Origin of the sequence: Lysinibacillus sp. HST-98 (assembly GCF_016757845.1) — a bacterium.
GTDB lineage: Bacteria > Bacillota > Bacilli > Bacillales_A > Planococcaceae > Lysinibacillus > Lysinibacillus capsici.
This window is the reverse complement of sequence record NZ_JAENHX010000009.1, coordinates 1-57,671: the sequence shown is the minus strand read 5'-3', so window position 1 is coordinate 57,671 and position 57,671 is coordinate 1. Positions and strand designations below refer to the sequence as shown.

Genomic DNA, 57,671 nt, shown 5'->3' with positions numbered 1-57,671 from the left:
TTGCATAAAAGGATTCTGAGCACTTTGTACAATAACTGAGGCAGCCATATTCCAAAACGTCGATGTTTGGATCGCGTTCGAGTACTTCATAAGTTGCTTGAGAGCCATTTGCTAAATTACTTATACAAAATTCAACCATTGGATTCATCCATGTCACCTCACCAAAGTAATGCTACTCGGTTTTACGATTTTCGTCAATTATTTATGTTTAAGAGAAAAGAAACGTTTTTTAATAAAAGATAAAGGGAACTTGTTATTAATGGCTTAAAAATCAATAGAAATGAACAGGTTCTCGTTTATTTTGTGAAATCTTTCACAAAATTTCATTCTGATATTGTGAAACTTCTCACAATCGGTTATACTCGTTTGTGGATACTTTGTGAACAATTATTAAAAGAGATATAAAAGGAGACTATTATGGGAAAATTAGTACTTTTAGGTGGCGGCTACGGCAATATGCGTGTCATGCTTCGTCTATTAAACAGCCTACCGTTAGACAGAGAGGTAGTTATAGTAGATAGAGCCCCTTTCCATAGTTTAAAAACAGAGTTTTATGCATTGGCGGCAGGGACAGCAACAGATAAAGAAATTCGTGTAAGCTTCCCAGAGCATGAACGTTTAACAGCCGTATATGGAGAAGTCGTTGAAATTAATCGTGCGGAAAAAGTAGTCATTCTTGAAGACGGACAACGTATAGAATATGATGATTTAGTCATCGGGCTTGGCTGTGAAGATAAATATCATGGTGTACCAGGTGCGGAAGAGTATACGTACAGCATTCAAACAATGGGCAAATCACGTGCAACATTCCAAGCACTTTGTGGGTTACCAGCTGGATCTACAGTTGGAATTATAGGGGCTGGCTTAAGTGGAATCGAGCTTGCAAGTGAGCTACGTGAAAGTCGCTCAGATTTAAAAATCAAGCTATTTGACCGTGGTCAACGTATATTGAAAGATTTTCCAGAAAAACTAAGTAAGTATGTAAAGGATTGGTTTGTTAAGCATAATGTTGATGTTGTTGCCAATTCAAATATTACAAGAGTAGAGCCAGGTAAAATTTTTAACCATGATGATGAAATTTTACTCGATGCAGTGGTTTGGACTGCTGGTGTTCAGCCAGTCAAAATTGTTCGTGATATGGATGTTGAAAAAGATAAACATGACCGTCCACTTGTCACACAGTATTTTAATTTACTGGATGATGAACATGTCTATGTTGTAGGAGATTGTGCTTCATCAGATTTAGCCCCAACAGCACAATTAGCAGAGGAACAAGCGGAGCAAATTGTGAAAGTACTTCGTATGCGTTGGAAAGGTGAACATTTACCAGAGAAGATGCCAGATATTAAATTAAAAGGCTTCATGGGGGCTCTTGGTAAAAAACAAGGCTTTGTATACTTAGCTGATACAACAGTAACTGGGCGTATCGCTCGCTTAATGAAATCAGGATTATTATGGTATTACAAACGTCAAAATGATTAATTAGCTAAAAGGGATTGTTTCAAAAATCATTTTGATACAATCCCTTTATTTTCATTAAACCGTTTCGTCTGGAACAAACCCTAAATTTTCAAGCGCTGTAAATACAGGCTTTAATTGGACATAGCCCTCTCCAACTACCTCATTGTTAATAAGGACAAGAGGATAGAAAAATTCATCATCTTGAATACGTGATGCATACTCTTGATCGCGTTCATTCTCAATTGGCCCTTCAATATCGATATAGCGAATATCATATACTTGATCTGGATATTTCCGATTGATGGCCGCTTGCAGCCATTCATATGTATCCTTGGAAGATGGGGCATTGACACAGCTAGCACAGATGACAGCTGTTCCATAAATTTCAATCATAGGTTTTGTTGATGGCATAGTATTTTCTCTCCTTGTGATTCAATATTGGATTTTTTCTGTTGCTAACATTATAATCATTATAAGGAAAGGAGTCGAGATAAATGGCAGAAGCAACAATTAACGACCAAGTTCAAGAGGTATTAGATAAATTACGTCCATTCTTACTACGTGACGGTGGAGACTGTGAATTAGTAGATGTTGAGGATGGCGTTGTGAAATTACGTTTATTAGGTGCTTGTGGCAGTTGCCCAAGTTCTACGATTACATTAAAAGCTGGTATTGAACGAGCATTATTAGAAGAAGTACCAGGTATTGTAGAAGTAGAGCAAGTATTCTAAGCCTTTCTAAAAAGTTCTAGCTGTTAAGCTAGAACTTTTTTATATCCCTATATATGACGCGCATGTTCTTTTTCTTCACGAATAATGGCCCACTGTTCTTTCGCCATATCTATAATTTTTGCCTCACCACCGACACTTTGTTTTTCAATGACTCTAGAAAAGAAGCGTGTCGCATTTTCAATATCTCCAATACGTCTAGATAATTCAGCAATCATATACATAATTCGGACGGCTGACATTTGTGTGGAGCTGTAGTCCTCGGTTGAATAAGATTCCATATAATAATCACGTGCTAATTTCATAAAGCGCTCTTCTTGTCCACTATTGTTCAAGGAACGATAGAGCCATGCAAGACGTAAAGTTAGTCCAGCAATCGCTACATTTTTTTCTTTTTTAATCGTGCCACAAAGAAACGCTAACTTATAGGCTTGAATGGCTTGAAATACAGTACGTTCACCCTTGAAATCATGATGCACCCATTTTTCTGTAATTTGTGTTCGTATATGATCTTGGATCCCTGGTGCAAAATATTTTGTAAAATCTTCTGTAAAGGAAAAGCCACAATGCTCACATACAAAAACATTGTAATAAAGAGCATTCACTTCATCTGCATAAATAGGTTGAAAATCTGTTTCTGTATGATCTACTTTAATAAATTTTGAACGCACTTTTAATGTTGGAAATTCTTTTTTGCAATTTAAACATTGAATCTTTTTCTCGTAATATGGTGAAATCTCCATATATATTACCCCCTGCCAAGAATTCGTTGTAACTATTATACCAATGATGTTTTTATTAACATGAATAAAAAATACTATTAATGTGAAAAATATGAGAATTATAACATAAAATCGACATGAAGCTGAATGTTTGTCATACAATGGTCAAAATTGTTATGATAATACGTAAGAAGGAAGGTGATTGGGATGACAAGTACAAAGCAAATTATAGAAGTGACACAGGCTGCTGGCTTTCATATTAATGAAATGATGGAGCATAATGAAGAACAAGGTTCTTTTTTACGTGTAGTGGTGAATGGTGGCGGCTGTAGCGGGCTATCCTATGGCATGCATTTTGATAAAGAGAAAAAAGAGGATGATTTTGAAGATGTACAGCATGGTTTAACAATTCTTGTTTCCCGTGAAGATGCGCCGATTTTGATGGGAACAAAAATTGATTATAAACAATCGCTAATGGGCGGTGGCTTCACAATCGACAATCCAAATGCTATCGCATCATGTGGCTGTGGCACGTCTTTCAAAACGGCGAAACGTGAAGGTACACCTGAGGTTTGTGAGTAATTCAACGTAATATAAATGTAGAACAAGGATTGTAAATTGCAGTGAAAACCTGAGTGTCACAATCCCGATTATATGTAAACACAACTCTAAATTAGCGTATTTAGGGTTGTGAATACCAAGCCTTTTTGATTTGTATGTTGCAAAACATTACGAATTAAGGAGGCTTTTTTGATAGTCCAAAGCAAATTAATCTCTATTATCAAGAGAATTTTTACATTCCTTTTCACTATATTTTGTCTCACCCTCAAATATTTCAGTAACACCATCTAATGAAAGTCTGTTTTTTTCACAAAATTGCTGAACTTGTTTTCCTTTTTTAGTTATTCCGTAATAATAGGTTGTATTAGGTTCATCTTTAAAAATAACCATATAATGTCCGTGATAAAAATCTTTATTTATTAAGTGCTTGGGTTCAACAAAATGTGATTCTTCAATTTCTTCGTCTATATATCCCTTCTCTTCTAAATATTCTGGAACATACTTATTAGCAATGTATTTTGTATATGGATTACCGTTGTTTAGAACATAAATAAAACCTATTGGCAGTGCAAAGACAATAACAGCGATTAGGGTACTAGTTATAATTAATATCTTTTTTTTATTCATCTTACATCCCCCTAAAAATTGTTTTTTCCTTCTCTTTAATAACGGAATAATCATGATTTACGCACAAGTCCTTGATTGATATGTGATAGACTTTGTTTCGCTTATTGAAAAATGAAAATACCCCCTATTATTCCGAGTGAAATTGAAGCTACAAACCATTTGCTCAATTTACCAACTAAAGTATCTCTTTTTGTGTAATTTTACACCATTTCAGTGTTTAGTCAATTGGTAATTATAATTCTATGTACATTTAACAGCCTATAGGGGTTGATAGTAGAGTAGAAGAGTGTTAGTTTATTGGTGCTACAATGCCATTTGTGAAGCACTACAGGAGTAAGCCTAGGGGCATAACAAAAGGACTTGCATATATGAAAATCAATCATAAACACAAGTCCTAATCTTATTGAACTAAAGCCCCTCGTTAGCGTAATAAAAAGTCTATTTAAATGTAATAAAAAATGGATGATTATTTTTATCTAAACATATTAAAAGTTCCTCTTTAAAGTCATCATTTCTTATCAGTTTTAGTGCCTCTTCCATGCTAAAAAAACCAACCTCTAAACTTTCTTTGCTTGTTTTTAAACGTCCATTTATAGGTGTTCCTAACCACCACATATTACATATATTTCTTTCTAACTCTTGTGAGGCTCCACAAAATCCAATAATATCAATGTTTATTCCTGTTTCTTCTTTAACCTCTCTAATCACTGCACTCTTTATATTCTCATTTTCTTCTACAATCCCACCTGGTAACTCCCAACCCCGATTAGGATCCTTTTTTAATAAAATCCTCTTATGTTCATCAAGAACTATCGCACCTGATGTAATAATAAATCGATTCATAGAAACACCACCTACCATATCATTATCTATCTTGAACTAAACTGCCACGTTAGCTCAATAAGAAAAAAAGAGCTGCTTATGCAACTCAATAATCTTTAAGTAAAGCCCCCGTTTGAACAAGAAATGCTCCCCAAACAAAGTTTTGTTATCTAACTTTGGTTTGGGAACGTAATTCAATTGTGGTCGTATAGAAAGTACAAGATACTATTTCTTAAAACATTATTTACTATACCATTTGCTATCAAGTTGAAATATTTCTCCATCTTTTGTTACACGATAAGTCACTCCTATTTTTGGTGTAGACTTATTACTTACATCATAATCACCTAATTGAATGGCATCGTCGTAGTTTCTTGAATAAATAATAAACTCTTCATTTGGATATGTGTTCTGTAAATATTCCTCTAATTCATCATATCGTTTTGCATGAAGGTTTGAAAGTATAGTAGGATAGATTGCGACAAAAACAATATAACTACTGACAATTATACTAACGATAATTCGTGCAATCTTTTTTCTTTTTCGAAAAACTATAAATAATAAAGCGACAGGTATTGAAATAATTACTGCAATCAAAATTAAAAAAAGAGAATCTTGTGGTTTCAAAAAAATCACCTCATTAAATTAAATGACACCAAAATTCTTCACCAATTGTAGGTTTACTCTATGCTTTGGTAGAAAATTCTCTCAAGAAAAATATAAAATTTGTTTAAATTCCAGGGTGGTTAGTTTACATTCGAGCTATTTTTTATGGGATAAATAGAAGAAAAAAACGTTTGTATAATACTTGAAAAGAACAACATAACTATCGAGCCTCTTTGTTCATGACGACAGAATATTTAAAATTTATAATACCAAAAAATCGCTATTTCATTAGCTGAAGGGAAGTTTGAATAGAGCATCGTATCAACTGTGCCTATAACAAAATTTTTTTTGCATAAAAATTACAAGCTGATACATTAATATCTTGTGTTTCAAGCATCAGGCCACACATGTTATTCACCTTTGCCCATTCCATCGCTCGATTGATTAATGCTGTTCCAACACCATTTTTCCTATAAGCTGTTCCAACAGCAATGTCTTCAATAAGTCCATATCCATTCCAATTCGAGCGGAGCTTAATTTTTCCAAAACAGTTGTGATCAACGTTATAAAAAATACAGCTTTCCCCTTATCTTCAACATAACTAATGTTATTTCATCATCTTCATATTTTTTTAGTATGGTATAGAAAATATTTCTTCTGTATAGGTCCAAACATTATTTTCATAGGTCGGTATAATTCTTCCTAAGACCTTGAAACCCTCGTTGCATTTATTAAAGTCTTTCATATTTAGATGATTCATTTTAATGATCATTTTTGTCTCCTTCCTATAGAAAGTGAGAATAAGATTTTAAGAACAGAATATTAAATCTATTGTGAATTGTAACAGGTTATAATGAATAAGGGGAGCAATATGGTAATTATTTATCAGAGGAAATGACTTTTTCTAAACAATTGAGAAGATGAGAATCATACAACTGTGTGCAGTATAATAGATCATCAAAATAAAGTACTTTTAAAGAAAGATTCTACTAGAGGTTGGGAGTTGCCAGGGGGGTGTGTAGAAAAGGAAGAAACGTTTAAAGAAGCGGCTATTCGAGAGATGAAAGAGGATAAATGTGTATTAGGTTCTAAGAAAAGGCGTTTTTCCATTAAGCTAAATAGACTTTTCACGCTCAGTAAATTTTGCCCCATTTAGCATTGCTAGCTGATAAATTGCTCTTTTTTCGTCGAGGCCAAATTGTCCGTTTTCCATGATTACAAATTTTTCATTGTTTGTTGTTTGAAAGTAATATGTTCCCACTGTACCTATTTCATATTCATAGATAACCTCATGTATATCTTGCCATTTGTAAATAGTTTGATGGTAATACTGTTGAAAAACGATTTGATCCTTTTGTATCGCGCTATAGCTTGAAAAAGAATAATAACCTAATACGAAGCTGCTTAAGGTGATTGCAGACGAAATGACGTAAATATATGGATTTCTTTTTAATCCGAGGACAATCAAAGCTAATACTATCAATCCGAAGGCTATTAAAAGCATAATAAAGTTGCTAGGAGGAGTAATTAGGACGACATTATCTTTATTAAAATAAAATGTATGGGATATAGTTAAGGGCATAAAAAAGCCTAGAAAAGGAGTTAATATCGCTAACATAAGTGCTGCTATAAAGTACTTTGCTCGTGGTGAGAATGCATTTAACATAAAATTCACCTCCTAAATAAGAATTTATAGTTATTTTAAGTGTAACATATTTACAAAAAAAGGGTTACATACATATTATAAAATTGGTCGTAAAATTCAGAATAAATGCTTCATTCCATAGAAAGTGAGCAGGTATAATAGGTAGATAGAGGTGAAGGTTATGAGAAAAGATAGAGGGAAAATATGGTTGGGTGTATCAGGTGTTACGGTGAATGAGCTTGGGCAATGGTTAGTTGTGAAAAAGGCTTATAGCGGATTGAAAGGACGTTGGTCATTGCCAGCAGGTTTTGTTAATGCAGGAGAAACGGTGGATGAGGCGGTCATTCGTGAAATCAAAGAAGAAACAGGCATCGATTGTAGAGTCTCAGGCTTAATTGGATTTAGAACAGGTGTCATCCGGGATGACATCAGTGATAATATGGCCATTTTTTATTGCCGAATGCTAGATGAGCAGCAGCAGGTATGTATTCAGGAAAATGAAATTTTAGAAGCTAAATGGTTGTACCCTCAGGAGCTAGCCCAAGATGAATCAACATCTGTTATGTTAAAGGAAATGGCTTCCAATCAATTTGAAAGACATCAATTAGAGGCGATAGAAGGGATTAATCCAGGTGATATTTTTGGTTATACCTCTTATCGTTTATTCTTTAAAAAATAATATGACCTTTTGGAGGTGACCTTTGATGGAGCTGTTTTTATTTATGTTAGAGCGAGTTGGGCTGATCATTGTGTTTGCCTTTTTAATGTCAAGATGGCGACTCTTTCGAGAAAAGCTGTTTCAGGAGCAAGGAACGAAAGAGAAAATATGGCTCATTATTATCTTTAGTAGCCTATGTATTATCAGCAGTTATACAGGGATTAAAATTGAAAGTGGGACAATCCATCCTTTAAATCAGATGATACATAGTACGATCAATGCGGAGGAGGCCATTGCTAACACGAGATTAATTGGTGTCGCCATTGCAGGAATTTTTGGTGGACCACTTGTTGGTGTATGTGTAGGAATTATTGCAGGTATTCACCGAATTACACTTGGTGGTTTTACAGCGATAGCCTGCGGTGTTTCAACGATTCTAGCTGGCTTTATTACAGGTGGTTTAAGTAAACGCTTTAAAATACGTCAAACTTTTTCCTATAAGAAAGCAGTCATCATCGGCATCTGTGCGGAAACGATTCAAATGCTGGTGATTTTAGTAGTTGCGAAGCCATTTGAGCAGGCCTTGCAGTTAGTCTCATTAATTGCAATGCCGATGATTTTAATGAATGCCTTTGGGATATTTTTATTTTTCATGATTATTAAAACGTTTATTGATGAAGAGGAGCGAACAAAGGCGTTACAAACCCATCAAGCTTTTTCAATTGCCCAACAAACAATTGAGCATTTTCGTAAGGGCTTGAATGAAGAATCATGTCAAACGGTTGCAGAAATTATTAAAAGAGAAATAAAAGTAGATGCGGTCGCTATTACCGATAAAAATGGGGTGCTTGCACATGTTGGCGTTGGTGAGGATCATCATTTAATTCATCGAGAAATTATGACAGCTTTGACAAAACGAGTATTAGAGGAAGGCAAAATTTTAATGGCTACATCTCAAAAGGAAATTCAATGTCCACACGCTAGCTGCCCATTAAGTGCTGCCATTGTCTTGCCCTTGAAGATACAGCATCGAACAGTTGGAAGCTTAAAGCTTTATTTCACTAAAGCGGATTCTTTGACAGGGGTGAAAAAGGAGCTAGCAGAGGGTTTGAGTAGACTATTTTCCTCTCAGCTTGAATATGCTGAAATTGAGCAACAGCGAAAATTATTAAAGGATGCTGAAATCAAGGCTTTACAAGCCCAAGTTCATCCACATTTCTTCTTTAATAGTCTAAATACTATTTCAAGCTTGATTCGGACAGATGCAGATGAGGCAAGAACGTTATTAATCAAGCTTAGTACATTTTTTAGAAGCAATTTGCAGGGCGCACGGCAAATGCTCATTCCATTGAAAAATGAAATAGATCATGTTGAAGCTTATTTATCTATTGAGCAAACACGGTTTCCAAATCGTTACGAAGTTGAATTTATCATGGATGAAACACTTTTTGATGTGCAAATTCCTCCATTTACCTTACAGCCTCTTGTCGAGAATGCTATTTATCATGCCTTTAAAAATCGTAATGAAGGCAAAATCTATGTCAAAGTACAACGTGTGAATGATAAGCTGGTCCTGTTAACGGAAGATAACGGCTGTGGTATGAGGAAGGAGCAGGTAAAACAACTTGGCAAGCGTATAATGCAATCCGAACAGGGGACAGGAACCGCTCTTTGGAATATTTATCAGAGGATCCATGAAATTTATGGTTCTGAAGCGGATTTTCATATAACAAGTACGTTAGATGTGGGCACAAAAATTATGATTCAACTGCCGTTAAAGGCGACTAGATGGGAGTAGAAGAATTTGAATGTATATATTGTGGATGATGAACCCTTAGCACGCGCGGAACTGCGTTATTTATTAGAGCAAACAGCATTAGTGAATGTTTGTGGTGAATCTGAAAATCTTGAGGAATTGTGCAAAGCGTCTCAGCTTGAAGAAGTCGATTGTATATTTTTAGATATTGAATTAGGCATGAACAATGGACTTGACTTAGCTAAACAATTATTACTGAATGCACAGCGACCTGAAATTATTTTTGCTACAGCCTACGATGACTATGCTTTGCAGGCATTTGAAGTTAATGCATTCGATTATATATTGAAACCCTTTGAGGCACATAGGGTACAAACGGCCGTGGAAAAACTGTTAGCTAAAAAAAGAGCTGCTCAGGCAAAAACAATGGAGGAGTTAAAGGTGTCGCAGCTGGACAAGCTCGATAAATTAACGGTTTATGCAAACGATCGAATTTTGTTACTGAAAATACAGGATATTTTGTATTGTACCTCTGAGGATAGTAAAACGGTTGTTGTGACAGAGCAGGGGCGCTTTATTGCTTCCGAATCATTGGCTGCGTTAGAAAAAAGACTTACCTTAAAAGGCTTTGTACGTGTCCATCGTGCATATATTGTCAATTTAGAGCATATTGTGGAACTTGAGCCTTGGAGTAGTTCGAAATTTAATTTAATCGTGCACAACAGACATGCCATTCCTGTCAGTAGGCTGTATATGAAGGATGTACGGAAAATTTTTGACCTATCGAAGTAGTTGCATTTCAACGGACAAATACTACCTTTCAACTTTAATTTCTGACATTTCAGTTATTTTGAGAATAATAGGGACATTCCTTTGCTATGATGAGGAAAAAGTAAAAGAGGTGTTTGCATGAATGCGATTACAATAGTGATAGGGTCTATTTGTATTTTGATGATCAGCTATCGTTTGTATGGCATTTTCTTTACAAAGAAGGTACTCAAAATAAAAGATGATACGCCCACCCCAGCCCACGCTTTGGAAGATGGTAAAGACTATGTTCCGACGAATAAATGGGTAACCTTTGGGCATCATTTTGCAGCGATTGCAGCAGCAGGACCTTTAGTTGGACCAATCCTAGCAGCACAGTTTGGATATTTACCTGGACTTCTATGGCTATTAATCGGAGCAGTAATTGGTGGGGCAGTTCATGATGCTGTTGTTTTATTTGCTTCCATGCGTCATGGTGGTAAATCCCTATCGGAAGTGATGAAGGAGGAGTTAGGCCCTATCGCAGGTTTCTGTACAGGCCTTGCGATGCTATTCATTATTACGATTACAATGGCAGGTCTTTCGATGGTGGTGTTAGGTGCTTTAGAGCGCAATCCATGGGGAACGTTTGCGGTAGGTATTACGATACCAATCGCCATGCTAGTAGGTATTGCCTATCGTAAAACAGGCAATTTAATTGTTACATCTACTATAGGCTTTATTTTATTAATGATTGGGGTATTTATCGGACCGCTTATTCAAGGCACAGCATTCGGTGATTTTTTAACATTTGATCGGGATACATTAGCTATCATCTTACCGATCTATGCCTTTTTCGCCGCTGCGTTACCTGTGTGGCTATTATTAGCACCTCGTGATTATTTAAGTAGTTTCATGAAGATTGGGGTATTTATTGCACTAATTATTGGCGTTTTCTTTGTTAATCCTGCTATTCAATTCCCTCCATTGACAGAGTTTATTCATGGTGGTGGGCCAGTAATTGCCGGTCCTGTGTGGCCGTTTGTCTCTATTACAATTGCCTGTGGTGCCATTTCTGGCTTCCATGCTTTTGTAGGCTCAGGAACAACACCTAAGATGATTGATCGTTGGGAGGACATCCGTATTGTAGGCTTTGGTGCTATGTTAGTAGAGTCACTAGTAGGTGTGATGGCTTTAATCGCAGCTACTGCTCTTCATCCAGCCGACTATTTTGCGATTAACTCAGCACCAGCTGTGTTTGCTACATTAGGAATGGAGCCCGTTCATCTACAAGCATTGTCTCAAAGTATCGGCATGGACTTGGAAGGACGAACAGGAGGTGCTGTAACGCTAGCAGTGGGCATGACAGATATCTTTACAGGTATTCCTTGGTTCGCAGAGTTATCTTCATACTTCTATCAATTTGTCATTATGTTTGAGGCAGTATTCATTCTTACAGCCATTGATGCTGGAACAAGGGTAGCTCGTTATTTAATACAAGACTTTGGTGGCAATGTTTATAAACCACTGAAGCGTACCAATTGGGTACCAGGTACAATTTTTGCTAGTGCACTTGCCTGCTTTATGTGGGGCTATTTATTGTATTCAGGGGATATTAGCTCTATCTGGGTATTATTCGGTGTATCCAATCAGCTAATGGCAGCCATTGGTCTAGTATGTGGAGTAACGATGGTATTGAAGGTCGCAGATAAACGCATCTATGCATTGACTTGCTTTATCCCATTGGCTTATTTATACATTACTGTCAACGTTGCAGGCTATTGGATGATTAAAAATGTATACTGGAATCCAGCCGCTGCAGGTTTTAATATGTTAAATGGGATTTTATCTGTTATCATGTTAATGCTTGGCTTCTTAATTGTGCTGACAGCATTTAAAAAATGGGCACAGCTTTGGAAATCACCAAAGTTTTTAGTAGCTCAATCAACTTCATAAAATTATAGAAACTATTGAAGATAAGCATTTGTCTTCAATAGTTTTTTGATGAAAAAGCATCTACGACGAAGGAGAAGCAAATACCCGCGGAAGAAGCATATACCCCTAAATTCAAAGATCAACCATAGATGATCGATTAATGATTTTCCCAAATATGACGAACAAGCGAAAACAAGGATATGTTCATTGAAAGCGGTGTCGTAATCATGTAAACTAATGAGAGGAAAACGGAGGTTATACATACATGGATGGTCCAGTTTCATTAGTACAGTTAATCATTTCTATTTTGTTATTTTTCGTCATGTTCTTTGGTATCGGATTCTTGTTAAATATGCTGTTACGGATGACATGGTTAATGGCAATTGTGTATCCAATTGTTGTCATCTTTATTGTAGATGAAGTAAGCTTCTTAGATTATATTTTTAAGCCAGGCTCTGCATTCCCAGCATTAATTGATAAATTACAGGCACTTCAGTTTGTGGATATTGCTATTTTATCAGGTGGCTTTGCGGGTTCTATTGTGGCGGGTATCGTGATGATTTATTTACGTAAAAGTGGCTATCGAATGTTCTAACGTGCTTAGTATTCTTTCTTCAACTGAAGGGGGAATACTTTTTTTATACAAAAAAACACAGCCTCCCTCTAGAGGATGTGTTGATGTCTGTTAGATAAAAAACTCGTAGGTTATGATGGCGATAAAAATACCCGTGAGAGCCCCAAAAAATACTTCACTTCGTTTATGGCCTAATAATGTTTTTAATTCCTCCAATTTTTCTTGTCCGTCCATCTGTGGCCATTTTTTTAAATCAAGAAGTAATGTTTGGAAATCCTTACGCAGTTGGTTTAAAATGGCTGCGTGCTGCCCTGCTTGGTAACGAACACCACTAGCATCATACATCACAATAATGGAAAACATGGCGGCTACCGCAAAAATGGGGGATTCCAAACCGGTCTCATAGGCAATTGAGGTTGCCAATCCAGTGACAGAAGCAGAGTGAGAACTAGGCATTCCACCTGTTGACGTAAAAAGTCCCCATTTTACTTGTCTGGTCATAAAAAAATGAATGGGGATTTTAACAAACTGTGCAAAGAGAACCGCAAAGAGGGCAATTAGTAATGGGGTATTTTGGAGTAAACTCAATTTCATCACAACCTTTGCAAATAATTGCTTTTATTATAACATTCATTATTTTCTAAAAGAAGATATAGGCAAATATTACGCGCTTTTCAGAAACTTCGTTATAATAGTATATGGAATGGAGGAATTTACATGCATATTGTAAAAGAAGCAAAAACATTTGAAACGATTTCTACGGAACTATTAGTGGTAGGAGTCACAAAACATCGTGAACAAATGCAGGACTGGGCAAGCTTTTCATCTTTTTATGGTGAAGCCCTTGATACATGGATTAGTGCAGGGGACGTCTCAACTGAATTAAAGAAACTAACGAAATTACCATTTGTGAAAGACCATGCTAACCTGAAACGTATTGTATTTGTAGGTTTAGATGAGCGTAAAAACCTCACAGAAGGTGATATTCGCACAGCATTTGGTTTAGTGGGAAAAGAATTAAGATCTTTAAAAGTAAAAGAGTATTCCATCTGGCTTGAATCATTTACAACAGATTCAATTTCAACAGCAGATGTAGCATTTTTAGCGGGTGAAGGAATTGGCCTTGGCTATTATGCTGTCCCACATTATAAAACAACTTCAAACGAAGTAGATAAACGTATTGATGCTGTTCACCTTGTGACTACAGCAGAGGATTTAGATGAAGTGGTAGCAAGCTTTGAGGTAGGTGTGATTTATGCAGATGCTGTCAATGAAGCTCGTAGCTTAATTAATTTACCTCCAAATCTACTAACAGCTACGGATTTAGCTAACTATGCACAATCTCTAGCTGTGGAATACGATTTTGAAGTAGAGATATTAGATAAAGCACAATTAGAGGAACTAGGTATGGGTGGTATATTAAGTGTTAACCAAGGCTCTTATGAAGAACCACGATTAATTACCTTAAAATATAAAGCGACTGAAGATTTTGAAGATCCGATTGGTCTTGTTGGTAAGGGTGTAACGTATGATACAGGCGGCTATTCTTTAAAACCAAAGGATTCTATGGTTGGTATGAAAGGAGATATGGGTGGTGCTGCTGCTGTACTTGGTGCGATGAAAATTATCGGCGAATTACGTCCAAATAAAAATGTTGTAGCCGTTATCGGTTCTACAGATAATATGGTGTCGGATACGGCATTTAAACCAGATGATGTGATTACGACGTACAGTGGAAAAACGGTAGAAGTATTAAATACGGATGCAGAAGGGCGTTTAGTTCTGGCAGATGCAACTACATATGCTAAACAGCAAGGGGCTACATCACTGATCGATGTTGCTACTTTAACTGGAGGTGTTATTACTGCACTAGGTATGGATAAAACAGGTGCACTTGCAAATGATGATGCATTTTTTGAAGCATTTATGGAAGCTGCAAAAGAGACAGATGAATTTGTTTGGCGTATGCCATTAACAGAGAATGATAAAAAACGAATTCGAAAATCAGATGTAGCTGATTTAAATAACTCACCTGGTCGTGATGGTCATATGATTTTCGGCGGCGGTTTCGTGGGCGAATTTGTTGGTGATACACCATGGATACACCTGGATATAGCAGGCACATCTGATGCAGTAGCTGTACATGATTTAGGACCTAAGGGTGGTACTGGTGTTATGGTCCGTACACTCGCGAATTTTGTCCAACGTTTAGGGGAAGAAAAATAATAAACTGTGTCAATCAGCGGGAGTTTATTCTCGCTGATTTTTTGTCATTTACACACTAATCCCGATAGTATAGGCATTCTACATATGATAGATGTATCTTCCTTCATACGATAGAGTAAAAAGGGGAGGTAGCATATGCGCAATTTCGGAGGTTATCCAGGCGGAGGATTTGGAGGCTTTATTTGGCCATTTGGCGCACCATTTTTTGGTGGTTTTTTAGGCAGTTTACTTGGCTCTCAATTTAATCAATATCCTTACAATCCATATTATCCAAACTATCGACCATATCCACCAGGTCCATATTTTCGACCAGGTCCGCGATATCGTAGACCATGGTAAGCACATAATTAGATCAGCCAGTTGTCGATCTTGATATCGACAACTGGTTTTTATTGTGCCTAACGAAGTATCAAATTTAGTGTTGACAGAATATACTAAATTATTTATTATTCTTATTATATTACTAAGAATTAAATATGTGGCTGACTAGCAAACTAGAGGCTTTTATTATTCATAGGCATTTTTGTGCCTAAGGATAATATTAGCCTTTTTTCTTTATCTTAATTTAGTAAAGGCTTTTGTACCGAAAGCAAAGTGTCAGGTTTAGAAAATCGAGGACTCTTATTAATAAGTTTAATCAATCTGAAATGCCATGACAACGAGGTGTAATTGACAGAAGGAGTGAGATAAAATGGGGAAAGTTTATATTGTCGGTGCAGGTCCTGGAGATGTTGACCTCCTTACAATAAAAGGATTACGTTGCATTGAATGTGCAGATGTCATTTTATATGACAGACTCATTAATAAAGAGCTATTAGCCTATGCCAAGAAAGAAGCTAAATTAATCTTTTGCGGGAAGTTGCCTCAGCAACATGCCATGATCCAGGAGCAAATTAACCAAACGCTTGTTGATTATGCCCAACAAGGATATGTTGTCACAAGATTAAAAGGAGGAGACCCATTTGTTTTTGGTAGAGGGGCAGAGGAGGCAGGTGTGCTAGCGAAGCATCAAATTCCCTTTGAAATTGTGCCTGGTATTACGTCAGGTATAGCAGCTCCAGCATATGCAGGTATTCCTGTCACACATCGTGATTTAGGCTCAAGCTTTGCTATGGTTACTGGGCATATGCAGGACGGAAAAGAAGATGCTATTCGTTGGGAAAGTCTTGCAAAAGGGATTGATACGATTGCTATTTATATGGGTGTTGGTAATCTGCCGTATATCCGTCAACAATTACTCAAATATGGCCGTGATGAACAAACGCCTGTGGCTGTTATTCACTGGGGAACAGTTTCTACTAAGCAAAGAACTGTTACGGGTACTTTAGCTACAATTGAGGAAATCGTGTGTGTGGAAAAGATTCAAAACCCTAGCATCATATTAGTAGGGAAGGTTGTGACCTTAAGAGAAACCATTCATTGGTTTGAGCAAAACCCAGCACAGCCAATCCAAATAACGGGATAAGGTTGTGGGATTATGCAGGCTATTTTATATATTGCACATGGCAGTCGTGTAAAGGAGGGTGTAGAGCAGGCCGTAAACTTTCTTCAAGGCGTTCAACAAGAAGTGACAGTGCCTATTCAGGAAATATGCTTTTTAGAGCTGGCAACACCAACCATTGCAGAAGGCATTGCTAGCTGTATTCGAAAAGGGGCAACAGCGATTGCCGTAATGCCTATTCTCCTACTAGCTGCTCAACACGCAAAGCATGATATTCCGAAAGAAATGGCAAAAGCTCAAAAACTATATCCATATGTAAAGTTTACGTATGGTGAGCCTCTTGGCATTCATGAACAATTAATTGACACGTTACAAGCTAGGATAATAGAAAAACTGCAACCTAACAGCAATGCGAGTGTTTTACTCATAGGACGCGGGAGTAGTGATCCAGCCGTCAAGAGGGATTTAGCCAAAATTGCCAAAAGGCTACGTACTAAATATCACTATAAAGCCGTTGATACATGCTTCTTATACGGAATGGGTCCAACCTTTGAAGACTGGTTACTGCAAGCTAAAGGGAAGCAACAGCAAGTTTTTATTGTCCCTTATTTATTATTTACAGGCATTTTAAGACAAAGTATTGCCAAGCGATTACAAGACTTAGACAGTCAAAACATTTTGTTATGTGAAAGCTTAGGCTATGACGACAATGTGAAAAAAGTATTAGTGGAACGTATTGATGAATTACTACATTTTAAAGAGGAAGGTGTTTCGTAATGGTAGATAAAAGAACTGAAAATGTAAATCTAGCATTAGATAATGTCCGCCAAATGTTAAATACTGTGAACCACGGATCCATTACATTGATTGTTCAAAATTCCTATGTGGTTCAGATTGAGAAAAAGGAAAAAATAAGGCTTCGATAAATTAAAAAATATGAAATGATGATGATTCGTGAGGTGGCAAAGATTGAAATTACAAGTAATAAACAGTCCATTTAATGAAGAGCAGGTGAAGTTATTAAACGAGCTTCTCCCTAAATTAACAATTGAACAAAAATTTTGGCTAAACGGTTACCTAAGTGCTCCCCAAGCAACTCTTGAAGCAATTGTTGAACAGGCACCACCAGCAGCCCAACCGATTACAAAAACAATAACAATTTTATATGGTTCCCAAACAGGCAATAGTCAAGGATTAGCTGAAAAGTATGCAGCAGCTTTAAAAGAACAGCAGGTAGATGTAACTGTCTCATCATTAGGGAATTTTAAAGCTAGTAATTTAAAAAAGATCACCAATCTATTACTTATTGTGAGTACACATGGAGAGGGAGATCCACCAGATCAAGCAATACAATTCTATGAATTTTTGCATAGCAAACGGGCGCCTAAACTAGGACACCTACAGTATTCGATCCTTGCTTTAGGGGATAGCTCCTATGAATTTTTCTGTAAGACAGGTAAGGACTTCGATGAGCGATTTGCGCAATTAGGTGCAACAAGAATTGTGCCTCGTATAGATTGCGATGTAGATTATGATGACGCAGCTGCACAGTGGTTTTCTGCGATTCAACAGGAATTTCTTCAGCACACAACTTCAGCAACGTCTACTTCAGCACACAACGAAGGGGCACAAATACTTGAAAAATCTACATATTCAAGAAAAAATCCATTTTACGCTGAAGTACTTGAAAATATAAATTTAAATGGTCGTGGCTCCAATAAAGAGACACGTCATCTTGAATTATCGATTGAGGGGGCTAATTTTCATTTTGAACCGGGCGATAGCATTGGCATTCTGCCAGAGAACGATGAACAATTAGTCAATGCATTACTGACAGCACTTCAATTTGATTCGGAGACAGAAGTGACTGTTTTTGATGAAACAATAACAATAAAAGATGCACTACAGAAAAAATTAGAAATTACAGTGTTATCTAAGCCGTTACTCGAAAAAATTGCTGCTTATACAGAGCATAAAGAATTTTCTAAGCTATTTGAAGAACCACAAGCATGGAAGGACTATGCCAAAGGAAGAGACTTGCTTGACCTAGTAGAGGAATTTAGACCATTTACTTGGAATGCCCAGCAGTTTGTAGAGTTACTGCGTAAAATTCCTGCTCGACTTTATTCTATTGCTAGTAGCCAAAAGGCCAATAGCGAAGAGGTTCATTTAACGATTGGCAAGGTAAGCTATGAAACAGCAGGTAGACAACGCCTTGGTGTTTGCTCTGGAAGTGTGGCAGAACGGTTAAAAATAGGTGATACATTACCAATCTATGTTCATAAAAATCCGAATTTCAGATTGCCAGAGAATAATGAAACGCCAATTATTATGATTGGTGCAGGCACAGGTGTTGCACCATATCGAGCTTTTCTAGAGGAGCGAGAAGAGTTAGGGATTGAGGGGAAAGCATGGCTCATCTTTGGTGATCAGCATTTTGTTACCGATTTCCTCTATCAAACGGATTGGCAACGTTGGCTCGTTGCTGGCACATTAAGTCACATGCATGTAGCCTTTTCACGTGATACAGACAAAAAAATCTATGTTCAACATAAATTGCAAGAAAATGCCGCAAGTTTTTATGAGTGGCTGGAGCAGGGGGCTGTCATTTATGTATGTGGTGACGAAAAATCAATGGCATCTGATGTGGATGCAACCATTCATCAGATCATTGAGCAGCAAGGACAGAAAACACCAGAGGAAGCAAAAGCCTATGTGAATGAATTAAAACAGCAAAAACGCTACCAACGTGACGTTTATTAATGCAGTTCAACACAAATTTCTAAAAATCCTTCCCTTATTAATGAGTTGATCTCTTTGTTAGCAAGTAAACCCTCAGGTATGCCCAATACGCTGAGGTGTAATGGATTAAAGGAGCGATAAAGAATGACTGAAAAAATAGTGTTACCTCCACAGCCCGGGAAACCAAGCGATGTAGAGCGTATTAAAACCGAAAGTAATTACCTACGTGGAACACTCGAACGTACCATGAATAATCCATTAAGCTCTGGTATTCCAGAGGACGATAATCGCCTTATGAAATTTCATGGCAGTTACTTACAGGACGATCGAGATCTTCGGAATGAACGTCAGAAACAAAAGCTGGAACCTGCCTATCAATTTATGGTACGTGTACGAACACCAGGTGGAGCAGCTACCCCAGCGCAATGGCTTGTGATGGATGAAATGGCTCGAAAGTATGGCAATGGCTCTTTAAAATTAACAACACGCCAAGCATTTCAAGTACATGGCATTTTAAAATGGAATGTTAAAAAATATATGCAGGAAATCAATGAGGTGTTATTGGATTCTCTTGCGGCATGTGGAGATGTGAACCGTAATGTGATGTGTAATGTCAATCCAAACCAATCTGCATTACATGAAGAGGTTTATAATTGGTCTGCGAAACTAAGTGAGCATTTACTGCCGCGAACACGCGCTTATCATGAATTATGGTTAGATGGAGAAAAGGTAGTAGATAGTCAGGATGTAGAAATTGAACCGATTTACGGAGCTCAATATTTGCCCCGTAAATTTAAAATTGGTATTGCAATTCCACCAAGTAATGATGTAGATGTTTTTTCACAAGATATCGGACTGATTGCCATCGTTGAAGACAATCAGCTTGTTGGTTTTAACGTAGCGGTTGGTGGAGGCATGGGCATGACACATGGTGATCATGAAACCTATCCACAGCTTGCTCGTGAAATTGGCTTTATAACGCCAGATAAATTACTAGAAACAGCAGAAAAAATAATCACGATACAGCGTGATTATGGGAATCGCTCTGTCCGTAAAAATGCACGATTTAAATACACAATTGATGCGAGAGGCCTTGAATGGTTCCAAGAAGAATTAACGCGTCGTCTAGGCTGGGAAATTCAGCAGGCTCGTCCTTATACTTTTGAGCGTACAGGTGATGAATTTGGCTGGGTAAAAGGGGCAGATGGTCATTGGCATTATACGTTATTTATTCAAAATGGCCGTATAAAAGACTTTGAGGATTATCAGTTGTTAACTGGCTTACGTGAAATAGCTAAGGTGCACACGGGTGATTTTCGTTTAACACCGAACCAAAATTTAATGATTAGCAATGTAGCCCCCCAGAAAAAGAAAAAAATAAATACGCTTATTGAACAATACAAGCTAACAGACGGTGCACATTATTCTGCCTTACGTCGTAATTCTATTGCCTGTGTTTCTTTACCGACATGTGGCTTAGCCATGGCAGAAGCAGAACGCTATTTACCCTCTCTTATAACAAAAATTGATACCATTATTGATGAGGCTGGCTTAAATGAAACAGAAATTGTTATTCGTATGTCTGGTTGTCCAAATGGCTGTTCACGTGCAGCAATGGGTGAAATCGGCTTTATTGGCAAAGGGCCAGGGAAATACAATATGTACCTTGGTGCAAGTTTTACAGGCAATCGCTTAAATAAAATCTATCGTGAAAATATTGGTGAAGAGGAAATTTTAGCAGAGCTACGACCAATTCTTTTGCATTTTTCAAAGGAACGTTTAGAGGGCGAGCATTTTGGAGACTTTGTCATTCGTGTAGGGTATGTCACAGCTGTTTATGATGGAAGAGAATTTCATTAAAAATAAAAACCATGTAGCAAATTTTTCTTTGCTACATGGTTTTTTTATATAGAATAATCTTCAGGAATAAACACCTTTAATTGTTTCGGCTTTACAAATACCTGATCGCCCACCTTCAGTTGAAGAAGATGAAATTGTTCTTTTGATAACTCCGCTTCTAAAAATTCATCAAGATCCTCACGACGTAGCTCAATTTGGACAATAGGGCCTAGTAAATGAATGTGGCTGATTTTAACAGGAACCGTACCTGGAATACTTGTTTTCTCAATCTGAATATCATGTGGACGTACATAGCCTATCGCATTGTCCTCTGAATGTGTTAGGGCATCAGGTACATCAAGTACAATTTCGCCCTGCATGAGCTTACCATTATGTAAGCGACCTTTAAATAAATTGACATTACCCAAGAAGTCATAGACAAATGGACTTTTGGGATTTGTATAGACCTCGTCTGGACTACCAATTTGCTCGATTTTGCCATTGTTCATGACCACAATGCGATCTGCAACATCGAGAGCTTCCTCCTGGTCATGTGTCACAAAAATACTTGTAATATGAAATTCATCATGTAACTTTCGAAGCCAACGACGTAACTCCTTGCGTACTTTTGCATCGAGAGCTCCAAATGGTTCATCTAGTAACAGTACCTTTGGCTCTACGGCAAGCGCTCTTGCCAGAGCGACACGTTGTCGTTGCCCACCCGAAAGCTGTGTTGGATACCGATCTGAGAAATTTTCAAGCTTCACAAGTTGTAATAATTCCATCACTTTATTTTTGATTTGTTGTTTTGAAGGTCTGTTTTTTCGAGGACGTACCTTCAAGCCATAAGCTACATTGTCAAAGACCGTCATATGGCGAAAAAGCGCATAATGTTGAAAGACAAAGCCCACATTACGTTCCTTTGGATGGCGATCTGTGATGGATTGACCATCAAATAAAATATTGCCAACATCCGTTGTTTCAAGCCCAGCAATCACACGTAATAATGAGGTTTTTCCTGATCCAGAAGGGCCAAGCAGTGCTACTAGTTCCCCAGACTGAATATGTACGGATATATCCTCTAGTGCCTGAAAGGACCCATATTTTTTGGATACGTTTTGAATTTGTATACTCATTCAGACCATCTCCTTTTAACTAGATTTTGATTTCCAAGCAATAATGTCTTTTACAATTAATGTAAAGATGGCCATTACGCTCATTAAAGAAGCAACTGCAAAGGCTGCTGCAAATTGATATTCATTATAGAGAATTTCAATATGAAGGGGCATCGTATTTGTCATGCCACGGATATGACCAGACACCACAGACACAGCCCCGAATTCTCCGATGGCTCGTGCATTACATAAAATCAAACCATAGAATAGTCCCCATTTAATATTGGGTAATGTGACATACCAAAAGGTTTTAAAGCCACTTGCCCCCAATGAAATGGACGCTTCTTCCTCAGATATACCTTGGGTTTGCATCAGCGGTATTAATTCACGTGCAACAAAGGGCAATGTGACGAAAATTGTGGCAAGGACAATGCCAGGTAGTGCAAAAACAATTTTAATATCATGTGCAAACAACCAATCACCAAATAGTCCCTGTGAGCCAAACAATAAAATAAACACTAAACCTGCGATAACAGGTGAAACTGCAAAAGGTAAATCGACCATAGTAAGTAATAGATTTTTCCCCTTAAAATTAAACTTTGTAAGTGCCCAGGCAGCCATTACGCCAAAGATCGCATTGAGGGGTACAGTAATGGCTAGGACGATGAAAGTAAGCTTAATAGCAGCTAATGCATCTGGATGTGTAATCGCAGCAAAGTAAACATCGGCTCCTTTTTGAAAGGCTGTAATAAAAATAGATACTAAAGGTAGTACGATAAAGAAAGCTAAAAAAGCTAAGGCAATAAATGTTAACGTATAGCGAATAATACGAGGCTCCTGTAAGGCAGCAGACTGAGTAGCTGCTTTCCTTTTTTCTGTACTAGCCTGCTGAATAAAAGTTGATTGTTCCATATAGTACCTCCTAATGTACAAACCGACGATTGGCTAGCCATTGTATCAAGTTAATGGTGAACAACAAAATAAAGGATGTCACAAGCATGACAACAGCTATGGCAGTTGCCCCCGCATAATCATATTGCTCAAGCTTTGTCATAATAATCAACGGCGTAATTTCCGTTTTCATCGGCATATTTCCTGCAATAAAAACAACCGAGCCATATTCACCTAAAGCGCGCGCAAAGGCCAAGGAAAAGCCAGTTAAAATAGCTGGTACTAGCTCTGGTAAGATGACTTTACGGAAGGTTTGTAAACGATTGGCTCCAAGGCTTGCCGAAGCTTCCTCCACCTCAGCACTGATATTTTGTAAGACAGGCTGGACCGTTCGTACAACAAAGGGTAGCCCGATAAAGGTTAAAGCAATAATGATGCCAAGAGGTGTAAAGGCAATTTTAAAATCAAAAAATTGACCAATCCAACCATTTGGTGCATAAAGAGATGTTAAAGCAATTCCAGCGACAGCAGTAGGCAATGCAAAAGGTAAGTCTACAAGCCCATCAATGATTCGTTTAAAGGGAAATTGATAGCGAACGAGAACCCATGCAATAGTCGTACCGAAAAAAACATTTAGTAAGCCTGCAATCAGTGCAGTGCTGAAGCTCACTTTGTAGGAAGTAACAGCACGGGGATCTGTAATGATATCGATAAATGCTGACCAGCTTAAGGACATAGTATGAATGAAAATCATGGAAAGTGGTAATAACACTAGTAAACTTACGTAAAGCATTGTATAACCAAGAGATAAATGAAAGCCTGGAATAATTCGATGCGATTTTTTAGGAATGATTAAACTGCTCATCAAAACGCTCCTTATTGTGGTACGTATATTTCATCAAAGGTACCACCATCTTTAAAATGGGTTGCTTGTGCTTGTGACCAACCACCAAAATCATCGATGGAAACAAGTTCAAGCTGTGGGAATTGATCTTTATATTTTGCTAGAATCGTTTCACTACGTGGGCGATAATAATTTTTCGCCGCAATTTCTTGCCCTGTATCACTATATAAATGCTGTAAGTAAGCTTCAGCGACTTCACGTGTCCCTTTTTTAGCTACGATTTTGTCTACAACTGCAACTGGTGGCTCTGCTAAAATACTTAATGAAGGCGTGATGATTTCAAATTCATCCTTACCTAATTCATTGAGAGAGAGGTATGCTTCATTTTCCCACGCAATTAAGACATCTCCAATTTTACGTTCTACGAATGTTGTTGTAGCTCCACGAGCGCCAGAATCAAGTACTTCTACATTGCTGTAAAGTGATGTCATAAATTCTTTTATTTTTGTCTCATCATTGTTATATAACTTTCCGGCATAAGCCCAAGCAGCTAAGTAGTTCCAACGTGCACCTCCAGACGTTTTGGGATTAGGTGTAATGACAGATACATCATCTTGAATCAAATCATCCCAATCTTGTATGTTTTTTGGATTGCTCTTTCGAACTAAAAAAACAATTGTAGATGTATAGGGCGTCGAATTATGATCAAATTCGGTTTGCCAATCTTTATTCAGCAGCTCACGTGTTTGAGCAATTTCATCAATATCGTAAGCCAGTGCGAGTGTTACAACGTCGGCTTCAAGACCATCTATAACTGCACGTCCCTGTTTGCCAGATCCACCATGTGATTGATTGATTGTGACGTCTTGGCCAGTATCATCCTTCCATTTTTTTATAAAATCTTTGTTGAACTCATCGTAAAGCTCCCGTGTTGGATCATAGGATACATTTAGTAGCTCTACAGACTTCTTGTCTTCCTGGCCGCTTGCTTTTTCATCTGAGTTAGCACTTCCACAGCCAGTTAAATTAAGCGTTAGAATAGTTAAAAATGCTAATGATTGGAGAACATAGCTCTTTTTTCTCATAGTTAATCCGCCCCTTTTCTGTTTTAAGAATGCAAAAAGCCATCACCCACAATGACATGACAACATTGGGTAGATGGCCTTCAGATCCTCTGATCAGCGTTTTTTTATTTAGGTCAAAGCTTTAGTAATACATTAAACATATATTTCCTATTAGTCAACAAGGAATTATAAAAAAGATTATTTATTTTGAAAATTAATGGAAGTGTCCCTAGATACCATTCATCATATGCGGCAAAGAACAAAAAAATGGGTGTAAGGAAAAGATATTTAAAAAACCTAGTTGACTGCTTGGTGTACTTTAGTATATATTTGGTAATAAGTAGAATGATTGTGATACGAGGTAGCAACTACTAGTGAACAATCATTAAATATAGAGCTGGCTAGTCAAACTAGAGGCGTTTTAACAAAGACCTGTTTTTCCTATGTCTTTTGTTAGAACGCCTTTTTTGCTATGAGGGGGATTCGATGTTAACTTACGAAAATTGGCAAGAACCGATCATTGATTTTCAGGTTGATGATTTGTATAAGGCTGCACTAGAGGTTTTACAGTGGAGCTATCAAGAATATGGAGATGAAATCGTCTATGCATGTAGCTTTGGTATTGAGGGCATTGTCTTAATTGATCTCATTTCAAAGGTAAAGCCTAACGCTACGATTGTTTTTTTGGATACAGATGTACACTTTAAAGAAACATATGAAACCATTAATAAAGTCAAAGAAAAATATCCACAACTCAACATTGTCATGAAAAAGCCAGCCCTTACACTAGAGCAACAAGCTACACAACATGGTGACGAGCTATGGAAGTCCAACCCAAATAAGTGCTGTGATATTCGTAAGATAAAACCTTTACACGAAGCCTTATCAGGTAAAAAGGCTTGGATATCAGGCTTACGTCGTGAGCAATCACCAACACGTCAACAAACAAACTTTCTAAATCGTGACGATAAATTCAAATCGATTAAAGTTTGTCCATTGATTCATTGGACTTGGAAGGATGTCTGGCGCTATGTTTCAAAGCACAGTTTGCCATATAATCCGTTACACGATCAAGGCTATCCAAGCATCGGCTGTGAGCATTGTACGAAACCAGCATTTACAATGGAGGATTTACGTTCAGGTAGATGGCAAGGTTCTGGTAAAACCGAGTGCGGGTTACATGAATAAAGGAGTTCTGCCATGCTTGAATATATTGCAATAGCTATTAGCTTATTTTTTGCGATGAACATAGGGGCAAGCGGAGCAGCAGCCTCAATGGGTGTTGCTTATGGGGCAGGTGCCATCAAAAAAGCGTGGCAAGCATTGCTTTTATGCGCGATAGGCGTATACAGTGGAGCTGTATTAGGCGGAGGAGAGGTAGTCAAAACGATAGGCTCAGGCATTATGCCCCAGGAATATATTACGGTAAAGGTTGTCATCATTATCTTGATTTCTGCGACAAGCTCGTTATTTTTCGCCAATCTTTTAGGCATTCCCTTATCAACGAGTGAAGTAACAGTGGGTGCTGTCGTGGGTGTAGGAATTGCCTATAAAGTTTTATTCGTCAATTCGCTGCTTGTCATTATATCATTTTGGGTGATTGTACCGCTTGTTGCCTTTGTCATTGCTCTTGTATGTGGAAAGTTATTATATAAGTTACAAAAAAGAGGGCTGCTGAAAGATCGGCCAATTTTAACTGTTCTTCTCGTATTAGCAGGATTTTTTGAAGCATTTTCAGCGGGTATGAATAATGTTGCCAATGCAGTTGGACCATTGGTGGGAGCAGGAATGATGGATGTGACAACAGGCATTGTGCTTGGCGGTGCATTTGTCGCAATAGGTGCTATGCTACTTGGTAAACGAGTGCTTGAAACAAACGGTAAAAAAATAGTGCGCTTTCAAAAGGCTGAGGGCATTCTCATTTCAAGTACAGGTGCATTGCTTGTTGGCGTAAGCTCCATTTTTGGGCTTCCAGTACCCTTAACACAAGTCACTTCTTCATCCATCATTGGGGTAGGGATGGCGAAAAACGGAAAGCAAATCTTCCATAAGCATATTGTGAAAAAAATTATACGTATTTGGGTTGTATCACCCATCTTTTCATTAGTCATTTCTTATTTTTTAGTGCAGTTATTTTTAGAAAAAGACCTTTATGCCATTATTTTAAATGGCAGCATTATTGTTGGGACGCTAGGGGTTATTAGTCTGATGCGTACGATGCGTGAAGAAGAGCAGTCTATCTATGATGCAGGGGAAGGTATTTAAATTGAATCATGCCTTCACTAGCTCTTGACTATAAAACTTAGTATTTAACTAGAATTAGGAGGAGATTTTAATGAGTCTACAACCACATGGTGGGCTACTTGTGCAAGCATTTAATCCAGAAAAAGAAATCACATCTATTCATAAGGAAATTGAGTTGGATGCGATTTCGTTGAGTGATTTAGAGCTAATTGCTATAGGGGGGTATAGCCCAATTGAAGGTTTTTTAACACAAATAGATTATGAGTCAGTCGTGGCACAAAGTCGTTTAGCATCAGGTGTAGTATGGAGTATTCCGATTACACTACCTGTTACAAAAGAGAAAGCGTCCATTTTACAGCCTGGTGACGAGGTAAAGCTGGTTTATGGTGATGAAGTATATGGCGTTATTGAAGTAGCAGATATTTATGAGCCGAATAAACGAAAAGAGGCTTTACTTGTCTATGGAACAGAGGATTTAGCACATCCGGGCGTTCAAAAGCTTTTTGATCGTCCTGCCATTTATGTTGGAGGAAAAATTACGTTAATTAAACGTCTTACACAAAAGTTCCCTGCTTATTCATTTGACCCAATAGAAACACGACAATTATTTGCTGACAAGGGATGGAAAACCATTGTTGGCTTCCAAACACGTAATCCAGTCCATAGGGCGCATGAATATATTCAAAAGGCAGCACTTGAAACGATTGATGGGTTATTTCTAAACCCACTTGTTGGTGAAACAAAGTCAGATGATGTATCAGCTGCTATACGTATGGAGAGCTATGAGGTTTTATTAAAAAACTATTATCCTGAAAGTCGTGTACAATTAGGTATTTTTCCAGCCGCTATGCGGTATGCAGGACCAAAGGAAGCTATTTTCCATGCACTTGTTAGAAAAAATTATGGCTGTACTCATTTTATTGTTGGTCGTGATCATGCAGGCGTTGGTGATTATTATGGCACATATGATGCACAAAAGATTTTTGAACAGTTTACTGAAGATGAATTAGGAATTGTCCCACTAAAATTTGAGCATAGCTTTTATTGTCAGCAATGTGAAGGCATGGCTACGACAAAGACATGTCCACATGATAGCTCTGCCCATGTCATCCTATCAGGAACGAAGGTACGTGAGATGCTACGAAATGGAGAAGTACCACCAAGTACATTCAGTCGTAAAGAAGTCGTAGACATTTTAATTAAAGGCATGAGTAAGGAGGTAGTGAAATGAGTTCAAACATTGTTTGGCATGAAGCCTCCATTACAAAAGAAGAACGCCGTTCAAAAAATAAACATCAAAGCTTTATTTTATGGTTTACGGGGTTATCTGCTTCAGGGAAATCATCAGTGGCCAATGCTTTTGCCCGTCGATTATTTGAAAGGAGCAATCAAGCCTTCGTATTAGATGGTGATAATGTGCGTCATGGCTTAAATAGTGACTTAGGATTCGATGAGGCAGGGCGCAAAGAAAATATTCGTCGAATAGGTGAAGTCTCAAAGCTATTTATAGAGAGCGGTCAAATTGTACTAACAGCTTTTATTTCACCTTATCGAGAAGATCGTCAGGTAGTTCGTGAACTTGTAGAGGATGGTGAATTTTTAGAGGTCTATGTAAAGTGTTCAGTAGAAACATGTGAAAAAAGAGATCCTAAAGGTTTGTATAAAAAAGCAAGGAATGCTGAAATTGCTAATTTTACAGGGATTAGCGCTCCATATGAAGAACCAATTAACCCAGAAGTTATTTTGGATACAGAACAGCATTCTATAGAAGAATGTGTGGAGCAACTGACAAATATTTTAACTGCCAAGGGATATATTTAACTAAAAAAATCTGCTCGATTTTGTAATCGGGCAGATTTTTATATTTATTTTACACCTTGTTCCTTTTTCATTCTGTCAATTTCAGGACCTAGTTCATCACGTACAGTACCTTTCCATGGCTTAACACCAGCAATATAGGAAGAACGCGTCATAATGTGTCCGCCAACAGGACCAGTGATAAAGAGGAAGAGTATCCCCAGTAAAATACGAGGGTTGAAATGATCTTCAATCAGCCAAAAGTGAAAGAATACACCAATCAATACACACATGACGCCAAGTGTTGCACTTTTTGAAGCGGCATGGGCACGTGTATACAAATCAGGTAATCGGACAAGTCCGATAGCTGTCACGACAATAAAGAGTACTCCAACAGTAATGAAAAAGATAACTAAACTATTAGCGAGAATTGTCACGTTTGATGATATCTCCTTTCTCTATGAATTTAGAGAAAGCCATCGTACCGATAAACGATAAAATTGCTAGCAATAAAATGATTTCAAGAAAGAAGCTTGTTTCCACTAAAATCGAAAATAGTCCGATTAGGGAAATGAGTGAAACCCCAAGTGAATCCAAAGCTACAACACGATCGGATGCGGAAGGACCTTTTACCATTCGATAAATGACCGCTATCATTGATAAGCAAATCACTACGATTACAGCAATAATAAATGTTGTCATGATTTACTCACCTCCAAAATCGCTTTTTCAAATGAATCTCGAATGGACGCAATGGCTTCATCTGCATCATTAATATCAATTGCATGTACATACAATGTTTTCGCATCGTCTGATACATGCACTACGACTGTTCCTGGTGTTAGAGTAATAAGGCTTGATAATAAAGTGATTTCCCAGTCTTGTGTTAGAACAGTTGGATAAGCAAAAAAGGCAGGTTGCATGTCCAACTTTGGCTTTAATACTACTTTCAATACTTGAACATTTGCTAAAATTAACTCTTTTAAGAACAACAAAGTTAATTTTAGAATGGCCCATAATCGATAGACATAAAGACGCGACTTGAAAAACCTCCGCATGAGAAAGAGTAAGATTATTCCCATAATGAATCCTATGATAAAACCAGTTGCTGTGTAATTAGAGGAAAGGAACATCCAGACAAAGGCAAGTACAAAATTTAAAATCATTTGAAATGCCATAGTGCTAATCCTCCTTCATCACAGCATCTATATAGATAGATGGATCATTTAATAGTTTTGCAGCATCATCCATAAATGGCGTAATCCATTCAGAACCCACACCATATGCGACTGTAATAAGTACTAAAACGGCAGTAGGCATAAACAGCATTTTATAGGTAGATTTGTCGACGGTACCTTGTGTTTCTTTTTCCTCACCCCAAAAGGCATAAAGGAAAATACGAATCACGGATAGTAAAACAAGCAGTGAAGATGCTAAAATGAAAATACTGCTCCACATACTTCCAGCCTCAAAGCCTCCCTGAACAATTAACAGCTTTCCAACAAACCCGCTGAGTGGTGGAATTCCAGCTAAGCCAAACGCTGCCATTAAATAACACCAACCCAGTGCAGGGTATTTTTTCATAAGCCCACCCATTTTACGCAAGTCAGATGTATCAGTAATATAGATGATAATGCCGATTAACATAAAGAGTGCTGCCTTAATCAGCATATCGTGTATTAAATAAAACATCGCTCCTTTTAAAGAAGCCTCATTCATTTGAGAGACACCAAATAAAATGACACCTACTGCAATGACAATGTTATAGATAATAATGAGCTTTACATCAAAATAAGCGAGTGCTCCAATACAACCAGCCACAATTGTTGCAATAGCTAATGCCATTAGTAAATCATGTGTATAGGATAAATCATGTACAAAAAATAGTGTATAGGTACGTGTAATGGCATATACCCCAACCTTTGTGAGCAGAGCGCCAAATAGAGTTAAGACAGGGATCGGGGCTGCTGCATACGAAGTAGGAAGCCAAAAGTATAATGGGAAAATAGCTGCTTTTAGTCCAAATACCATTAAAAATAGTACGGCAATAACAGTAATAATTCCTGGTTGATTAATTTCAGCAATTTTTACCGCAATATCAGCCATGTTTAATGTCCCTACTACAGAATATAAATAGGCAACGGTTATAACAAATAAGGCCGAAGAAATAACATTAATTAAAATATATTTAATAGACCCTTTCAGTTGCCCCTTCTCACCACCTAAAACGATAAGCAAATAGGAAGCCATTAACAATACTTCAAAGAACACAAATAAGTTAAAAATATCGCCTGTTGTAAAGGCACCATTGACCCCAGTTAAAATAAACATAATACCAGGGTAATAAAAGAAGCGTTCGCGTTCCTTAGTAATAGAACCGAAGCCATACCAAACAACAAATAGCGCAATAAGCAATGTCGTTGTAACGAGCAATGCAGACACCATATCAGATACCATTGTAATACCGTAAGGAACAGGCCAATTTCCAAATGTGACCTTTTGAATACCATCTTCTTTCACTTTTAAAAGCAGTGAAAGGGCAGAGAGGAGGGCTAGTCCAATCCCGAGTAATGAAAATGATCGCTGATAAGTTAGATTTTTTTGTCCAAACATTAAAATCATACCGAAGAAAAACGGGATGATAATGGGTAATAGTAGGAAGTTATTCATCCTCATCACTTCCTCTCATTAAGCTAATATCATCCGTGTTAAGCTCTTGATAGGAACGGTAGGCAAGTACAAGGAAGAATGCTGTCACCCCAAAGCTTATAACAATCGCAGTTAAAATAAGTGCTTGGGGTAAAGGATCAGCAAATGTTTTGGCTCCTTCGTTTAAGACAGGAGGAGCTTCACCACCAAGACCACCCATTGTTAAGATGAGTAGATGAGCACCATGACTTAACAGACCTGTTCCAATAATAATGCGCAATAAACTTTTTGATAAGATTAAATAGACCGCTGCCATAAAGAGAAAGCCAATCACAAAGGCCATAATTATTTCCATTATTCATCCTCTCCAATCGTTTGAATAATGGTCATCGTAACGCCGACAACAACCAAATAGACACCGCTATCAAAAAGCATAGCCGTGTGTAATGACTGTTTGCCTAGAAGCGGTAAATCGAAATAATCAAAGAAATGTGTGAAAAACGGTTTGCCCACAAACATTGGGTATGCCGCAGTAGCAAGGGCTAATAGTAAGCCAATGGCTGTTAAATATGTGTAATTAATCGGTAGAATATGGCGGACTGTGTTGATATCATAGGCTAACACTAAAAGAACAAGTGCACTTGATGTCAACAGACCACCAACAAAGCCTCCACCAGGCGTATAGTGACCAGCTAAAAAAATATGAATGGAGAAGAAGAAAATAATGAAAAATACAATTTTAGCTGTAAATTGTATTATCACATCATTTGTTTTCATGAGTGTTCTCCTTTCTATTCATACGTAACTTAATCATAGCTAAGATGCCCATGCCAGCTATGCCGAGTACTGTAATTTCAAACAATGTATCGAAACCACGATAGTCTACTAAAATTACGTTTACAATGTTTCCGCCACCAGCTAATGAATAGACGGTTTCCTCGTAGTACTTAGCAATAGAGGGAATTAGTTTTTGGGAATGAGCTGATAACGCAACAAGTGTTACCATCACACCAACTGCAATGGAAACAATGGCACGATTTAACTGGAACCTCATTCGCTCCTCGCGTTTACCAAGCTTAGGTAGGTGGTAAAATGCTAATAAAAATAGTGCTACTGAAATCGTTTCTATAACGAGCTGGGTCAGCGCTAAATCAGGTGCGTTAAAAATGACAAAGAATAAGGCTACTGTATAGCCAACAGTACCAAGCCCAATAATGGCCGTTAATCGTGATTTTGCCAAAATGGTGATGCCAGTACCAATTAATAAGACAATGATCAAGATAATTTCATATAGATTAATTGGGGAGGCTCCTTGGAATGAAATACTAAATGCATCTTTCACAAATAGAGAGCCAATAACAATAATAGTTATCCCGCTAAACATATAGAGTAAATAGTGACGCATAGAACCTGTCATATAGCGTCTAGATAAACGATTTAAGCCAATATCTAATCCCTGCATGATTTTGTCATAGGCATTGTTTAATGTTAACGCTTGTGGGAATCGTTGATACATCCTTTGCCATTTTGGTAAGGCAACAAATAACAATACGCCAACTATTATAATTCCAATAGTCATCAGTAGCTCAGGAGTGATCTTACCATGCCAAGCAGATACATGAATATCAACAGCTTGAGGCGAATCATACAAAAATGGCTGTATCGCTTGAACGGCTGGTTTTACAAAGGTATTACCTATAAAGTTTGGAATAAAGAAGATTGTCACAACTAAAGCCGCTAAAAGCATAGGAGAAATTAGCATACCAATCGGCGCCTCATGTGGTTTATGAGGTAACTGCTCCGGTTTGTAATTTCCATTAAATGTTCGGAAAACAAAATAGAAGCTATAGATAAATGTAAAAATACTAGCAATCCACGCAACAATAGGGAAAAGTGCTCCCCATGTTTCAAAGCCTAAAAATTCAAACTTTTGAAGTGCAAGCATGGCTGTTAAAAACATTTCTTTACTTAAGAAGCCATTAAATGGTGGAAGACCAGCCATTGATAAACTTCCTATTGCAGCCACAGTAAAACTAATTGGCATAATACTCATTAAACCACCGAGTTTACGAATATCTCGAGTTCCTGTTTCATGATCAACAATACCCGCAATCATGAAGAGACTGCCTTTAAATGTTGCATGATTAATAAGGTGGAAAATGGCAGCAAATGCAGCAAACTTAATGGTATCGACTGAGCCATTTGTATGAAAAGCAACAGCACTTGCCCCAAGTAGTGACATAATAAGTCCAAGCTGACTGACTGTAGAGAATGCTAGAATACCTTTTAAATCAGTTTGCTTGACTGCAAAGAAGGAGCCCCAGAATAAAGTTAAGATACCGACACCTGTTACAAGCCAGACCCAAAGCTCAGAGGCTGCAAATATCGGTGTAAATCGTGCAACTAAATAGATACCTGCTTTAACCATTGTAGCTGAGTGAAGGTATGCACTTACTGGTGTTGGCGCCTCCATGGCATCTGGTAACCAAATGTAGAATGGGAATTGCGCGGATTTTGTAAATGCTCCCAAGAGTAATAGGACAAGTGACCAAGTAAATAAAGGCTGATCTACTAAATTTGGTGCCATGACAATCAATTCTCGAATGGAATAGGTTCCTCCCATTAAATAAAGAAGAACGAAGCCTCCTAGCATCATTAAGCCGCCGCCAACTGTAATCATCATAGACTTTAATGCACCGAAGCGTGAGGCATCTCGATTATACCAATAGCCGATGAGTAAAAATGATGATATGGATGTTAGCTCCCAGAAGAAATAAAGTGTAATTAAATGATCTGATTGTACTACTCCCAGCATGGCTGACATAAATAACAGTAAGTAAACATAAAAGTTATGTAATTTTTCTTTATGTTTATCTAAGTAAAAAATGGAGTAAAGCACTACTAACGAGCCAATTCCAGTAATGAGTAATGAGAATAATAAGCTAAGTCCATCTAAATATGAGATGATGGAAATATTAAGCGATGGAATCCAAGGTAGCTCTGCAGTAAATACCTCACCTTTAGCAACTTGAGCAATATACGTTGCATAAATAACAGCAAGCGTAACAGGTACAGCAAGAACAAACCAACCTGTGTGAATATTATTCATGCGTTTATATAATAATGGCACTAATATTGCAACAAGCATTGGAATAAAAATATAAAGTACTTGTAACAAAAAAACCCTCCTTTATGCAGGTAAGTAAATCAATTATAACGTACTTTAATTGGGAATGCATATGTACTATTGGGATTTAGCTTGCGGTCATTGGAGAATTTTCGTTATATTATAAATAGGAAGTTATCAATAAAAATAGAGGAAAAAAATTTTTTATGAAGAACCCATATATCTATGGTTATCTACCATTAATTACAATTTTATTGTTTAGTTTGACATTTGGGATGTATGCTGTTGGTAAATCTTTGCAGATTTTTCAAGCCATCGGTGTGTATTCAGGAATGCGAGAGTTTTTATCAGATTTTGAATTACGTGTATTTCTTCTTATCGTTTTTGCCATTGTTTTTTTTATGTTATTTTCTGCTCTTAAACTTGTAGGCGAAACTATTCATGAAGTAGGAATGCTGTTCTTTTCAAAGGACAACGAAGGAGCCACAGTTAGTCAGGCTCGAGGTGGCTATATTATTTTATTTGTAGGTGCTATGTGTTCTGCATTTGCCATCCAATTTATTTATGTTTTAATAGGTATTTTTGTTATAACGATATTTACCTACTTTATTTATCTGATTTATAAAATGAGCCATTTTATATCAATGGGTGGCACAATCGGACTATTAATCTTTGAGCTTCTTATGTGGACGATTCTTTTAACATTAATTGTTTATGTCGTATTAAAGTTATATAATGGCATTTTGGCAAGTTTGCCATTTGCAAATTAATACATACTATTAAAATAGTGATGTTAATAGCAGAAAAAGCGAGTTTGCAAGGTGAGGGGGTGATTTCGCCAGCTAAGTCCCCTAGGAGTGACGCTGGCTCCACCCCAATCAGCAATGTGTAAAAGTGTCTTTTCCTTATTTTCATACTAGCTGTAGTAAACAAAATTACTCATTATCTGTATGATTAGAGAGGGGATAACCTTTCCTAAAAATTTTATTGATCGTTTTGTTTTTTAACACTATGAAAAGGTAATAGTCTCAGTGACTACTACCTTTTATTTGTTTTACTATTCAAGCAACACATTAAATAATTGATGATGAATTTTGTAGTCTTCTAATTGCTGCATCGATTGAGGTTTATCATACCCTAGCCATACAGCAGCAGTATATTCATTATTGAGTCCAGCAAGCCAGTAGTCACGATAGTCATTCGTTGTCCCTGTTTTTGCACCAACGTAGCTGCTGTTACTATAGACACCTTGACCCGTGCCGTTTGCTACAACATCCGCAAGGAGTTCACGCATGTATTTTACTGTTTTAGGAGACCAAATATGTTCACGCTGTGAATCCCAACTATAAAGCTCTGTTCCATCTATTGCTGTGACTTTGCGAATACTATGAGCAAGTACATAAGAGCCATCAATAAAACTAGTATAAGCATCTGCTAGTTCTATTGCTGTTACACCATAGGTTAGCCCTCCTAATGATGCGGCATAATTATAATCTTTCTCTACAATCGAGCGGAAGTGAAAGCGATTAAGGTAATGAAAGGCTGTCTCGACGCCAACGGTTTGAAAGAGACGAAGTGCTGATGTATTATAGCTATGTCGAAAAGCAGTACGAATTGACACATCACCATACGTATAGCCCCCATAGTTTTGTGGACAAAACGAGCCCACACAATAACGCCCACCATTGACAATCGAATCAGGTGTATGAGATGTTGTTTCGAAGAATGGTGCATAGACTGCCAGAGGCTTAAAAGCTGAGCCTGGCTGACGTGTTCCTTGGAATGCACGATGGAAATCAAATTTTTCATAGTTTTTTCCTGCATACAGACTGACTATTTCTCTTGATTGGTTTTCAATGGCTGCACCTGCTGCTTGCAATGGGCTAGTACCTAAAATAGCTGACATTTTTTCCTCATCATGCTGCTGTTTAGTAGGATCAAGTGCGGTGTGAATGATGAGTCCATTTTGTAATAAAGTATTGAGTCGATTGTCTAATTGTGCTTTAATTTTTTTCTTTTCTTCCTCATTATCTGTAGAGCTTAGTCGATCCGCATAACCTTCTTTTGCTGCAATAAGCCATTTTAGCTCTTGAAGAACATAAGTGCTATACATTGGATAACTTTGAATTTTATCTTTCACATTTAATGTAATGGGATCAGCTTTATAGTCTTTTGCCGCTTCCTCTGTAATAGCCCCATTTGCTGCAAGGGTATCTAACAAACGCTCTTGCCTTGCTTTAGTTTGATCATAATTCTTTAAAGGATTATAAAGGGAAGGGTTATTTGGGATAGCAGCAATGAAGGCTATTTCAGCTATGGATAATTCTTGGAGTGGCTTTTGAAAATAATAGGTGGCTGCTCCGCCAATGCCATAGACTTGATTACTGAAATAGGACTCATTTAGGTACATCGTTAAAATGGCTTCTTTATCAAATTCTTTTTCTAATTCATATGCATAAAAAAGCTCTGTTAATTTTCGTTCATATGTTTTTTCTTCAGATAAATAACGCATTCGAACAAGTTGCTGTGTGATTGTACTACCACCTTGAGAGGTTGTGTTGCTATTTGAATTGGCTACAACTGCACGAATAATCGCACTTAAATCAAAGCCAATATGCGTATAAAAATCAGCATCCTCACTGGTAATGAATATTTCCTGGGCAATTTGTGGAATTTCCTGTAAAATTAGTAGCTGCCGCCATTCGACATATTCCTCACTAAATGTTTGCCCATTTCGATCAATAAGGGTAACAGGTAGCTGGGCCTCTACCTCAGGTAAATGTATAGCATTAGTCATTTGTTCCTCATGTGCTTGTGCAATATTGATTTCTGTTTTAATGTTTGTGCTAATCCACCATAAAGCAGGAAGGGATAGTACTATAATAAAAAAACCAAAAGCCTTTTTCATGTGTGCCTCCACTCTTTCTATAAATCCTTCATCAGAATAACATATTTTGGATTGATTCCAAATACTCGCTCAGACCTATTTACATAGTTTTAAAAATGAATAGTAAAAGTGCAAAAATCGTCAATACTTAGATGGAGAAAACCAGTAGGAAGTATGTTAGACTAAAATGAGGTCAGAAAAGGTGCAAGGGCATCTTTTTCATTGAAACTGAAATTTATCATTAAAGGAGAGACTTCCATGTTTCCACAGTTAACAACAGACGTACAAGCAGACGAAGTGCTTGTAGAAATGAACACAACATTAGGTGCTATCAAAATTAAATTATTCCCAGAGCACGCACCGAAAACGGTTGAGAATTTTTTAGGTCATGCTAAATCAGGCTACTATAACGGCATTATTTTCCACCGTGTTATTCAAGACTTTATGATTCAAGGTGGCGACCCAACTGGTACTGGTATGGGCGGAGAATCAATTTGGGGTAATTCCTTTGAAGATGAGTTCTCAGAGCAATTGTTTAACCTACGTGGAGCGCTTTCAATGGCAAATGCAGGTCCAAACACAAATGGTTCTCAATTCTTTATTGTACAAATGAAGCACCTTCCAAGTGATATGCTTCGTCAATTACAGGGGGCGGGTTTCCCTGAAGAGATTATCGAAGCTTATGCTCAAAATGGTGGTACACCTTGGTTAGACCATAAACACACAGTATTTGGTCATGTAGTAGAAGGTATGGACATTGTGGATAAAATTGCAGATGTGGAAAAAGATTTCCGTGATAAGCCATTAGAAGATGTGAAAATTGAGTCAATTACAGTCTTTGAATAATACGTATAAGGACGTGTAGAACATGCAGAACTTTATGTATCAATTTTTATATTTCCCAGAAGATAAATCAGGTTATATTCCAGCAGCATTTGAATTTTTAATTATGCTTATTTTATGTATTATCGTGTTTACGCTTTTCAGAAAAATTTCTAAGAAACAAGAATTAAAATCAAAAGAAATTGAAGCACGGATTTTAGCAGAAAAGAAAAACACAAACAATCAACAGAATATATAAGAAAAAGAATCCGCTTGCCACAGAGGGCGAGCAGATTCTTTTTTATTGTATCAATTTTTTTTAAAGCGTCGGATAGTATTTTGCAGGGCCTTGACGGCAGTGAAACAAACCAGTACAAGTGACAAGCCAATCCCACTCAATGCAGTAATAAAGGCTACCCATTCAAAGAGTGTATAACTACCGATGCTATTGAAATCACTGCTATCTTTCCAACCTTCAATGACTAAGTTCATCCCATAAATGCCTGATACTACTGTAAAGACTGTTAAAATAAATAGTAAATTATTACTTCGATTATCGGATTGATCTTCCTGTGTTCGATACAAACTATTCAATGTTTCTTTCGTTTCTACATAATGTTCATTTATACGGAAGAACTTTCGTAACAATTGAGCAATTTCTCTGCCTTCTGTTCGTACGATGACTTCTTCAAAATAATAGCGTGCAGAAAATTTTGTAATCAGCTCGATTAGTTCATTGACAACCTGTTTATCTTTGCCCCACTTTATTTCACTATACTCATAGGAAAGCTTTAAGAGCATCATTTTATAAAAATAATGAATGAACAAATTGTAATAGTGCGTACCCATAAATTCTTGAATACTATGTGTACATTTGGCAAACGGCCTATTTGTAATCGTTATTTGTGCTTGTGACGAGGTGATAATATAACTGTTAGGAGCCCAACGTGTATGGGCATGCTCTTGTACATAATTAGAGATATATGGAGGATTAGTGCTAGAAATAAAAGGTTTGCCAGCAGGAGTCCTACCGTCTACTTGCCCTAATCGAAATAAATGCTCGGGTATAATTTTAGCTTCTTCCTCTGCAATTAAATAAGCTGAGGCAAACATTCGCTCATCTTCAAAGAAAGGTAAGCCTTCATAGCTATGGTCTTGTTGATGTAATAGAAAGGGTTTTAAATAAGGTATAAAATACTTAAATAATAATTCACTCGTAGAAGAACAATGACCAAATGAAAAATGATGACTTGCACCTTTCTCCTCTCTTAGTTTAGCCTCTAATACTCTAAAATAGTGAATAAAATTTAATATATCACTTAGATCATGTGATTGATCTATAATATTTGTTCTTACTGTTATAATCCCATTCCCAAAAGGACATAATGTCACATCAATACTCATCACTTCGTAATCATAATTGATTTGACTTTCTTGAAGATGTAAGGCGCCTTGTGTATAAAAAGCTTTCGAAAAACGAATAAAGTCAGGGTTATTCATTTCGTTTGGAAATAACTTATCCTCCAAAAAAGGATAGAAAAATTGGGCAAGCTCCTCATGTATAATCGTCATATCACCATAAAAAGCGTCTTCAAGCGATGTATTTTTTAAGGTGAAAAAGGAAAAGCCCTCGTTTAGTAGTACATCACTGATTTTTTGACGATTTTTTTCGGAGTAGGCGAAGGGAAATAGGAATGTCATATAAGCACGTTTAATCGTTAATGGGACAATGTCCATGTAAAATCACCTCTGTATAAATCCGATTGATAAGAACCTTTTCCACAAAATTTTGATTTTAAACATAGAAAAGGATATCTCTAAGGGAGAGATATCCTTTCAACCATTTTATTGCGCAAAGACCTTTTTAAAACGCTCGACTCCATCTTTCACAGTACCAAATGAACAAGCAACATTCATACGGAGGAAGCCACGACCTTCTTCTCCGTATTTTGTACCTGGTTCTAGAGCAAGCTTTCCAATTTCAAGTAAGCGGTTCATGATCTCCTTCTCTTCAAGCGCTAGCTCTCGGTAATCAATCCAGATTAAATAAGTGGATTGAGGAATCGTAACACGAATACCTGGAATCTGCTCTAACTCAGCTTTCACATAATCCATATTGGCAGAAATATAAGGGAGTAATTCATCTAACCAAGGAGCCCCTTCTGTGTATGCTGCATGAAGGGCAACAGAGGCAAATGTATTTAATGAGCCTTGACCACTTGCCATATTGATGGCCTCTAGCTTCAAGCGTTTTTTCTTATCTGTTACGATCATATATGAAACTTGAATTCCTGCTAAGTTAAATGTTTTTGTAGGAGCCATACACGTAACAATGCGATTGATTTCATCACCTGCAACTTTAGCTAAAGGAATATGTTTATCCCCATTGATCATTAAATCAGCATGGATTTCATCAGAGATAATGATGACATCATATTTAGCACAAAGTCGTACAATTTCCTTTAAAGTAGCTTCATCCCATACATAGCCACCTGGGTTATGCGGGTTACATAGTATGTAAGCTTTCACATCTTGAGCTAAAGCCTGCTCGAAGGCTTCAAAATCATAGACAAACAACCCGTCTTTTTCTGTTAATGGACAGCTCACAACTTCACGACCATTACTTTTTGGTATGTTAAAGAATGGCGGATAAACTGGAGGTGAAATGAGTACTTTGTCACCAGGGTTAGTTAGGGCAACAACGCTGTTAGCTAATGCAGCCACCACACCATTACAGAATAGGATGGCTTCTTTCTCAATGTGCCAGTTATGGCGAGTATTTTGCCAGTCTACAATGGATTGAATTGCTTCTTCACTCATATAACTATAGCCAAAAATAGTATGTTCAGCATGTTGTTGTAAAGCCTTTGAAACGGCTGTTGGAGCAGCAAAATCCATATCGGCTACCCACATTGGCAAGATATCTGAGGCATCGTTTAGGCCATAAACCTTTTCCATTGCGTCCCATTTGACAGAGTTTGTACATCGACGTTTGATAGTTTGATCAAAAATAGACAAGCAAATCACTCTTTTCTTTTTTTTTTACTATGGTATCATACGAGTATGATCAAAGGATAATAGGTGAGTATTTTGGAAAATATAAAAATGAATCAAGCAGCTGTCCATCTGCTAGAGGAGTGGGATCCATTCCACTTAGGTCCAGACCATTATGATACAGAAACAGCAGATGTAGTTGCAGCACTGCAAGGGATTGATGATCCATCAACACTTGCAAAAGTTATTCAAGAAACATATGAGCATTCGTTTGAGCAATGGATACCGTTTGAAGATTGTGTAGCCATTTCTTACAAACTAATTGCCATTAAATTTGAAGCGAAATGTATTATTTAAAATATTTTGCATATTCCTTATAAAAAAAGGGGTTGTCAATGGACAACCTCTTTTTTAATGCATCATTGAGGCTAATACTTATTTAAATAAAGGCAAAATCCCCTGAATGAAAATAATAAAAATGGCGAGTGGGGAGACGTAGCGAATTAAAATGTACCAAATATTAAACATGAAGCTAGACGCAGCTAATTCCTTACGTGAAATATCCCTTGTATAGTAATAACCTGCAAAAATTGAAATCAACAAAGCTCCAATCGGCATTCCGATGCTATTAGTCATAAAATCAACAAAGTCAAAAATAGAGCGATCTACTATTTTTACATCTGCTAATATGCCAAATGAAAGGGCACTTGGAATACCAAAGATGAAAATAACGATTCCACCAATCCAAGCAATTTTTCTACGTTTTTCTGGTTTATCACCAATAGCGATTGCCACGACTATTTCTAACATGGAAATGGAAGAAGTGACTGTAGCAAAAAGCAATAGAATGAAGAAGATTGTTAAGAATAAGCCACCAAGAGGTAACTGCTCGAATACAGCTGGCAAAATAATGAATACTAAGCCTGGCCCTTGATCAGGCTTATAACCAAGCGCAAACACTGCTGGGAAAATAACAAGTCCTGCAAGTAAAGAGATAATAATATTCATAGATGCTACATTAATCGCAGAGTTACCAATCTTCTCTGTTTTAGATAAATAGGAAGCATATGTAATCATAACCGCAATACCTACACTTAATGAGAAGAAAGCTTGTCCTAAGGCCATTAAAAATGTTTCAGCATTCAAATAGGACCAATCAGGTACAAACATAAATTTAACGCCTTCTATGGCCCCGTCTAAAGTTAGAGAGCGAATAACTAGGACAATAAAGAAAATAAAGAGGAGAGGCATCATCCATGTGCTGGCTTTTTCAATTCCACCCTTAATACCTGCTGACACAATGACTACTGTTAAAAACATAAATAGTCCTTGTACAAGTACTGCTTCAAAGGGGCTTGAAATAATATCGCCAAATAAATCAGCGTAGTTGAAGTCAGAGCCAGCATTCGTTAGCTTAAATGTAAAGGCACGACCCAAGTAGCTTAAAATCCATCCACCAACAACGCTGTAGAATGATAAGATAAGACCTGCGATTACCATACCGCCCCAGCCAATCAAATACCATGGCTTCCCTGGTGCTTGTTCCTTAAAGGAAGTGACGGCATCCTTTTGACCACGACGACCAATCATGAACTCAGCAATGAGTACGGGTAAGCCAATAAAGAAAGTACATAAAATAAATAATAAAATAAAGACACTACCGCCATTCGTACCCGCCATATAGGGGAATTTCCAAATGGCTCCTAATCCTATAGCACTTCCTGCGGCAGCTAAAATAAACCCAATTTTTGTTGTAAATTGATCCCTCGATGACACGAAAATAAATCCTCCTTATACTAAAGTATTATTTTACCTCAATATTCTCATAACACAAGCAAATATCAGAAAATTGATGATAGCTAGAAAGACATTTGACGGAGTAAAAATATAGAGAGATGACATATGAGGAAAGACATTTAAATTATGTAACAATTAGGTAGAATGCTTCGTTTCATTATTAAAAGGGGGGGTAGCTATGACGGAGGTTGAACTAATAGCAAGGGCTCAGCAAGGAGATAAAGATGCCTATATCGAGCTTATCCGTATACATCAGCAAACCGTTGAAAAGTTTGCCTTTCAATGTGGCGTACATACAAATGATTTAGCTGATGTTTCACAGGAGGTATTTGTTAAACTGTATCGCTTTTTACACCAATTTAAACAGGATCGATTTACCACGTGGCTCTATAAAATCACATTAAATGCTACGCGTGATTATTATCGTAAGGAACAACGGCAGCAGGCTAAAGAGGACAAGCTACAAGCCCAACAGCAAAAGACTCATTCATCTGCTGAAGAGGATGTTCTTTTGTTTGAAGAGGACAGGCATCTACATCGTGCTATTCAGGTCCTTGACGAAAAATACCGTTATCCTCTCGTGTTGTATTATTTCCACGAATTAAAATACGAAGAAATCGCTGAGGTCTTAAATATTTCGTTATCGACGGTGAAAGTGCGATTATTACGAGCGAAGGAAAAGCTAAAGGCAGCATTAATGCAAGATGGGAGTGTTGAAAATGGATGATAAGCAATTTGACCAACGTATGGCACTACTGAAAAAATCCTATGAACGAATGGAACCGAAGCTTGACCCACAACGAGTTCTTCAGCAAATTGAAGCTGAGGATAATGTAAGGGAGTCTCTAGAAAGTATGAATACGGTTCGAAAGTCTTCTGCTAGATGGCAAAAATCGGCTGTATGGATCGCAAGTATTGCCAGTGTGCTTTTGGTAGGTATTCTAATTTCGTCTTATATGTTCCATCCTTCAGCACTCGTTCATTCAGATGAAGAAAAAATAGAAAGCAACTATGAAGATTGGTTTTCTAGATTTCAAAAGAAGTATCTTGAAAAACGTGAAAAAACACGCCTTGAGCTCAATATACCTGAGGAAAATTTTAAGAAACTAACATTTGTTGTATCTGCTGATAATATATACAATGATAAAGCTAAAAATAAAAAAATAGTTTTAAATAGAATGGCTGATGATCCAAAATATTTAACACAATTAGAGCAAGAAATATTAGACTGTTTGCAAACACCTCGAGAACTAATAGAGCAAATTGAAACGTATGAAAAACCGATGTCATTTATCGAACCTAGATATTTCTTTAGCAAATATTACTACGCAACGAAAGATGTTTTGGAATATTATACAAAGGAACTTTCCCAATATAATAAAGTACTGTCACAAAAAAAGAAAGATTATCCTAAAGAACTAAATCAATTAATTGCAACGGCAAAAAAACAATATTTCGAGTTGTCTTATGATGGGCAAAACTATAGTTTTAGAACGAATCCGATTTTTATGAAGGATGCACCAGTATCCATTGACCGTCTTCATCCTGATATATTAGGTTATTTTAAATATTTGGCTACAGGCTCTTTATTCAATGGTGAGGATTTACGTTTTTCTGCAGAAGAATCTGCTCGTATTTTAAAATTATACGAAAGAACATTAGTTAACGATTTATCAAATTCATACCTCGATTTCCAATTGCGAAATTTAAACAAAGAGTTTGAAAATACGTGGCTTGTACTTTTGAAAGGTGATGACAAAACTAGATACTCACCAGAACATATAGAGCTATTAAATGATACGGCTAATGGGAAGTATGGGGAATCGATGCGTTTGACCGCACAATTCATCCTCGAAGAATTTAAGAGAGAAGGAACATCCAAAACCATAGACAAACTAACAAGACAGGATATTAGGATGGAGCTTTCATATTTGAGTAATGAAGTCTATATAGAAATATATGATGGTTCAACAGGTTTACAAATTGATAACCGTTGGATTATCCAAACGGAAGGTTTATACAACGCGTATGTATCAAGTAAAGATGATACCATCCTAGATTCATTAAACCCAATGAATGTTGTGAGCCTATTCTTATATGCACAAGGAAAAGGCGATCAAGAAACAGTAAAACAGTTAGTGTCTCAAGCTGTAGATGTGGATAAATTGGTTCAATTTGATGGTATGCAACATTTTACAGTTCTATATGCAACAGATACATCCCAAACAACCATTAAAGTAGGTGTTAAACCAGAATCCATTCAAATGATTGGCCAGCGCTTAACCTTCCAATTAGGTACAGTGACTACAGGAAAAGGTGAAAAACGTTACATCATTACAGCCATTGCCGAATAAGGAGATTTTTTGCCCCGTTTTTACACGTATGTTATAATTTAAGCGATATATACGTAGCAAACAAGAGAAAGTGGGCAAAGGTTATGGTAAAAAAATATGAATTAGGAGACGTGTTGACCGGAAAAGTTACAGGTATTCAACCATACGGTGCATTTGTTGCACTAGATGACAATACGCAAGGCCTTGTGCATATTTCGGAAATCACATACGGCTTTGTGAAGGACGTTAGTGAATTTTTAGCTGTTGGGCAAGAAGTTGAAGTCAAGATTCTTGAAATCGATGAAGAGGCCGAAAAAATTAGTTTATCGATGAGAGCGCTACAGGATCGCCCAGCAACAGTAAGAAAAAAGGATGCACCACCACGTAAATCATTGCAGGACCGTGTAGATGAATCGGATGCCAATGGTTTTAATTCCTTAAAAGATAAATTGCAGGACTGGATTGAACAATCTGGTCAATAAAGAAACGAGGATGCTTTCGAATGAAAGGATCCTCGTTTTTTCTATTGCTTTTTTATTTTGCGGATTCGATATTGTAGGTTTTGTCTGCTCATACCAAGTGCATTCGCTGCCTTTGTTATATTGCCCTCATATAAATTTAAGACATTTTGCACATAATATGATTCGGCTTCACGCAAATAGGCATCGAGTGGCATGACATTGTGATTTTGATGGAACATAAAAAATTCTGGTTCACGATTATTTGTATCTTGCTGCTGCACTTTGAAGCGGAAATGTAAAGGTAATAAATCTGAAGTAACAGTGGATTCTGTTGTCATAAATGAAACAATTTCATCCAATAGTAGCTCAAGCTCTTTTAGATTTCCTGGCCAATCATATTGTAAAAATAATTCCTGTACATCTGGTGCAAGTTCAGTGACTTGTGAGGCAAATCGTTCTCGATGTCGACTAAAATAATCTTCTACAAATGGAAGAATGTCTTCTTTTCGATCCGTTAAATTGGGAATAGTAATAGCCATTGTTGCAAAGAAATAATATAGAGATTTTGACAGCTTCTTTTCGGCAATCAATGTAATGGGATCACTGCCCACACTGCCAATTAGCATATATTTGGACTGTGGAAGTGACTGTAGTATATCTAAAAGTTGCTCTTGAATGTCTAAGCTTAAAAAGTCTATACGTTCGAAGAAGAAGGTGTAATCTTTATCTTCTTCTAATAATTGCTGTAATTTATCAAGCACCGATTGAGCTGAGCGGCGACTAACGAGTGTCACAAAGGCATCAGGATCAGGTGAAGCTGCGTGGTGAATTCCCTCTGCTACTAAATCTTTCCCTGTGCCAGATTCACCAATTAATAATACTGGTAATTTTACAGCAGCTGCTTTTTTAGCGTTGTCGATAACCTGCTTCATGGATTCAGAATCAGCTTTAATCATATCAAATGTTAATGGTTCATCGTACCGACGAAGGGGCTGATAAACAAGCTTTTCCAGTGAAGTAATATCACGTGCAAATTCGATTGCTCCAATCAGTTTGCCTTCAACAAAAAGTGGAAAAGTATCATTGATTGTTGTAATTTCATGACCATTTTTATTCCAGTAGGATTGTTTAACATTCATTTCTTTTTTTCCTGTTTGTAAAACACGCATTAACGTACTTTCATGTTGACGGAAGGAAAACATTTCAATAATGGAACGATCCGCAAGTTCATCAAAATGAAATCCTTCAATTTCTTTCATTTTCGTATTGTAAATAATCGTTTTGCCAGATAGGTCTACTGCATGAATACCAACGGATACATTTGTTGCAATAAACTCATAAAAAGGTAGTAAAGGTTCAGAATTTTTCATAAAAATGTGCACCTCAAAAATTTTTTACTTGAAATATGCAACGAAATTTTGCATTATAATAAGTGTAAGAATATTTTATACGCAAAGATATTTTGCGTCAATGTTTTTTGCATACCCAAACACATCTCACAAGGGAGGATTAAGTATGATTCCATACAAACACGAACCATTCACAGATTTTTCACAAGAGGCAAACTACAATGCTTATGTAGAGGCTTTAAATAAAGTTGAAGGTTACTTAGGTCAAGACTACCCACTAATTATTGGTGGCGAACGCATTACAACAGAAGACAAAATCGTTTCGTACAATCCTGCAAAGAAAACAGAAGTCATTGGTCGCGTTTCGAAAGCAAGCAAAGATTTAGCTGAAAAAGCGATGCAAGCGGCAGATGAAACATTCAAAACGTGGAAAAAAGTTGATCCAGCTATTCGTGCAGACGTTCTTTTCAAAGCGGCAGCGATTATCCGTCGTCGTAAACATGAATTCTCTGCTTTATTAACAAAAGAAGCTGGGAAACCATGGGCAGAGGCTGATGCAGATACTGCAGAAGCAATCGATTTCATGGAATACTATGGTCGCCAAATGCTACGCATTAAAAACGGTCAGCCAGTCGAAAGCCGTCCAGGTGAATACAATCGTTATGATTACATCCCATTAGGAATCGGTATTGTTATTTCTCCTTGGAACTTCCCATTTGCAATCATGGCTGGTACAACAGTAGCTGCTTTAGTAACAGGGAACACAGTATTATTAAAACCAGCTTCTACAACGCCAGTTGTAGCGTATAAATTTATCGAAGTATTAGAAGAAGCTGGTCTTCCAGCAGGTGCTGTTAACTTCGTACCAGGTTCTGGTGCTGAAGTAGGTGACTACTTAGTTGATCATCCAAAAACACGCTTCATCAGTTTTACAGGATCACGTGATGTCGGCTTACGTATCAACCAACGTGCATCTGTGTTAAATGAAGGCCAAATTTGGATTAAACGTGTGATCGCTGAAATGGGCGGTAAAGATACAATCGTAGTCGATAAAGAAGCAGATTTAGAATTAGCTGCACAATCGATCGTGAAATCAGCATTTGGTTTCTCAGGTCAAAAATGTTCAGCATGTTCTCGTGCTGTCATCGTAGAAGATGTATATGAGCAAGTGGTAAATCGCGTAGAAGAGTTAACAAACGCTTTAACAGTGGGTGACCCAACTGATTACAGCAACTTCATGGCAACAGTAATTGACCAAGCAGCATTCAACAAAATTACTGAGTACATTGAAATCGGTAAAGGCGAAGGTCGTTTAGTAGCTGGGGGTACAGCAGACGATTCAGTCGGTTACTTCGTACAACCAACTGTGTTCGCGGACGTAGATCCTTCTGCACGTATTATGAAAGAAGAAATCTTCGGACCAGTGGTAGCAATCGCAAAAGCAAAAGATTTCGACCATGCGATTGAAATTGCAAACGATACAGAATATGGTTTAACAGGCGCTGTTATCACAACTAACCGCATGAACCTAGAAAAAGCGCGTGAAGAATTCCATGTAGGAAACCTTTACTTCAACCGTGGCTGTACAGGTGCAATCGTTGGTTACCAACCATTTGGTGGCTTCAACATGTCAGGTACAGATTCAAAAGCAGGTGGCCCAGACTACCTACAACTGCATATGCAAGCAAAAACAACTTCAGAAATGCTTTAATTTTCACACTGACGAGAGGGCTGTTCAAAGTAAGTAGAAATTGAGGCATTTTGAATAAATTTGTGACACTTCTCCAGGTAGCGCTACCCTGGCTAAAACCGTAAACTTTCATGATGTAGTTTATCTTGGAGAAGTTAGCAAATTTCTCGTTTGAATTGTTGCTATATTCTTAATCATTCTACTTATAGTGATACATAGTCCCTTTCTTTTATAATGATTAGTAAGGAGAGAATAGGATATGACAAAAACTCAACAAGTTATTGAACAAACACAAAATTTTGGTGCGGCAAACTATCATCCACTGCCAATCGTTATTTCAGAGGCTGAGGGTGCTTGGGTTAAAGATCCAGAAGGTAACAAATATTTAGATATGTTATCTGCTTATTCAGCAGTAAACCAAGGACATCGTCACCCAAAAATTATCGCTGCTTTAAAAGAGCAAGCTGATAAAGTAACGTTAACTTCACGTGCTTTCTATAGCGAAAACCTTGGTGAATGGTATGAGCTAGTAGGAAAGTTAACAAATAAAGAAATGGTATTACCAATGAATACTGGTGCTGAAGCAGTAGAAACTGCGTTTAAAGCAGCTCGTCGTTGGGCATATGATGTAAAAGGCGTAGAAGAGGGTAAAGCTGAGGTTATTGCATGTAATGGTAACTTCCATGGTCGTACAATGTTAGCTGTATCTTTATCTTCTGATGAAGAATACCGTCGTGGTTTCGGTCCAATGCTACCAAATGTTAAATTGGTAGATTACGGTAATCTTGAAGCTTTAAAAGCTGCTATTACACCAAACACTGCTGCATTTTTAATTGAGCCAATTCAAGGTGAAGCGGGTATCGTAATTCCAACAGAAGGCTTCTTAAAAGCAGCACGTGAACTTTGCCGAGAAAACAATGTACTATTCATTGCTGACGAAATTCAAGCTGGTTTAGCACGTACAGGTAAAATGTTTGCTTGTGATTGGGAAGAAGTAGAACCAGATATGTATATCTTGGGTAAAGCTCTAGGTGGCGGCGTGTTCCCAATTTCTTGTGTGGCTGCAAACCGTAGTATTTTAGGTGTATTCAACCCAGGTTCACATGGTTCAACTTTTGGAGGTAATCCTTTAGCTTGTGCAGTTTCAATTGCATCTATTAAAGTATTATTAGATGAAAAATTAGCAGAGCGTTCACACGAACTTGGTGAATACTTCAAAGGTAAATTAAAAGAAATTAACAACCCAGTTATTAAGGAAGTACGTGGTCGCGGTTTATTTATCGGTATGGAGCTAACAGAAGCAGCTCGTCCATACTGTGAAAAACTTAAAGAATTAGGTCTATTATGTAAAGAAACACATGATACAGTGATTCGTTTTGCACCACCACTTGTTATTTCTCAAGAGGATTTAGATTGGTCAATTGAACAAATTGAAAAAGTATTTAAACTTTAACAAAATGTTCACATTTTAATTCGGAAGTATGTTACAATGATGCCGATAACTATCATTAAAAAAAACAAAGAGGCGATTTAATAATGTCTGAAAACTTAAATCTTTTCACATCAACACAAGATGTCATTCAAGATGCTCTAAATAAACTTGGCTATGATGAAGCAATGTATGAATTACTAAAAGAACCGCTTCGCATGCTACAAGTACGTATTCCAGTGAAAATGGATGATGGTACAACAAAAGTATTTACTGGTTACCGTGCACAACATAATGATGCTGTAGGACCAACTAAAGGTGGGGTTCGTTTCCACCCACAAGTGTCTGAGGAGGAAGTTAAAGCGCTTTCAATGTGGATGACATTGAAATGTGGTATTGTCGATCTACCATACGGCGGTGGTAAAGGCGGTGTCATTTGTGACCCACGTCAAATGTCAATGGGCGAAATCGAACGTTTAAGCCGTGGCTATGTTCGTGCGGTAAGTCAAATCGTAGGACCTACAAAAGATATTCCTGCGCCAGACGTATTTACAAATGCACAAATTATGGCATGGATGATGGATGAATATAGCCGCATGGATGAATTCAACTCTCCAGGCTTCATCACTGGTAAGCCACTAGTACTTGGTGGTTCTCAAGGTCGTGACCGTGCGACTGCACAAGGTGTTACAATCGTAATCGAAGAAGCAGCAAAAAAACGTGGTATTGATATTAAAGGTGCTCGTGTTGTTATTCAAGGATTTGGTAACGCAGGAAGCTTCCTTGCGAAATTCATGCATGATTTAGGTGCGAAAGTAATCGGTATTTCAGATGCTTATGGTGCACTTCATGATCCTGAAGGTTTAGATATCGACTATTTATTAGATCGTCGCGATAGCTTCGGAACAGTAACTACTTTATTTGAAAACACAATTTCTAACAAAGAATTATTAGAGCTTGATTGTGATATTTTAGTACCAGCTGCTATTGAAAACCAAATTACTGCTGACAATGCACATAATGTAAAAGCAAATATCGTAGTAGAAGCAGCAAATGGTCCAACAACAGCTGAAGCAACTAAAATTTTAACAGAGCGTGGCATTTTACTTGTACCAGACGTATTAGCCTCTGCAGGTGGGGTTACAGTTTCTTACTTTGAATGGGTGCAAAATAACCAAGGTTATTATTGGACAGAAGAAGAAGTGGAAGAGCGTCTATACAAAAAAATGGTCGAAGCATTTGATAATGTATATACAACAGCAACAACACGTAACATCAACATGCGCTTAGCAGCTTACATGGTAGGTGTTCGCCGTACTGCAGAAGCTTCTCGCTTCCGTGGTTGGGTTTAAGCAAAAAATGAAAAAACGAGTCATTTCCTTAATCGGATGACTCGTTTTTTTCGTTTTTATTCGATTGAAGAAGGTGGTCTAGACGCTGTTCTAATAGCATCTTTTTTTCGTTCCTTATTTTTTTGATTTTAAAAAATCTTAGCAGAAAAATGCCCGAAATTATGATTACAACAACAATTACAATAATAAGCATGTGCAAAAATTCCTTTTATTTTATGTAATGTCTAGTACTATACAACTATTGCCTGAACAAAATCTAAACAGCTTGAAAAAACGCCTTCGAAATAGCAAAGTGTTGACAGCGTTTAATCTTTGCTTTCTCTAGCGTAATTATGAGAAAATCCAACTAGAAAGGGGCGAATTAGATGGATTCATTTACTTTTTTTAACCCAGTGAAACTACATTTTGGTGAGGATGCACTTGAAAAATTACCGAAAGAATTAGAGCAATTTGGAAACAAGGTATTAGTTGTATATGGTGGCGGAAGTATTAAATCAAATGGTGTATACGATGCTGTTATAGAGAAATTACAACAGGCGGATAAGACCGTATTTGAATTAGGTGGTGTAGAGCCAAATCCGCGAGTGGAAACAGCTAGACGAGGTATTGAGATATGCAAAACTGAAGGAATTGACTTAGTTCTTGCTGTGGGTGGTGGTTCAGTAATCGATTGTTCTAAATTAATTGTTGCTGGCGCTAAGTATGATGGCGATGCTTGGGATATCGTGAAACGTAAAGTGTTTGTAGAACAAGCTATACCACTAGGAACGGTATTAACACTTGCTGCTACAGGCTCAGAAATGAATGCTGGATCAGTGATAACGAATGCTGCTACTGAAGAAAAACTAAGTTGGGGTAGTCCAGCAGCCTTCCCGAAATTTTCAATACTAAATCCAGCATATACAGTGACTGTACCTAAAAATCACACTGTATATGGAATAGTGGATATGATGTCACATGTATTTGAGCAATATTTCCACAATACAACGAATACTCCTATCACAGATGAAATGTGTGAAGGGGTATTGCGAACGGTTATTACGACAGCTCCAAAATTATTAGAGGACCTAGAAAATACGAAGTTACGCGAAACCATTCTATTAGCAGGGACAATTGGTTTAAATGGATTCCTATCAATTGGTTCACGAGGGGACTGGGCATCTCATAATATTGAACATGCCGTATCTGCTGTTTACGACATTCCACATGCAGGTGGTTTAGCCATTCTTCAACCGCATTGGATGCGTTTAAATGTACCAGTAAATCCTGAGCGTTTTGCAGGTATAGCAACACGTGTGTTTGGAGTCGAGGCAACAGGCAAAACAGTAGAAGAGGTTGCTTATGAGGGAATTGATCGTTTATCTGCATTTTGGACATCATTAGGGGCACCTAGTCGTTTGGCAGATTACGATATTGATGATTCGAAATTCCAGCAAATTGTAGATCATGCTATGCAAAATGGCCCTTTTGGCAACTTTAATCGATTGCAAGAGGAAGATGTAAGAACTATTTTACAAAATTCTCTTTAATACATTAAGTATGAGACTATGCTTATAGCCTCATACTTTTTTTATTGCAAGGTTAAGAAAAATTAACGATAAATGTAGAATTTTGTCGTAGAAGTTTCTTTAGTCCTGCAATATAATAAAATAGATAGATAATAAAGGGAATTTAAATACATTTTTCTTTATTTTAAGTGAGTAAAGTCATGGTTTTTTACTGAGTCATTAAACCTATATTATAGATTGTTTTACTATAAGGTGATTTATTGAAAGACAGAAAAGAATGGTTTTTTGTCGTAATCAGTCAATTCGTGTGTCAATGTTCAGAAGTTGTTCAGCCACCTTTACTAAAATAATTACAATATTAAACAAAGAGGAGAGGGATCAAATGTTGAAACAATTGCTACAGGACCGTATTGTTACATTAAGTTGTATAGAAATTCCATTTCAGCAACATGTTTATAAAATGCAAAATTGTGTAGAAGTATTAGGAATTGAAGCGAAATCATTGCAAATTGAAAATGATAAAATTATCACTGGATACATTGTAGATCAAAGTATATTTTTTAAAAGCGTGCGTTTTGGGCAAACGAATGTTATTTTTTCGGATGGTGTAAATAAAGCAATTGTACAATTATTTGTTCGTCCTTCTGGAGAAATTGTTGTAGAAGTTAAGCCGTATTTGGGGGGTGCTGAGATTGTTCCTGTTTATTATCGAACAATTTTAGCAGATACAGCTATTGCAATTGATTTAAAAGGTGCTTTAAAACATTATTTGGTAGCCCATCAATTCATGAATTTAGAAGATTCAATTGCTGAAGTACATTATCAATCCATGCATCCGAATGTATTAAAGGATTCTTTTGCAGGAAATTTTGTGTTGGGTTGTCATGTGGATGGCAGAAATATTCTCAATGCAGAAGAATATGCATTAGCTAATCGTCAAGCCACCTTACAATTTTCGAAAATTGTTATTCAACATAATGGTAAAAGACAAATGATTGCTTGTAATAAATTACTTACTTTTATGATTACAAACCATGTTTATGTAGGTTATGAGGATATTCCTAATTTAAAATTAGTCTAACAAATAGCCAACTGCCTGAAATACGGCAATTGGCTATTTGTTTTTATAAAGTATTAAATGGAGTTGTTAGGTTTCTCACCAACATGTATCCAGCTAGCTTTCCCGTCATCCTCGTCGAATAAAATAGCTACTTTAGATACTCCTTTTTGGCTTAGGATTACCTCTGTTAAATGATCACGAACATCATCTAAAAAGGCTAACGATAAAAGCGGATCAGCTTCAGCTACTAATTCTACATGTAAAAACTCTCCTTCTTTAATCACTTCAAGACGCACAATATCTTTAATATTCGGATCATCCATTACGAGGTGAGCGATATGGTTTAACATCTCTTCATCCGTCTCGCCAATGACGCCTCGTGCATTATCGAGGAATACCTTACCAACTACATAAAACATCATGACCCCAATTATCATCGAAACTAGTCCTTCTATTCGACCCCAACCTGTAAAATAAGCAATTAAAATAGCAGCAAAGGCTAAGAAGTTGCCCCCAGTAGCAACTAAATCCTCCATAAAAACTAATTTTGTTGCCGGTTTTGCCCTATTCAAGTATGAGAAAGCTTTAGGAATAGCTGCAATACCTGCCTTTTCTTGACCTGCTTCATGTAACACTTCTGCAGCCGCTTTAGCTAGGACCGTCCCTTCTAAAACAATCCCGATGAATAATACTCCTAGGGCAATCAGTATCCCGCTAGACTCTCCTGTGGGATGAATAAAATGATGCCAACCTTCTTTTATTGTTTCATAAGAAAGGATAGCTACAATTATTACGGCAAAAAGGCATACTAAATTGACAATACGACCGAAGCCACCAGGAAATTGTTTTGTAGGTGCCTTTTTAGAGAGTGCTGAGCCTATATACACAAATAATTGGTTTGCTGCATCGCCTAGAGAGTGCATCATTTCTGCAAACATCGCAACGTTACCTGTAAAGAAAAAGGCGATTCCTTTAATAATTCCTAAAAAGGCATTTACACATGCAGCCATTAGAGAGGGTTTGTTACCGTCTTTTAGTAGTTTTAATAGTTCTGCCATAAAAAATCCTCCAACTAGTTTAAAATTTCCATTTCGATTTTTTCTATATAAGATAGTGCTCGTAATGAACGATAAAATGACAACAAATTATCCGAGACGATTAAGGAAAGGCGTAAATCTAACTCATGTAAAACACTATCGTTTTTTAAGTGCACATCTTTAATGCGTATATTTTCAATGATAATGTTGTTGTCCTTTAAAAATAATAGAAATGATTCGGTATGGTTGTCATCATCAATTTGAACTTTTAATAAAATTTCCCGCATACGAATTCGCTTGGGTCCGATTTTCATAAGAAAAGGTGATAGTACTTCAATTCCAAAAACAATGATCACAACAGCTAGTGTTGCATCCATGTAAAAACCTGCACCAACCGCAATACCGATACCAGCGGCTCCCCAGATCATAGCAGCGGTTGTTAAACCCGTAATGCTGTCATTCCCGCGTCTTAGAATGACTCCTGCACCAAGAAAGCCAATTCCACTAACAATTTGTGCTGCTAAACGAAGAGGGTCCATCGTAATATTAATATCTTCTCTAGCGGGGGTTGAGTAGGCTGTTTCAATGGAGATAATCGTTAATAAGCAGCTGAAAGTAGCAATAACTAAACTTGTTTTTAATCCAACTGGTTTTTTCTTTAATTCCCTTTCGATACCGATTACTAAACTTAATGTGGCTGCAATAACTAATTTTATGCCAACTTCATATGTAATCATATTTTCGAATAATGTTTCCATACACAACCCTCCATTGATATTTCGTATTGCTAAGAGATATGCGAACTGTCATTATTATATGTGCATCACTTTTTTGTATTGTACAACATGAAGTAAGGACATATAAGTATTTTTTTAGGAAGGTGGGGTTTTTTGGAGCATCCAAAAATTCATCCATACATCCCGATTGTGATTGGTGTAATTTCAGTATCGATGTCAGCAATTTTTGTGAAATTAGTATCAGCGGAAGCGGGGATTATAGCATTTTATCGCATGCTATTTTCCGTTTTAATCATGGCACCATGGTTTTTAAGAGGATATACAAAGGAGTTAGCAACTTTAAAAAGACGTGATTGGCTATTTTCTTCAGTTGCTGGGATTTTTTTAGCTTTTCATTTTATATTATGGTTTGAATCACTCAACTATACTTCAGTAGCAAGTTCAACAGTTTTAGTAACGCTACAACCTTTGTTTGCGTTTGTGGGCACTTACTTTTTCTTTAAAGAAAAAATTACGATGAAAACAATCGTAGCAGGATCAATTGCAATAATAGGAAGTGTTTTAATTAGTTGGGGCGATTTTAAAGTAAGTGGAACAGCCTTTTATGGAGATGTACTGGCGCTCGTTGCATGTGCACTTGCAACAGCTTATTTTCTATTAGGACAGGATGTACGTAAGAGATTATCACTTGTGACCTATACAATGGTTGTATATGTTGTAAGTACCATCACTTTATTTATATATGTAATGGTTAAAGGGGAATCATTTGGTCCATATTCTTTGATGGATTGGTTATGGTTTATCTTATTAGCATTAATCCCAAATTTACTTGGTCATACTTTGTTTAATTGGTCAATTAAATACGTTAGTACGAATATTGTTTCAATTGCTATATTATTTGAGCCTGTAGGAGCTGCTCTTTTAGCTTTGGTGATATTTAAAGAGTATTTAATCATGACACAAATCATCGGTGGATTGATTGTATTAGCAGGAATTCTATTGTTTGTAATAGATGTTAAAAAGATTTTTAATTTTTTTATGAAAAATGCTTGATTTTTAAAATGCTATATTATATATTATTACTTGTCCTTAACAAGAAGAAACGCTTGAAAATAAAGTTTTGAAAAGTTGTTGACTTATAGTTGAGAATGAGATAAGATAATAAAGTCGCTGAAAACGACTTGAATAAAATGAACCTTGAAAACTGAACAAGCAAAACGTAATCAATAAAGTTTTAAGTAGCTAGCTTTGCTAGTGAACGAAACACAATTTTGGACATCAAACATGATGCCAGCAAAACAATTTGAGCTAATCAAATTTCTTTTATGGAGAGTTTGATCCTGGCTCAGGACGAACGCTGGCGGCGTGCCTAATACATGCAAGTCGAGCGAACA

At 37.1% G+C, this 57,671-nt stretch carries 59 protein-coding genes, 1 rRNA gene and 1 pseudogene (1 of these 61 running past the window's edge); 34 read left to right on the top strand and 27 right to left on the bottom strand.

From position 1 onward, the window contains the following. Positions 1-148: the 5' portion of a YuzB family protein gene (locus JIN86_RS18155; protein ID WP_004228286.1), read on the bottom strand. 89 nt of this gene lie to the left of the window's left edge; only the first 148 of its 237 coding nucleotides appear in the window; the start codon lies at positions 146-148; its stop codon lies off the left edge, out of view. Between the two features lie 269 nt (positions 149-417). On the opposite strand from JIN86_RS18155, the gene JIN86_RS18150 reads away from it, so the two are divergent. Continuing rightward, positions 418-1,482 (top strand): NAD(P)/FAD-dependent oxidoreductase, encoded by a 1,065-nt coding sequence (locus JIN86_RS18150; protein ID WP_004228288.1) that lies wholly within the window; start codon positions 418-420, stop codon positions 1,480-1,482. 54 nt (positions 1,483-1,536) lie between these two features. Here JIN86_RS18150 and JIN86_RS18145 read toward each other — a convergent pair whose 3' ends face one another. Then, the gene (locus tag JIN86_RS18145; protein ID WP_004228290.1) at positions 1,537-1,872 is read right to left on the bottom strand and encodes a YuzD family protein; all 336 of its coding nucleotides are present in this window, start codon (positions 1,870-1,872) and stop codon (positions 1,537-1,539) included. A gap of 83 nt (positions 1,873-1,955) precedes the next feature. On the opposite strand from JIN86_RS18145, the gene JIN86_RS18140 reads away from it, so the two are divergent. Next, positions 1,956-2,192 carry a NifU family protein gene (locus JIN86_RS18140; protein ID WP_004228295.1) on the top strand — a complete coding sequence of 79 codons (237 nt, stop codon included), beginning with the start codon at positions 1,956-1,958 and terminating at the stop codon, positions 2,190-2,192. 47 nt (positions 2,193-2,239) lie between these two features. On the opposite strand, the gene JIN86_RS18135 is transcribed toward JIN86_RS18140, so the two are convergent. After that, entirely contained in the window at positions 2,240-2,932 is a 693-nt protein-coding gene (locus tag JIN86_RS18135) for a DUF2225 domain-containing protein (RefSeq protein WP_004228303.1), read from the bottom strand. A 186-nt stretch (positions 2,933-3,118) separates the two neighbouring features. On the opposite strand from JIN86_RS18135, the gene JIN86_RS18130 reads away from it, so the two are divergent. Continuing rightward, positions 3,119-3,493: a HesB/IscA family protein gene (locus JIN86_RS18130; protein ID WP_009371985.1), complete on the top strand. Its 375-nt coding sequence runs from the start codon at positions 3,119-3,121 to the stop codon at positions 3,491-3,493. Positions 3,494-3,679: 186 nt separating this feature from the next. On the opposite strand, the gene JIN86_RS18125 is transcribed toward JIN86_RS18130, so the two are convergent. From JIN86_RS18125 to JIN86_RS18110, 4 genes and pseudogenes are all read right to left on the bottom strand, one after another. Further along, positions 3,680-4,099 carry a DUF3139 domain-containing protein gene (locus JIN86_RS18125; RefSeq protein ID WP_202342508.1) on the bottom strand — a complete coding sequence of 140 codons (420 nt, stop codon included), beginning with the start codon at positions 4,097-4,099 and terminating at the stop codon, positions 3,680-3,682. Positions 4,100-4,537: 438 nt separating this feature from the next. Beyond that, positions 4,538-4,942 (bottom strand): NUDIX hydrolase, encoded by a 405-nt coding sequence (locus JIN86_RS18120; RefSeq protein ID WP_004228319.1) that lies wholly within the window; start codon positions 4,940-4,942, stop codon positions 4,538-4,540. Positions 4,943-5,161: 219 nt separating this feature from the next. After that, positions 5,162-5,557: a hypothetical protein gene (locus JIN86_RS18115; RefSeq protein ID WP_225340415.1), complete on the bottom strand. Its 396-nt coding sequence runs from the start codon at positions 5,555-5,557 to the stop codon at positions 5,162-5,164. A gap of 224 nt (positions 5,558-5,781) precedes the next feature. Continuing rightward, a pseudogene (locus JIN86_RS18110) lies at positions 5,782-6,299 on the bottom strand (GNAT family N-acetyltransferase). 165 nt (positions 6,300-6,464) lie between these two features. On the opposite strand from JIN86_RS18110, the gene JIN86_RS18105 reads away from it, so the two are divergent. Then, positions 6,465-6,683 (top strand): NUDIX hydrolase, encoded by a 219-nt coding sequence (locus JIN86_RS18105; protein ID WP_082431457.1) that lies wholly within the window; start codon positions 6,465-6,467, stop codon positions 6,681-6,683. Here the strand turns inward: JIN86_RS18105 and JIN86_RS18100 are convergent. Beyond that, entirely contained in the window at positions 6,642-7,193 is a 552-nt protein-coding gene (locus tag JIN86_RS18100) for a hypothetical protein (protein ID WP_004228323.1), read from the bottom strand. The two genes, JIN86_RS18105 and JIN86_RS18100, sit on opposite strands and share 42 nt — an antisense overlap. A 160-nt stretch (positions 7,194-7,353) precedes the next feature. Here JIN86_RS18100 and JIN86_RS18095 point away from each other — a divergent pair, with 160 nt between their 5' ends. The 5 genes from JIN86_RS18095 to JIN86_RS18075 all read left to right on the top strand — a co-directional run bounded on the left by JIN86_RS18095 (position 7,354) and on the right by JIN86_RS18075 (position 12,863). After that, complete coding sequence (locus JIN86_RS18095) at positions 7,354-7,851, top strand: NUDIX hydrolase (protein ID WP_009371965.1); 498 nt, start codon at positions 7,354-7,356, stop codon at positions 7,849-7,851. 25 nt (positions 7,852-7,876) lie between these two features. After that, positions 7,877-9,628, top strand: coding sequence for a sensor histidine kinase (locus tag JIN86_RS18090; RefSeq protein WP_202342507.1), 1,752 nt, complete (start codon positions 7,877-7,879; stop codon positions 9,626-9,628). Between the two features lie 6 nt (positions 9,629-9,634). Further along, on the top strand, positions 9,635-10,378 hold the full coding sequence (locus JIN86_RS18085; RefSeq protein ID WP_004228331.1) for a LytR/AlgR family response regulator transcription factor: 744 nt from the start codon (positions 9,635-9,637) through the stop codon (positions 10,376-10,378). A gap of 117 nt (positions 10,379-10,495) precedes the next feature. Next, complete coding sequence (locus JIN86_RS18080; RefSeq protein ID WP_004228334.1) at positions 10,496-12,289, top strand: carbon starvation CstA family protein; 1,794 nt, start codon at positions 10,496-10,498, stop codon at positions 12,287-12,289. Positions 12,290-12,533: 244 nt separating this feature from the next. Beyond that, complete coding sequence (locus tag JIN86_RS18075; protein WP_004228336.1) at positions 12,534-12,863, top strand: YuiB family protein; 330 nt, start codon at positions 12,534-12,536, stop codon at positions 12,861-12,863. Between the two features lie 90 nt (positions 12,864-12,953). Here JIN86_RS18075 and JIN86_RS18070 read toward each other — a convergent pair whose 3' ends face one another. Next, positions 12,954-13,436 (bottom strand): divergent PAP2 family protein, encoded by a 483-nt coding sequence (locus JIN86_RS18070; protein ID WP_202342506.1) that lies wholly within the window; start codon positions 13,434-13,436, stop codon positions 12,954-12,956. Between the two features lie 123 nt (positions 13,437-13,559). Here JIN86_RS18070 and JIN86_RS18065 point away from each other — a divergent pair, with 123 nt between their 5' ends. The 7 genes from JIN86_RS18065 (at position 13,560) to cysI (ending at position 21,111) form a co-directional block, all read left to right on the top strand. Then, a complete protein-coding gene (locus JIN86_RS18065; protein WP_009371962.1) occupies positions 13,560-15,068 on the top strand; it encodes a leucyl aminopeptidase in 1,509 nt (502 codons plus the stop codon). 135 nt (positions 15,069-15,203) lie between these two features. Then, positions 15,204-15,407, top strand: a complete 204-nt coding sequence (locus JIN86_RS18060; protein ID WP_004228341.1) for a hypothetical protein — start codon at positions 15,204-15,206, stop codon at positions 15,405-15,407. A gap of 352 nt (positions 15,408-15,759) precedes the next feature. Then, positions 15,760-16,533, top strand: coding sequence for a uroporphyrinogen-III C-methyltransferase (cobA, locus tag JIN86_RS18055; RefSeq protein ID WP_066038186.1), 774 nt, complete (start codon positions 15,760-15,762; stop codon positions 16,531-16,533). Positions 16,534-16,545: 12 nt separating this feature from the next. Then, positions 16,546-17,286, top strand: coding sequence for a sirohydrochlorin chelatase (locus JIN86_RS18050; RefSeq protein WP_202342505.1), 741 nt, complete (start codon positions 16,546-16,548; stop codon positions 17,284-17,286). After that, positions 17,286-17,435 carry a YezD family protein gene (locus JIN86_RS18045; RefSeq protein WP_004228347.1) on the top strand — a complete coding sequence of 50 codons (150 nt, stop codon included), beginning with the start codon at positions 17,286-17,288 and terminating at the stop codon, positions 17,433-17,435. Before JIN86_RS18050 ends, JIN86_RS18045 begins: the two co-directional genes overlap by 1 nt. A gap of 43 nt (positions 17,436-17,478) precedes the next feature. Further along, the gene (locus tag JIN86_RS18040; RefSeq protein ID WP_202342504.1) at positions 17,479-19,272 is read left to right on the top strand and encodes an assimilatory sulfite reductase (NADPH) flavoprotein subunit; all 1,794 of its coding nucleotides are present in this window, start codon (positions 17,479-17,481) and stop codon (positions 19,270-19,272) included. Between the two features lie 123 nt (positions 19,273-19,395). After that, a complete protein-coding gene (cysI, locus tag JIN86_RS18035; protein ID WP_004228351.1) occupies positions 19,396-21,111 on the top strand; it encodes an assimilatory sulfite reductase (NADPH) hemoprotein subunit in 1,716 nt (571 codons plus the stop codon). Positions 21,112-21,155: 44 nt separating this feature from the next. Here cysI and JIN86_RS18030 read toward each other — a convergent pair whose 3' ends face one another. Genes JIN86_RS18030 through JIN86_RS18015 form a run of 4 tightly spaced genes read right to left on the bottom strand, consistent with a single transcriptional unit; the run spans position 21,156 to position 25,025 of the window. Then, a complete protein-coding gene (locus JIN86_RS18030; protein ID WP_004228353.1) occupies positions 21,156-22,226 on the bottom strand; it encodes a sulfate/molybdate ABC transporter ATP-binding protein in 1,071 nt (356 codons plus the stop codon). A gap of 15 nt (positions 22,227-22,241) precedes the next feature. After that, positions 22,242-23,117 carry a sulfate ABC transporter permease subunit CysW gene (gene cysW, locus JIN86_RS18025; RefSeq protein WP_004228354.1) on the bottom strand — a complete coding sequence of 292 codons (876 nt, stop codon included), beginning with the start codon at positions 23,115-23,117 and terminating at the stop codon, positions 22,242-22,244. Positions 23,118-23,127: 10 nt separating this feature from the next. After that, on the bottom strand, positions 23,128-23,961 hold the full coding sequence (gene cysT, locus JIN86_RS18020) for a sulfate ABC transporter permease subunit CysT (protein ID WP_202342503.1): 834 nt from the start codon (positions 23,959-23,961) through the stop codon (positions 23,128-23,130). A gap of 11 nt (positions 23,962-23,972) precedes the next feature. Next, positions 23,973-25,025, bottom strand: a complete 1,053-nt coding sequence (locus JIN86_RS18015; RefSeq protein WP_202342502.1) for a sulfate ABC transporter substrate-binding protein — start codon at positions 25,023-25,025, stop codon at positions 23,973-23,975. A 465-nt stretch (positions 25,026-25,490) separates the two neighbouring features. Here JIN86_RS18015 and JIN86_RS18010 point away from each other — a divergent pair, with 465 nt between their 5' ends. The 4 genes from JIN86_RS18010 to cysC all read left to right on the top strand — a co-directional run bounded on the left by JIN86_RS18010 (position 25,491) and on the right by cysC (position 29,069). Further along, positions 25,491-26,192 carry a phosphoadenylyl-sulfate reductase gene (locus JIN86_RS18010; RefSeq protein ID WP_004228361.1) on the top strand — a complete coding sequence of 234 codons (702 nt, stop codon included), beginning with the start codon at positions 25,491-25,493 and terminating at the stop codon, positions 26,190-26,192. A 12-nt stretch (positions 26,193-26,204) separates the two neighbouring features. After that, positions 26,205-27,269: a sulfate permease gene (locus JIN86_RS18005; protein ID WP_004228363.1), complete on the top strand. Its 1,065-nt coding sequence runs from the start codon at positions 26,205-26,207 to the stop codon at positions 27,267-27,269. 70 nt (positions 27,270-27,339) lie between these two features. Then, a complete protein-coding gene (gene sat / locus JIN86_RS18000; protein ID WP_004228367.1) occupies positions 27,340-28,479 on the top strand; it encodes a sulfate adenylyltransferase in 1,140 nt (379 codons plus the stop codon). Then, positions 28,476-29,069 carry an adenylyl-sulfate kinase gene (gene cysC, locus JIN86_RS17995; RefSeq protein WP_004228371.1) on the top strand — a complete coding sequence of 198 codons (594 nt, stop codon included), beginning with the start codon at positions 28,476-28,478 and terminating at the stop codon, positions 29,067-29,069. Before sat ends, cysC begins: the two co-directional genes overlap by 4 nt. A gap of 44 nt (positions 29,070-29,113) precedes the next feature. Here the strand turns inward: cysC and mnhG are convergent, their stop codons facing one another. Genes mnhG through JIN86_RS17960 form a run of 7 tightly spaced genes read right to left on the bottom strand, consistent with a single transcriptional unit; the run spans position 29,114 to position 34,872 of the window. Next, entirely contained in the window at positions 29,114-29,482 is a 369-nt protein-coding gene (gene mnhG / locus JIN86_RS17990) for a monovalent cation/H(+) antiporter subunit G (protein ID WP_004228373.1), read from the bottom strand. Next, entirely contained in the window at positions 29,466-29,747 is a 282-nt protein-coding gene (locus tag JIN86_RS17985; protein ID WP_004228375.1) for a Na(+)/H(+) antiporter subunit F1, read from the bottom strand. Before JIN86_RS17985 ends, mnhG begins: the two co-directional genes overlap by 17 nt. After that, a complete protein-coding gene (locus JIN86_RS17980) occupies positions 29,744-30,223 on the bottom strand; it encodes a Na+/H+ antiporter subunit E (RefSeq protein WP_004228376.1) in 480 nt (159 codons plus the stop codon). The genes JIN86_RS17985 and JIN86_RS17980 overlap by 4 nt, the downstream gene beginning before the upstream one ends. 4 nt (positions 30,224-30,227) lie before the next feature. Next, the gene (locus JIN86_RS17975) at positions 30,228-31,715 is read right to left on the bottom strand and encodes a Na+/H+ antiporter subunit D (protein WP_305067965.1); all 1,488 of its coding nucleotides are present in this window, start codon (positions 31,713-31,715) and stop codon (positions 30,228-30,230) included. Continuing rightward, positions 31,708-32,049, bottom strand: a complete 342-nt coding sequence (locus tag JIN86_RS17970) for a Na(+)/H(+) antiporter subunit C (protein WP_004228379.1) — start codon at positions 32,047-32,049, stop codon at positions 31,708-31,710. Before JIN86_RS17970 ends, JIN86_RS17975 begins: the two co-directional genes overlap by 8 nt. Continuing rightward, complete coding sequence (locus tag JIN86_RS17965) at positions 32,049-32,471, bottom strand: Na(+)/H(+) antiporter subunit B (RefSeq protein WP_004228380.1); 423 nt, start codon at positions 32,469-32,471, stop codon at positions 32,049-32,051. Before JIN86_RS17965 ends, JIN86_RS17970 begins: the two co-directional genes overlap by 1 nt. After that, on the bottom strand, positions 32,458-34,872 hold the full coding sequence (locus JIN86_RS17960; RefSeq protein ID WP_202342500.1) for a Na+/H+ antiporter subunit A: 2,415 nt from the start codon (positions 34,870-34,872) through the stop codon (positions 32,458-32,460). The genes JIN86_RS17965 and JIN86_RS17960 overlap by 14 nt, the downstream gene beginning before the upstream one ends. Before the next feature lie 155 nt (positions 34,873-35,027). On the opposite strand from JIN86_RS17960, the gene JIN86_RS17955 reads away from it, so the two are divergent. Then, positions 35,028-35,591, top strand: a complete 564-nt coding sequence (locus tag JIN86_RS17955; protein ID WP_202342499.1) for a DUF5366 family protein — start codon at positions 35,028-35,030, stop codon at positions 35,589-35,591. 287 nt (positions 35,592-35,878) lie between these two features. Here JIN86_RS17955 and JIN86_RS17950 read toward each other — a convergent pair whose 3' ends face one another. Then, positions 35,879-37,729: a transglycosylase domain-containing protein gene (locus JIN86_RS17950; RefSeq protein ID WP_202342498.1), complete on the bottom strand. Its 1,851-nt coding sequence runs from the start codon at positions 37,727-37,729 to the stop codon at positions 35,879-35,881. A 237-nt stretch (positions 37,730-37,966) separates the two neighbouring features. On the opposite strand from JIN86_RS17950, the gene JIN86_RS17945 reads away from it, so the two are divergent. Together JIN86_RS17945 and JIN86_RS17940 are read left to right on the top strand one after the other, a co-directional pair. Then, the gene (locus tag JIN86_RS17945; RefSeq protein ID WP_202342497.1) at positions 37,967-38,554 is read left to right on the top strand and encodes a peptidylprolyl isomerase; all 588 of its coding nucleotides are present in this window, start codon (positions 37,967-37,969) and stop codon (positions 38,552-38,554) included. A gap of 22 nt (positions 38,555-38,576) precedes the next feature. After that, a complete protein-coding gene (locus JIN86_RS17940; protein WP_004228391.1) occupies positions 38,577-38,789 on the top strand; it encodes a hypothetical protein in 213 nt (70 codons plus the stop codon). Positions 38,790-38,839: 50 nt separating this feature from the next. Here the strand turns inward: JIN86_RS17940 and JIN86_RS17935 are convergent, their stop codons facing one another. Together JIN86_RS17935 and JIN86_RS17930 are read right to left on the bottom strand one after the other, a co-directional pair. Continuing rightward, a complete protein-coding gene (locus JIN86_RS17935; RefSeq protein ID WP_202342496.1) occupies positions 38,840-40,267 on the bottom strand; it encodes a magnesium transporter CorA family protein in 1,428 nt (475 codons plus the stop codon). 108 nt (positions 40,268-40,375) lie between these two features. After that, positions 40,376-41,548: a MalY/PatB family protein gene (locus JIN86_RS17930; protein ID WP_004228395.1), complete on the bottom strand. Its 1,173-nt coding sequence runs from the start codon at positions 41,546-41,548 to the stop codon at positions 40,376-40,378. 72 nt (positions 41,549-41,620) lie between these two features. On the opposite strand from JIN86_RS17930, the gene JIN86_RS17925 reads away from it, so the two are divergent. Next, positions 41,621-41,881, top strand: coding sequence for a DUF1871 family protein (locus tag JIN86_RS17925; protein ID WP_004228396.1), 261 nt, complete (start codon positions 41,621-41,623; stop codon positions 41,879-41,881). Positions 41,882-41,959: 78 nt separating this feature from the next. On the opposite strand, the gene JIN86_RS17920 is transcribed toward JIN86_RS17925, so the two are convergent. Next, positions 41,960-43,300 (bottom strand): sodium-dependent transporter, encoded by a 1,341-nt coding sequence (locus tag JIN86_RS17920; RefSeq protein WP_202342495.1) that lies wholly within the window; start codon positions 43,298-43,300, stop codon positions 41,960-41,962. 199 nt (positions 43,301-43,499) lie between these two features. Between JIN86_RS17920 and JIN86_RS17915 the strand changes: the two genes are divergently transcribed. From JIN86_RS17915 to yugI, 3 genes are all read left to right on the top strand, one after another. Then, positions 43,500-44,048: an RNA polymerase sigma factor gene (locus tag JIN86_RS17915; RefSeq protein ID WP_004228406.1), complete on the top strand. Its 549-nt coding sequence runs from the start codon at positions 43,500-43,502 to the stop codon at positions 44,046-44,048. Then, positions 44,041-45,675, top strand: coding sequence for a hypothetical protein (locus JIN86_RS17910; RefSeq protein ID WP_202342494.1), 1,635 nt, complete (start codon positions 44,041-44,043; stop codon positions 45,673-45,675). The genes JIN86_RS17915 and JIN86_RS17910 overlap by 8 nt, the downstream gene beginning before the upstream one ends. Before the next feature lie 83 nt (positions 45,676-45,758). Continuing rightward, on the top strand, positions 45,759-46,136 hold the full coding sequence (gene yugI / locus JIN86_RS17905) for a S1 domain-containing post-transcriptional regulator GSP13 (protein WP_004228409.1): 378 nt from the start codon (positions 45,759-45,761) through the stop codon (positions 46,134-46,136). Positions 46,137-46,177: 41 nt separating this feature from the next. Here yugI and JIN86_RS17900 read toward each other — a convergent pair whose 3' ends face one another. Further along, a complete protein-coding gene (locus JIN86_RS17900) occupies positions 46,178-47,485 on the bottom strand; it encodes a sigma-54-dependent Fis family transcriptional regulator (protein ID WP_004228412.1) in 1,308 nt (435 codons plus the stop codon). Between the two features lie 145 nt (positions 47,486-47,630). Between JIN86_RS17900 and pruA the strand changes: the two genes are divergently transcribed. The 5 genes from pruA to JIN86_RS17875 all read left to right on the top strand — a co-directional run bounded on the left by pruA (position 47,631) and on the right by JIN86_RS17875 (position 54,524). Next, positions 47,631-49,175, top strand: a complete 1,545-nt coding sequence (pruA, locus tag JIN86_RS17895; RefSeq protein WP_202342493.1) for an L-glutamate gamma-semialdehyde dehydrogenase — start codon at positions 47,631-47,633, stop codon at positions 49,173-49,175. Between the two features lie 238 nt (positions 49,176-49,413). Continuing rightward, entirely contained in the window at positions 49,414-50,607 is a 1,194-nt protein-coding gene (locus JIN86_RS17890; protein ID WP_004233780.1) for an ornithine--oxo-acid transaminase, read from the top strand. Between the two features lie 83 nt (positions 50,608-50,690). Beyond that, complete coding sequence (locus JIN86_RS17885) at positions 50,691-51,935, top strand: Glu/Leu/Phe/Val family dehydrogenase (protein ID WP_004233781.1); 1,245 nt, start codon at positions 50,691-50,693, stop codon at positions 51,933-51,935. A gap of 365 nt (positions 51,936-52,300) precedes the next feature. Beyond that, on the top strand, positions 52,301-53,464 hold the full coding sequence (locus JIN86_RS17880; protein ID WP_004233784.1) for an iron-containing alcohol dehydrogenase: 1,164 nt from the start codon (positions 52,301-52,303) through the stop codon (positions 53,462-53,464). A 361-nt stretch (positions 53,465-53,825) separates the two neighbouring features. Next, on the top strand, positions 53,826-54,524 hold the full coding sequence (locus JIN86_RS17875; RefSeq protein WP_202342492.1) for a hypothetical protein: 699 nt from the start codon (positions 53,826-53,828) through the stop codon (positions 54,522-54,524). A gap of 53 nt (positions 54,525-54,577) precedes the next feature. Here JIN86_RS17875 and JIN86_RS17870 read toward each other — a convergent pair whose 3' ends face one another. Beyond that, a complete protein-coding gene (locus tag JIN86_RS17870) occupies positions 54,578-55,561 on the bottom strand; it encodes a cation diffusion facilitator family transporter (RefSeq protein ID WP_004233788.1) in 984 nt (327 codons plus the stop codon). Positions 55,562-55,575: 14 nt separating this feature from the next. Then, positions 55,576-56,298: an MgtC/SapB family protein gene (locus JIN86_RS17865; protein ID WP_004233792.1), complete on the bottom strand. Its 723-nt coding sequence runs from the start codon at positions 56,296-56,298 to the stop codon at positions 55,576-55,578. Between the two features lie 132 nt (positions 56,299-56,430). On the opposite strand from JIN86_RS17865, the gene JIN86_RS17860 reads away from it, so the two are divergent. Beyond that, positions 56,431-57,330 carry a DMT family transporter gene (locus JIN86_RS17860; RefSeq protein ID WP_202342491.1) on the top strand — a complete coding sequence of 300 codons (900 nt, stop codon included), beginning with the start codon at positions 56,431-56,433 and terminating at the stop codon, positions 57,328-57,330. A gap of 269 nt (positions 57,331-57,599) precedes the next feature. After that, a 16S ribosomal RNA gene (locus JIN86_RS17855) occupies positions 57,600-57,671 on the top strand; the annotation flags it as partial.

Excerpts from the sequence above, each read along its gene's own strand:
- JIN86_RS18150 (WP_004228288.1), top strand. The coding sequence starts at position 418 with ATGGGAAAATTAGTACTTTTAGGTGGCGGCTACGGCAATATGCGTGTC.
- JIN86_RS18145 (WP_004228290.1), bottom strand. The coding sequence starts at position 1,872 with ATGCCATCAACAAAACCTATGATTGAAATTTATGGAACAGCTGTCATC.
- JIN86_RS18140 (WP_004228295.1), top strand. The coding sequence starts at position 1,956 with ATGGCAGAAGCAACAATTAACGACCAAGTTCAAGAGGTATTAGATAAA.
- JIN86_RS18135 (WP_004228303.1), bottom strand. The coding sequence starts at position 2,932 with ATGGAGATTTCACCATATTACGAGAAAAAGATTCAATGTTTAAATTGC.
- JIN86_RS18130 (WP_009371985.1), top strand. The coding sequence starts at position 3,119 with ATGACAAGTACAAAGCAAATTATAGAAGTGACACAGGCTGCTGGCTTT.
- JIN86_RS18125 (WP_202342508.1), bottom strand. The coding sequence starts at position 4,099 with ATGAATAAAAAAAAGATATTAATTATAACTAGTACCCTAATCGCTGTT.
- JIN86_RS18120 (WP_004228319.1), bottom strand. The coding sequence starts at position 4,942 with ATGAATCGATTTATTATTACATCAGGTGCGATAGTTCTTGATGAACAT.
- JIN86_RS18100 (WP_004228323.1), bottom strand. The coding sequence starts at position 7,193 with ATGTTAAATGCATTCTCACCACGAGCAAAGTACTTTATAGCAGCACTT.
- JIN86_RS18095 (WP_009371965.1), top strand. The coding sequence starts at position 7,354 with ATGAGAAAAGATAGAGGGAAAATATGGTTGGGTGTATCAGGTGTTACG.
- JIN86_RS18090 (WP_202342507.1), top strand. The coding sequence starts at position 7,877 with ATGGAGCTGTTTTTATTTATGTTAGAGCGAGTTGGGCTGATCATTGTG.
- JIN86_RS18080 (WP_004228334.1), top strand. The coding sequence starts at position 10,496 with ATGAATGCGATTACAATAGTGATAGGGTCTATTTGTATTTTGATGATC.
- JIN86_RS18075 (WP_004228336.1), top strand. The coding sequence starts at position 12,534 with ATGGATGGTCCAGTTTCATTAGTACAGTTAATCATTTCTATTTTGTTA.
- JIN86_RS18070 (WP_202342506.1), bottom strand. The coding sequence starts at position 13,436 with ATGAAATTGAGTTTACTCCAAAATACCCCATTACTAATTGCCCTCTTT.
- JIN86_RS18065 (WP_009371962.1), top strand. The coding sequence starts at position 13,560 with ATGCATATTGTAAAAGAAGCAAAAACATTTGAAACGATTTCTACGGAA.
- JIN86_RS18060 (WP_004228341.1), top strand. The coding sequence starts at position 15,204 with ATGCGCAATTTCGGAGGTTATCCAGGCGGAGGATTTGGAGGCTTTATT.
- cobA (WP_066038186.1), top strand. The coding sequence starts at position 15,760 with ATGGGGAAAGTTTATATTGTCGGTGCAGGTCCTGGAGATGTTGACCTC.
- JIN86_RS18050 (WP_202342505.1), top strand. The coding sequence starts at position 16,546 with ATGCAGGCTATTTTATATATTGCACATGGCAGTCGTGTAAAGGAGGGT.
- JIN86_RS18045 (WP_004228347.1), top strand. The coding sequence starts at position 17,286 with ATGGTAGATAAAAGAACTGAAAATGTAAATCTAGCATTAGATAATGTC.
- cysI (WP_004228351.1), top strand. The coding sequence starts at position 19,396 with ATGACTGAAAAAATAGTGTTACCTCCACAGCCCGGGAAACCAAGCGAT.
- JIN86_RS18030 (WP_004228353.1), bottom strand. The coding sequence starts at position 22,226 with ATGAGTATACAAATTCAAAACGTATCCAAAAAATATGGGTCCTTTCAG.
- cysW (WP_004228354.1), bottom strand. The coding sequence starts at position 23,117 with ATGGAACAATCAACTTTTATTCAGCAGGCTAGTACAGAAAAAAGGAAA.
- cysT (WP_202342503.1), bottom strand. The coding sequence starts at position 23,961 with ATGAGCAGTTTAATCATTCCTAAAAAATCGCATCGAATTATTCCAGGC.
- JIN86_RS18015 (WP_202342502.1), bottom strand. The coding sequence starts at position 25,025 with ATGAGAAAAAAGAGCTATGTTCTCCAATCATTAGCATTTTTAACTATT.
- JIN86_RS18010 (WP_004228361.1), top strand. The coding sequence starts at position 25,491 with ATGTTAACTTACGAAAATTGGCAAGAACCGATCATTGATTTTCAGGTT.
- JIN86_RS18005 (WP_004228363.1), top strand. The coding sequence starts at position 26,205 with ATGCTTGAATATATTGCAATAGCTATTAGCTTATTTTTTGCGATGAAC.
- sat (WP_004228367.1), top strand. The coding sequence starts at position 27,340 with ATGAGTCTACAACCACATGGTGGGCTACTTGTGCAAGCATTTAATCCA.
- cysC (WP_004228371.1), top strand. The coding sequence starts at position 28,476 with ATGAGTTCAAACATTGTTTGGCATGAAGCCTCCATTACAAAAGAAGAA.
- JIN86_RS17985 (WP_004228375.1), bottom strand. The coding sequence starts at position 29,747 with ATGACAACATTTATTATTGCTGTAATCGTAGTGATTTGCTTATCAATG.
- JIN86_RS17980 (WP_004228376.1), bottom strand. The coding sequence starts at position 30,223 with ATGGCATTTCAAATGATTTTAAATTTTGTACTTGCCTTTGTCTGGATG.
- JIN86_RS17975 (WP_305067965.1), bottom strand. The coding sequence starts at position 31,715 with ATGAATAACTTCCTACTATTACCCATTATCATCCCGTTTTTCTTCGGT.
- JIN86_RS17970 (WP_004228379.1), bottom strand. The coding sequence starts at position 32,049 with ATGGAAATAATTATGGCCTTTGTGATTGGCTTTCTCTTTATGGCAGCG.
- JIN86_RS17965 (WP_004228380.1), bottom strand. The coding sequence starts at position 32,471 with ATGAAAACAAATGATGTGATAATACAATTTACAGCTAAAATTGTATTT.
- JIN86_RS17955 (WP_202342499.1), top strand. The coding sequence starts at position 35,028 with ATGAAGAACCCATATATCTATGGTTATCTACCATTAATTACAATTTTA.
- JIN86_RS17950 (WP_202342498.1), bottom strand. The coding sequence starts at position 37,729 with ATGAAAAAGGCTTTTGGTTTTTTTATTATAGTACTATCCCTTCCTGCT.
- JIN86_RS17945 (WP_202342497.1), top strand. The coding sequence starts at position 37,967 with ATGTTTCCACAGTTAACAACAGACGTACAAGCAGACGAAGTGCTTGTA.
- JIN86_RS17940 (WP_004228391.1), top strand. The coding sequence starts at position 38,577 with ATGCAGAACTTTATGTATCAATTTTTATATTTCCCAGAAGATAAATCA.
- JIN86_RS17935 (WP_202342496.1), bottom strand. The coding sequence starts at position 40,267 with ATGGACATTGTCCCATTAACGATTAAACGTGCTTATATGACATTCCTA.
- JIN86_RS17915 (WP_004228406.1), top strand. The coding sequence starts at position 43,500 with ATGACGGAGGTTGAACTAATAGCAAGGGCTCAGCAAGGAGATAAAGAT.
- JIN86_RS17910 (WP_202342494.1), top strand. The coding sequence starts at position 44,041 with ATGGATGATAAGCAATTTGACCAACGTATGGCACTACTGAAAAAATCC.
- yugI (WP_004228409.1), top strand. The coding sequence starts at position 45,759 with ATGGTAAAAAAATATGAATTAGGAGACGTGTTGACCGGAAAAGTTACA.
- JIN86_RS17900 (WP_004228412.1), bottom strand. The coding sequence starts at position 47,485 with ATGAAAAATTCTGAACCTTTACTACCTTTTTATGAGTTTATTGCAACA.
- pruA (WP_202342493.1), top strand. The coding sequence starts at position 47,631 with ATGATTCCATACAAACACGAACCATTCACAGATTTTTCACAAGAGGCA.
- JIN86_RS17890 (WP_004233780.1), top strand. The coding sequence starts at position 49,414 with ATGACAAAAACTCAACAAGTTATTGAACAAACACAAAATTTTGGTGCG.
- JIN86_RS17885 (WP_004233781.1), top strand. The coding sequence starts at position 50,691 with ATGTCTGAAAACTTAAATCTTTTCACATCAACACAAGATGTCATTCAA.
- JIN86_RS17880 (WP_004233784.1), top strand. The coding sequence starts at position 52,301 with ATGGATTCATTTACTTTTTTTAACCCAGTGAAACTACATTTTGGTGAG.
- JIN86_RS17875 (WP_202342492.1), top strand. The coding sequence starts at position 53,826 with ATGTTGAAACAATTGCTACAGGACCGTATTGTTACATTAAGTTGTATA.
- JIN86_RS17870 (WP_004233788.1), bottom strand. The coding sequence starts at position 55,561 with ATGGCAGAACTATTAAAACTACTAAAAGACGGTAACAAACCCTCTCTA.
- JIN86_RS17865 (WP_004233792.1), bottom strand. The coding sequence starts at position 56,298 with ATGGAAACATTATTCGAAAATATGATTACATATGAAGTTGGCATAAAA.